Below are 56,140 nucleotides of genomic sequence, written 5' to 3' on the forward strand. Positions count from 1 at the left end.
TCGCCACGGTCAAGCTGTTCTCCCACTCCAACCGGGAAGAAGCCTATGCCCATGAGGCAATGGACGGTTTCATGCAAACCGTGCACAGCCAGATGCGCCAGGTTTCCGCGCTCAACATCCTGATCTACGGCATGAATTCGACGCTGCTTGCGATGATCGGCGGCCTCGGAATCTATCTGTGGACCCAGGAAGCGATCACTGTCGGTGCGGTCGCCACCGCCATCGCACTGGTCCTGCGCATGTATGGCATGTCGCAATGGATCATGTGGGAGATGTCGGCCCTGTTCGAGAATATCGGCACGGTCGAAGACGGCATCAATTCGATCTCCTTGCCGCGCCTGGTCGCCGACAAGCCCGGTGCCAAGCCGATCGAGAACGTCTCGGGTGCCATCCGTTTTGAGCACGTGACCTTCAAATACGGCCAGGAAAAGGGAGTGATCGAGGATCTCGACCTGTTCATCCCGCCGGGCCAGAAGGTCGGTCTCGTGGGGCGTTCGGGCGCCGGCAAGTCGACGCTGGTCAACATCCTCCTGCGCTTCTACGACGTCGAGAACGGGCGCATTACCATCGACGGCAAGGATATCTCGGAGGTCACCCAGGACAGCCTTCGGGCGAATATCGCCATGGTGACCCAGGACACCTCGCTCCTGCATCGATCGGTCCGCGACAACATCATGTATGGCCGCCCGCATGCGACCGAGGAGATGGTGATCGCCGCTGCCAAACAGGCCGAAGCGCATGACTTCATCCTCGACCTTGAAGACATCAAGGGCCGCCGCGGATACGACGCCCATGTCGGTGAACGCGGGGTGAAGCTGTCCGGCGGTCAGCGTCAGCGCGTCGCCATTTCGCGGGTGATCCTCAAGGATGCTCCGATCCTGGTGATGGATGAGGCGACTTCGGCCCTCGACAGCGAGGTCGAGGCGGCGATCCAGAGCCAGCTCGACCGGCTGATGCAGGGCAAGACAGTGATCGCCATCGCCCACCGCTTGTCGACGATTGCGGCCATGGATCGGCTGATCGTGATGGATCAGGGACGGGTGGTCGAAGATGGCACCCATGAGGAACTGCTGGCGCTTGGCGGGCACTATGCCCGGCTCTGGCACCGTCAATCCGGCGGTTTCATCGACTCCGAACCGGCCGACATCACGGCCTGATTTGGTGGGGGCGGCCCCAGGGCCGCTCCCGCATTCTGCCGCCGGGAGTCAGCGCTACGGCGCGGCCGCACGTCCGGCCTTGTCTCGCGCGCTGGCGGCCCCCTTGATTCCCAGATGCGTCACATCCGGCGTGTCGGGATACCTCAACCCATATCCGACCAGCCGGTCGAGCCCGATATGGGCCGCCCAGATCAGTGCAAACGACAGGACCGGCGCCCAGCCCGCGAAGAAGGCGAGGGTACCGAGCACCAGCGGCCCGGTATAGGTGTGAACCGCATCATAGGCGAGCACACCCGCCCGCTTGTTCACCGCATAGACGATGAAGCTGAGATCGGGCCACAGGAACAAGACCAGATAGACCCACCAGACGCCCCCGGTCTGCCAGAAGGCAATGGTGGCAACGGCAAAGACCGCCAGCCCTTCAAAGCGGAGCGCGTTGCGCACGGCCCCAGTTGTGTATCCGCTCATGCCTAGAACAGCCCCCAGCGTCGAACCTTTGTCAGATAGGCGGTATAGACCCCGCCGAACTTGCGAGTCAGGTAATCCTCTTCACGCACCACCACCAGGAAATGCAGGGCGATCCAGAGAACCGGCGCCAGGATCAACGCCCATTCGAGTGCAGCGGCGAATCCAAGCCCGATCAGCACAAGCACAAAACCCACATACATCGGGTTCCGCACAAAGGCGAACGGGCCCGTTTCAACGATTCGGCTGGTGGGCTTCCACGGCCTGACATCGGTATTGTGTCGCTTGAAGGTGTTCTCTCCCCACCAGGCCAGGGCCAATGCCAGCGCGATGAGCACCACACCGGAGCTGAGTGATGCGACGTGCCAGAGCGGCACGAACCGGACAGGAATGAGAAAATCGAGCGCAATCGCACCCACAAGGGCGATGGCAAGAAACAAGGGCGGCGGCATGATCAGCCCCGCATTGTCAGGGGTGTGCGCGGCCGGTTGGTCGGTCATACCCTTTCTCCCGCTTTGATCTGTCAAATCGACTTAAATTCAAATGGCTTTTGAGATGCGCGGCCCTCTCGACTACAGTGCGCCCCGCTGCGTGGCATATGGGGGCGGACCCGAATGGATTCCAGCATGAATGTCGATCTGAAGGGAATTTGGCGGCTGACGGGCCGCCGGCCGGAGGATGCTGTCGACATCGCCATCCCCGGGGATGTCCATTCTGCGCTGATCGCGGCCGACCGCCTTGCCGATCCCTATCCCGGTGACCGGGAGAAGCAAATGCAGTGGGTCGCCGCCACGCCGTGGGTCATCGAGCGCGGTTTCGAACTCGCGACCGATCCCGCAGAGGGCCACTGGACCCTCGCCATCGATCGGCTTGATGGCGTTGCGTCAATCATTCTCAACGGTTCGCATGTGGCGGACACCGACAACAGTTTCATTCGCCACGATCTTCCGGTGACCGGCCTGCTGCGCCAGGGCGAAAACACCATCCGTATCGAGTTTTCTCCGGCGGCAACCGAAGCCGCGATCCGGGCGAAAAAGCACCCCTTCGTGGTGCCGTCGACTTTCAACTCACCGGACTACCCGCATCTCAACTTTCTGCGCAAACCCGCCTGCCATGGCGGTTGGGATTGGGCTTTGGCAACGATGCCGCTCGGTATCTACGGTGATGTCCGGCTCGAAAGGGCCCCGCTTGCCCGGCTCGATGCGGTCCAGGTCCGCCAGCACCACGCGCCCGACAGATGCGAGCTCGAGATCATTGCCCATATTCACGCCTTCGCTGACGGCGAGATTGAACTCAACCACAGGATCGGTGAACAGACGGCAGGCAATGAGACCCGCTTGCGCAGGGGACACAACCGGCGCGTGCACCGGATCACGATCGAAAACCCCGAGCTCTGGTGGCCGGCCGGGCAGGGCGGGCAACACCTCTATGAACTGGTGACCCAACTCGGAGACACCCAACAGCGCCGCCGCCTCGGCCTGCGCAATTTGCGGGTGATCGAAGAGCCTGACGTCGAGGGCAATGGCGCGGGCTTCGCGGTGCGGGTCAATGGCCGCGATGTCTTCATGAAAGGCGCGAACTGGATTCCCGCCGACGCCTTGCCGGGCCGCATAACGCATGATGTCGTTCGCGATCTGCTGGTTTCGGCCCGTGATGCCAATATGAACATGATCCGCGTCTGGGGCGGCGGGCAGTACGAGCCGGACTGGTTCTATGAGCTGTGCGACGAACTCGGCCTGCTTGTCTGGCAGGATTTCATGTTCGCCTGCATGCCCTATCCGTCGGACGAGCCGTTCCTTGAAACCGTCCGCCAAGAAGTCGTCCAGCAGGTGAGACGCCTGTCGCATCACGCCTCGATTGCCCTGTGGTGCGGTGACAATGAAGGGATCAATGCCCTCGACTGGTACGAGGAAACCCGCGGCGACCGTGAGCGATACGTCGCGAACTATGCACGGCTGAATGCGGTGCTGGAAAAGGTCTGCAATCATGAGGACCCGGGCCGGCTTTACTGGCCATCTTCGCCTTGTCGGGGGCCGTTCGACTACTCGGGTGGCATCGGAGCCTCGAATCGGGGCGACAGCCATTTCTGGGAGGTCTGGCACGGGGCCAAACCGTTGACCGCCTATCGCGAAGCGAAACCCCGCTTCGTGTCGGAATTCGGATTTCAGTCCTTTCCCTCCATGCCTATCATCAAGACCTTCACCGAAAAGGCTGACCGCAACCCGTCCTCGCCGGTCATGGAAGCGCATCAGCGCGATCCCGGCGGCAATGCGCGCATTATCGAAAGCCTGACCCGGCAATTCCGGTTTCCACGCAATTTCAAGCAGATGGTTTATCTGAGCCAGGTCCAGCAAGCCTTGGCCATCACAACAGCGGTCGACTACTGGCGCAGCCTCAAGCCCTGGTGCATGGGGGCTCTTTATTGGCAACTCAATGATTGTTGGCCGGGCGCCTCATGGTCGAGCCTTGACTATGGCGGGGGCTGGAAGCTGCTCCATCATGCGGCGAAACGCTTTTTCGCGCCGGTCCGTGTGGCCGCCATTCCCGAAGTCGCAACCGGCGATATCCGCCTGGTCGGGCTCAACGATCTGCCCGATCCGATTACCCTCGATCTCACCGCATACACTGTCGATATGGCCGGCAGAACGCGGCTCGTGGCGCAAACCCGCGGTGCCGTCCCCTATGATCGGGCGGCACGGCTGGCGCAGATACCCGCCAACGCTTTGCGGCCGGGCGAAATGCTCCTTTATCGCTGGTCAGAACCCGAAACCGGGGCGTCGGGCGAGGAGGTTTTTGCCCCCCATCCATTCAAGGCCTACGACCTTGATGAACCCGGCCTTTCGATCGAGTGGGAGACGGTTGACGGTCGAGCAGAGGCGGTGGTCTCGAGCAAATGCCTGGCCCTGTTCGTCGCCCTTGAAACGGCGATCCCGGGCCGATTCTCGGACAATGGCTTCGTGGTCTTGCCCGACGCACCCCGCCGGGTCATCTTCGAGCGCAGTAGTGAAACGGACATCGATCCAGACGCGGTGAAGATCCGCCATTTGCGTGCAAGTTATTGAGAGTGAAAGGAAATGCCATGCGCCGTTCTGAAATCAACGCGGTCCTGCGGGACGGTGATGCCTTCATCAAGGCGCATGGTTTTGCATTGCCGCCTTTTGCACGGTTGAGCCCGCATGACATGCAGGTGCGCAAGGACGAACTGCGTGGTGTCACGGGCGCGCGGCTGGGTTGGGACGTCACCGATTACGGGCTTGGCGATTTCCACGAAACAGGGCTTTTCCTGTTCACCCTGCGAAACGGACGGGCTGAAGATCTCTCCAGGGGCAGCGGCATGCTTTATGCCGAGAAGCTGCTGATTTCCAAGGAAAACCAGCTTTCCCCCATGCACAAGCATCTGGTCAAGGCCGAGGATATCATCAATCGCGGCGGCGCGCGGCTTGTGGTTGAGCTCTTTGCCTCCGATCCAGAGGGCAATATCGACGAGAACGCTGACGTCACCGTGCCCTGCGATGGCGTCGAGACGACGGTTAAGGCCGGTGGCAAGGTCGTGCTGCTGCCCGGCGAGAGCATAACCCTGATGCCGGGCGTCTGGCATGCCTTTTGGGCCGAAGGCGGCAACACGCTGATCGGCGAGGTTTCAACGGTCAATGATGACGAGACCGACAATTATTTCCGCGATCCTGTCGCCCGCTTTTCCGACATCGAGGAAGACGAGGAGCCCGTGCATCTCCTGGTCTCGGACTACGACACCTGGCTTTCCTGACCAGCCTCGCGTTCTGCGGCGATCTCGGCCCGCGCCAGGTCCCGCAATGAGCTGATGATCACATCGGCCGCCGCGTTCGGCACGCCTGTGATGCGGGTTGTGAGCCCCACCGGGCCGAAGGTCACGCCTGTGTCGATCGGCAGTTCGATGAGCCCGCCGGCACGCAATTCCGCGTTCACGACCGAACGCGAGATGATCCACACCGCATCGGTCTGCTTGATATAGGCGATAGAGAAGACCGGTGAGACGGTCTCGATGATGTCGTTGAAATCCCCGATCCCGTTTGCCACCAGCAGCCGGTCGACCTCGGGCCGGATAATCGATTCCGCTGGCGGCAGCACCACCGTGAACGCGTTGATCTGGCTCATCGGCAGGCCCTTTCGGGCGGTCAGCGGGTGTCCGTCGCGCACAACGAAGACGATCCGCTCGGTGTAGAGCCGCTCGAAACTGAGATCGGCCATCGCTTCCTGCCCGGCCATGCGCCCGACAACGATGTCGATCCGCCCCGCCTTGAGTTCCCCGAGCAAATAGTGATTAGGGCCTGTGATCACCCGGATGGGGGCTTCGAGCCCCTGCTGCTTGGCCGCCAGCACCGCTTTGGGCACCAATTCGCCTGCCACCGAGGGCAGAGCACCGATGGTGACCGCGCTCATCTGCTGGCGCTGGATGGCATCGACGCTGGCGACACCCTGCTGCAGGGCGGCGATGGCGGCGCCGGCATGACGGCGAAAGGCCTGGCCATGCGCTGTCAGCCGCACCCCGGCGCGGCTGCGCGTGAACAGTGTTACGCCAAGTGCGTGTTCGAGTTCGCCGATGGCCTTGGAAACCGCTGGCTGGGTCAATCCGAGTGCATCTGCCGCGCCGACAAAGCTTTTTCGGCCTGCAACCTCCAGAAAACACGATAAGTGCCTGAATTTGATGCGATGCGGGGACAGGGCGGACATGAAATTTCCATATCGATTCGGTTATGTATCAATGTCATAATTTTATTTTCAATTCAATTTTGGAATGAATAGGATGGTGTGGAATGAGGATGCCGGCCGTATGCGCGGCCCGGCTTGAGATGTCTTTTCGGTGCTCCGGGGGCTGGATATGCAATTCGCCAGAATTGGTGACATCGCCATGTGTTTCGCCACCCGCCAGCAGGCGGGGGAGGGCGCGCCCTGGATCGTGTTTGCCAATTCTTTGGGCACCGATCACCGCATCTGGGACGCTGTCGCCGACCGTCTCGAAGACCGCTTCAATATCCTCGTCTACGACAAGCGCGGCCACGGGTTGAGCGACGCCACCCCGGCGCCTTACACCATGGACGACCACATCGGCGATCTCGCCGGCTTGGTCGACCACCTCGAAATCGATCGTTTCGCAATCTGCGGCGTCTCTGTCGGCGGCATGATCGCCCAGGGCATCGCCGACCGTCTGGCAGATCGTGTCACCGCAGCCATTTTCTGCGACACCGCGCACAAGATCGGTGACGACGCCTTCTGGCAGGAACGCATCGGCAAGATCGAGGCCGGGGGCGTTGAGGCCATCGCCGACGGAATCCTTGAGCGCTGGTTTACACCCGCATTCTGTGACCCCGATCGCGCCGATTACCGCGGCTATCGCAACATGCTGACCAGGACCTCTCTTAATGGCTATGTCGGCACCTGCGGCGCCCTCGCCACCACCGATTTTACCGATCTTGCCGCCGGGCTTTCCTTGCCGGTGCTGTGCATTGCCGGCGCTGAGGACCGCTCGACACCGCCCGACCTGGTGCGCTCGCTTGCCGGCCTCGTTCCCGGTGCCCGTTTCGAGATGATCGAAGGTGCAGGCCACATCCCCTCTATCGAGCAGCCCGAGGCGCTGGCCGGCCTGATCGCCGATTTCATCAAGGACAGATCCCGATGAACGACGACCGCTATAATGAAGGCATGAAGACGCGGCGCTCGGTTCTCGGCGACGCCCATGTCGACCGCGCCAGCCAGTCGATCACCGAATTCGACGCCGATTTCCAGCGTTTCATTACCGAAGGGGCCTGGGGTTCGGTCTGGTCGCGCCCCGGCCTGTCCAAACGCGAACGCTCCATCATCACAATCGCGCTCCTCGCCTCGCTCGGCCACTATGAGGAAGTCGCCATGCATATCCGGGCAACCCGCAACACTGGCGCCACTCCCGAGGACATCTCGGAAGCCATGCTCCATGTCGCGGTCTATGCCGGTGTCCCCGCCGCCAACGCAGCCATCAAGGTCATCAAGCAAACCTACGCCGAACTGGAGGCGGACAACCCCAATGAGTGATTTCGAAAACAAACCTGGCGTGCCGGAGAACGGGGCCTTCTTCCCCCGCGATCTCGAGATGCATCCCCCGGCCTTCTATCCTGACTACAAGACCTCGGTCCTGCGCTCGCCCAAGCATGCGCGGCTGTCGCTCAACAACACCATCTCGGAGATGACCGGCCCGGTCTTCGGGCACAATATGCTCGGCGAGCTCGACAATGATCTCATTCACAATTTCGCTGAGGCCGGTCAGTCGGCGATCGGCGAACGGATCATCGTCTATGGCAAGGTCCTCGACGAGCGCGGCGTCGGTGTTCCCGGCGCACTGCTTGAGGTCTGGCAAGCCAATGCAGGCGGGCGCTATCGCCACAAGAAGGAAGGCTATATCGCACCGCTTGACCCCAATTTCGGCGGCTGCGGGCGCGTCATCACGGACGAACAGGGCAACTACCGTTTCCGCACGGTCAAGCCGGGTCCTTACCCCTGGCCGAACCGGGTCAATGACTGGCGGCCTTCCCACATCCACTTCTCGATCTTCGGCCACGCCTTTGCGCAGCGCCTGATTACCCAGATGTATTTTGAAGGCGATCCGCTGATCTGGACGTGCCCGATCGTGGCCACCATTCCCGACAAACGCGATATCGAGCGTCTCGTCGCACCGCTCGATATGGCCAACACGATCCCCATGGACGCCCGTGCCTATAAGTTCGACATCGTGTTGCGCGGTCGCCGTTCGACCTATTTTGAGAACCGCCGGGAGGGCAACTGATGGTCCAGCCGCTCAATCTTTTGAAAGAAACCCCGTCCCAGACCGCCGGCCCCTATGTCCATATCGGGCTGACTGCGAACTATGCTGAGATCAAGGGCATCTATCCCGAGGACATTGGCGCGGTGATGCTCACCGACAAGACCAAGGGCGAGCGCATCAAGATCACCGGGCGCGTGATCGATGGGGCTGGCACGCCACTGCGAGATCCCGTGATCGAGATTTGGCAAGCCGACGCCAACGGGCTCTACAACAGCCCGGAGGAGAAGCGCGGCAAGGCCGATGAGAACTTTCTTGGCTTCGGGCGTTGCGCCTGTGATCTCGAAACCGGCGTCTACAGCTTCGAGACCATCAAGCCCGGCGCGGTGCCCTTCATCGACGGGCGCATGATGGCGCCGCATATCACCTTCTGGGTGGTGGCCCGCGGCATCAATCTGGGCCTGCATACGCGCATGTATTTCGGCGATGAAGAAGAGGCCAACGCCAGCGATCCGATGCTTTCCCGCATCGAGCAGCAGGTGCGCATGCCGACCCTGATCGCCGAGCGCAAGGGCGATACCTACCATTTCGACATTCATCTGCAGGGCGACAAAGAGACCATCTTTTTCGACATCTGAGGATGCGCATCGGCGGAACCCCATCGTCCGCCGGTGCTTTGACAAGGCAAAGACAACGGTCCGTGACCGCCGGTTTGCGGCCACGGGCGCCAACGGGAACCAAGAGCGTAATGGTCAAATTCGTTTCGCTGGCCGAGGCGATCGCTGACAATCTCCATGACGGGGACAGCGTCGCCTTTGAAGGCTTCACACATCTCATTCCCCATGCCGCCGCGCATGAGGCGATCCGGCAGGGGATCAAGGATCTCACCCTGATCCGCATGACCCCCGACATCATCTATGACCAGATGATCGGCATGGGATTGGCGAAAAAGGTCGTCTTCTCCTATGCCGGCAATCCCGGTGTGGGACTGTTGCGCCGCCTGCGCGACGCCGTGGAGAACCAGCATCCGCGCGCCATCGAGATTGAGGAGCACAGCCACGCCGCCATGGCCAATGCTTATGAGGCTGGCGCCTCGGGGCTGCCCTGCGCGATCTTCCGCGGCTACAAGGGCGCCGAACTGGCCAAGGTCAATCCGAACATCAAATCGGTGACTTGTCCCTTCACCGGCGAGGAACTGGCGGCGGTGCCCGCCATTCGGCCCGATGTCTCGATCATCCATGCGCAGAAAGCCGACCGGCGGGGCAATGTGCTGGTCGAAGGCATTGTCGGGGTCCAAAAGGAGGCGGTGCTGGCCGCCAAACGCGCTGTCGTAACGGTCGAAGAAATCGTCGAAGATGTCACCAAAGTGCATCCCAATGCATGCGTCCTGCCGCATTGGACCATCACCGCAATCGCCGAGGTGAAGGGCGGGGCGCACCCCTCCTATGCCCATGGCTATTATGATCGCGATAATGCCGCCTATCTCGAATGGGACAAGATCTCGGCGGAGCGCGATCTGTTCGAAAGTTGGATGAAGGCCAATGTCATCGATGCGCTGCCCGGCGATTTCGCCGCCCGTGTCGCCGATCTGGAGGTGAACAAATGAGCGGGAATGACTTCACGGCCGACGAGATGATGACCATCGCCGCGGCTCGCGCGCTCTCGAATGACGATGTGGTCTTTGTCGGCATCGGTGCGCCGTCCGCCGCCTGCAATGTTGCGCGGCTGACCCATGCCCCGGATATCACGCTGATTTACGAGAGTGGCACCATCGGCACCAAACCCGACGTGCTGCCGCTTTCCATCGGCGATGGCGAACTGTGCGAGACGGCGGTCACAACCGTCGCGGTCCCCGAAATGTTCCGCTACTGGCTGCAGGGCGGGCGCATCACGCTCGGCTTCCTCGGCGCCGCCCAGCTCGACCGTTTCGGTAATATCAACACTACCGTCATCGGCTCCTATGACGATCCCAAGGTCCGCCTGCCGGGCGGCGGCGGGGCGCCGGAGATTGCCTCGTCCTGCGGCAAGATCTTCATCACCATGAAGCAATCGCTGCGCGGCATGGTCGAAAAGATCGATTTCTTCACCTCCTTCGGTCACGGGGAAGGTGGAGACCATCGCAAGCGCCTCGGCATCACCACCGAGGGCCCGGTGCTGCTGATCACCGATCTGGCGATCTGGGAACCCGATCCCGAAACCAAGGAATTCACTGTCGTGTCCCTGCATCCCGGCGTCACCCGCGATCAGGTACAGGACACCTGCGCCTGGCCGGCGAAGTTCGCTGACAGCGTCAAGGAAACGCCGCTGCCGACCGAGGAAGAAATCAGGACGCTGCGCGACCTCAAGGCCCGCACTGACGCGGCGCATAAGGGAAAGGCGGCCTGACATGGCAGAGGCATTCATTTGCGCCTACATCCGCACCCCCATCGGCCGTTTCGGCGGCTCCCTCTCCAAGGTGCGGGCAGACGATCTCGGCACCGTTCCGCTCACCCATTTGATGGCCGAACACACCGGCGTCGATTGGGAGGCGGTTGACGATGTGATCTATGGCTGCGCCAACCAGGCCGGCGAAGACAACCGCAATGTGGCCCGCATGTCGCTGCTTCTGGCTGGCCTGCCCGTCACGGTGACCGGCACCACCATCAACCGGCTTTGCGGGTCGGGCATGGATGCGGTGATCACCGCCGCCCGCGCCATCAAGGCCGGGGAAGCGGATCTGATGATCGCAGGCGGCGTCGAGAGCATGTCCCGCGCGCCCTTCGTCATGCCCAAGGCGGAAACGGCCTTTTCCCGCAATGCCGAGATCTACGACACCACGATCGGCTGGCGTTTCGTCAATCCGGTGATGAAGAAGCAGTACGGCGTCGATTCCATGCCCGAGACCGGCGAGAACGTCGCCGAGGACTACGGCATCTCGCGCGCAGACCAGGACGCTTTTGCCGTCAGCTCGCAACAACGCGCCGCCGCCGCCCAGGCCAATGGCCGGCTGGCCAGGGAGATCACCCCGGTGACGATTCCCCAGCGCAAGGGCGATCCGGTGATTGTCGACACCGATGAGCATCCGCGCGGCGACACTACGATTGAAAAGCTCGCCAAATTGCCGACTCCTTTCCGTGAAGGTGGCACCGTGACTGCCGGCAATGCTTCCGGTGTCAATGATGGCGCAGCGGCGCTGATCATTGCCTCCGAGGAAGCGGCCAGGAAGCACAGTCTGACCCCCATTGCCCGCATTCTCGGCGGGGCAACGGCGGGCGTGCCGCCGCGCATCATGGGTATGGGCCCGGCACCGGCGACCAAGAAGCTATGCGCGCGCCTGGGGCTCTCGCCTTCGGATTTCGATGTCATCGAACTCAACGAGGCGTTCGCAAGCCAGGGCATCGCGGTCTTGCGTGAGCTGGGCCTTGATCCCGCAGCCGAGCACATCAATCCCAATGGTGGCGCCATCGCCATCGGTCATCCGCTCGGCATGTCCGGTGCCCGCATCACCGGCACGGCGGCGCTTGAACTCAAGGAATGGGGCTCCAGGCGCGCTTTGGCCACCATGTGCATCGGCGTTGGCCAGGGCATCGCCATCGCGTTGGAGGCGGTCTGACATGTCGGCTTCGGTTCTCGAACATGGATGGCTGAGCCATCTGCTTGGTGATCAGGAAGGGCAGGGCGCCTTTACCGATGAAACCGAGCTGCGCACCATGCTCGATTTCGAGCGGGCGCTGGCGGAAACCGAGGCCGAACTTGGTATTATCCCTCAAAAGGCAGCCACCGCGATCGTCTCGGCGATCGAGACCTTCGAGCCCGATTGGGCAGCACTGGGCGAAGGTGCCCGGCAGGATGGTGTGGTCGTTCCGGCGCTGGTCAAGCAGTTGCGCAAGGCCGTCGGCGAAGCCCATGGCCGCCACGTCCACAAGGGCGCGACGTCTCAAGATGTGATCGACACAAGCCTCGCCCTGCGTCTCAAGACGCTGATAAAGCCCTTTGACGTCCGCGTCGGCAGGGTCATCGAGGCGTTGAACAAACTTGAGGCAGAGGCCGGCGGCAAGACCATCTGGGCGCAGACCCGGATGCAGCGGGCGCTCGAGATTTCCGCGGCCGACAAGATTGCGGGCTGGCGTCAGCCGCTCGCCAACCTCGCCGGTGGCCTGCCCGCCATCGGTGAGGCCATTGCGGTCGTGCAGCTTGGCGGTCCGGTCGGCAACGGATCGGGGTTTGAAGGGCATGCCCGCGAATTGCGCGCCATGATGGCGGAACGCCTTGGGCTGGGCGATCCGGGCTATTGCTGGCATGCCGACCGGGCGCGGATCACGACTTTCGCCAATTGGCTGTGCCAGCTTTCAGGCGCGCTCGGCAAGATGGGGCAGGACATTGCATTGCTGGCCCAAACCGAAAACGCCACCATCAAACTTGAGGGCGGCGGTGGGTCGTCCGCCATGCCGCACAAGAACAACCCGGTCAGCGCCGAAATTCTGGTGACGCTCGCCCGCTTCAACGCTGCTCAGCTTGGCGGGCTTTCACAGGCGCTCGTGCATGAAAACGAACGTTCCGGCGCCGCCTGGACCCTCGAATGGATGATCCTGCCGCAAATGGTGGTCGCCGCCCTTGCAGGTTTGCGTCATGCCGGGCAAGTTCTCGATCAGAGTAGATTCGTCTGATTGAGAGGCCACGGGACGTGATCACCCACCGCGTCGATGTCGCGATCGTCGGCGCCGGCCCGGCGGGGCTGTTGCTTTCCCAGATGCTCGATATGAGCGGCATTACATCGGTCGTAGTTGAGAAACTTGGCCGATCCGACGTGCTCACCCGCAATCACCCCGCCATGATCGAGGCCGCCTCGGTTCAGGCCCTGCGCGATGCCGGGATCGGTGAACGCCTGTCGCGTGACGGCTACCCGCAGACCGGCTTCGAGTTTGCCTTCTCGGGGCGCCGCCATCGGATCGATCTGCAAAGGCTCGCCGGCAAACGGATGACCCTTTATAGCCAGGCTGATCTCACGCAGGACCTCGTCGATGCCCGACAAAAGCGCGCCGGAACGGTCTTTTGGGAGGCCCGTAATGTGCAGTTCGACGCGCTGGAGACCGAGACACCGGCGGTCGGTTTTGAAATGCGCGACCGCGCCTACCGCATCGATGCGCGCTTCATCGTCGGTTGCGACGGGGCCGACAGCGCCGCCAGGGCCGCGATACCTGATGACAGGCTGACCTTGCACACCCGCGACTATCCCTTTGCCTGGATGAGCGTGCTCGCCGAGGTGCCGCCGGCCTGCGAGGAGTTCGTCTATGCCAGCCATGATGACGGGCTCGCCCTGTGTGCCATGCGTTCGCCGACCCGCGCACGCTACTACATGCAGGTCAACCCGAATGAAAACCTCGATGCCTGGCCAGACCGCCGGGTCTGGGACGAACTGGTGAAGCGGTTCGGCGGGCACGCGGACCGCGATCTGGTGCGCGGCCCCATTACCGACAAGTCGGTGACCGGCTTCCGCTCCATGGTCGCCGAACCCATGCGCTATGGGTCGCTTTTTCTGGCCGGTGATGCCGCCCACACCCTGCCCCATACTGGCGCCAAGGGACTAAACCTCGCCATTTCAGACGTCTGGATCCTGCACCGCGCCCTGGCGGCCTATTTCACGTCAGGCAGCAACGCCCTGATCGATGCCTATTCCGAGACCTGCCTCAGGCGGATCTGGAAGGCAGAACGCTTCTCCTGGTGGATGACCTGGTTCACCCACGCCTATCCGGATTTCTCGAGTTTCGACCGCAACATGCAGCGCGCCGAATTCGAATATGTCATCGGCTCGGAAGCCGCCGCGACGGCCATTGCCGAGAACTATGCCGGCCTGCCCATCCTTTAGCCCGCGACCGCCGCGCGGGCCTTGTCCATCGGCATGAGCGCACCGCGATGCATCACCACTTTGGCAGCCAGCCGGTGCGCCAGCTTTGCAGCCTCGGGTGGTTCGTGCCGGTTGAGCCGGCTTGCGAGATAACCACCATTGAAGCTGTCGCCGGCCCCGGTGGTGTCTACCGGCACTTCGACCGTTGTGTCGGGCGCAACCTCAACCCGGTTTTCGCCGCGTACGACGAGCGCCGGGCCGGGTCCGGATTTGACCACCACTTCATCGGCGCCGTAACCGAGATACCGATCAGCGGTCGCCGATTTGTCGGCATCACCGAACAGGGTCTGTTCGTCGTCGAAGCTGGGCAGCACCACTTCCGATACGGCCCCCGCGCGTTCGAATGCGGCGCGCGCCTCTACAGGGCTCGACCAAAGGACTGGCCGGTAGTTCGGGTCGAACGCCACGCCGCGGCCCGAGGCCCGCACGGATTCGAGCCCTGCCAGCAAGCGTGTCCGTGCTTCAGCGGGCAAAATGGCCAGCGTCACCCCGGAGAAATAGACATGCCCGGCGCGGGCAAGAACCGATGCCAACAGGCCCGGATCCTCGGCCAACTCGCGCGCCGCCGACTGGTCCCGCCAATAGGTGAAGCGGCGGTCATTGTTTTCCTGATGGATCAAATAGAGGCCTGGTCGCTTGCCGGTGAGGCGCGGTATGTCGCCCGCCTGAATGCCGGCTTCCTCGAAGAATGCGATCATCCGGTCCGAATAGATGTCATCGCCAAGCGCGGTCAGAAAGCTGGTCGGCCAGTCGGCGGGGTCGAGAAGCGCCCGCAGATACCAGGTTGTGTTGAGGGTATCCCCCGCAAATCCCAGCCGGTAGTCAGCACCGTCGCTGGCGCTGAGCTCGATCATGCATTCCCCGATACTGAGGAGTTCCGACATATCCCGCTCCCTGTTTTGATCGGTGATAGCGGATTTGCCGAACCGTGCAAGAGGCTCTCCATCCAGAAGTGAGGATCCCTCAACCACCTCATACTTTTTGAGGAGTGTCAGATCGCTTGACTTGCCCCATGATGGCGCCGCCGGGCCAGACTTCGGGAGGATTGTATGTTTCAACTTATTTCGCCGGTCGATGGATCGCTCTATCACGAGCGGCCTGCCGGCACGCTCGACGAGGCGCGCGCCGCGATTGCCAAGGCGCGGAAGGCCCAGGCCGAATGGGTGCGGGTGCCCATCGCCGAACGCGCGGCGATGGTGCGCCGGGCCATCGAGCATCTGCGTACTGTCGACGACGATGTCGTCACCGAACTGGCCTGGATGATGGGACGGCCCGTCCAGTACGGCGGCGAAGTGGGAGATGTCGAGGAGCGCGCCTTCTACATGGCCGATATCGCCGAAGAGGCGCTCAAGCCGATCGAGATCGAGATGTCCAATGCCCGCCACCGCATGATCAAGCGCATGCCGTTTGGTGTCGTGCTGGTCATCGCGCCTTGGAACTATCCCTACCTCACGGCGGTCAACACCATCGTTCCGGCCCTGATTGCGGGCAACGCCGTGTTTCTCAAGCATTCCGAACAGACCATGCTGGCAGGCGACCGGTTCGCCGACGGCATGAAGGCTGCGGGTCTGCCCGAGGGTCTGTTCATCAACATGATGCTTGAACACGACACCATCGGCACGCTGATCCAGGAGCGGGCCTTCGGCTTCGTCAATTTCACCGGCTCTGTTGCCGGTGGGCAGGCGGTCGAGCGCGTCGCGGCCGGCACTTTCACCTCGATTGGTCTCGAACTGGGCGGCAAGGACGCGGCCTATGTCATGGAAGACTTCGACGTCGACGCCAAGGCCGAGGAAATGATCACCGGCGCCATGTTCAACAACGGGCAGTGCTGCTGCTCGATCGAACGGCTTTATATCGCGGCCCCGGTCTATGACCGCGTGCTCGAGAAGATCGTCTCGGTTGTCGAAGGCCTCAAGCTCGGCAATCCGCTCGATCCGGAAACCAGTATCGGCCCCATGGCGCATCGCCGCTTCGCCGACGCGGTGCGCAAACAGGTCGCCGAGGCGATCGAGCAGGGTGCCACCCCGATGATCGACCCGGCCCTGTTCCCCGAGGATGATGGCGGCACCTATCTCGCCCCGCAGATCCTGACCAATGTCACCAACGACATGCCCTTCATGCGTGACGAAAGCTTCGGTCCCGTGGTGGGTGTCATGAAGGTCGAGAGCGATGAAGAGGCCATCGCGCTGATCAACGACAGCGATTATGGCCTCGCCGCCTCGCTGTGGACCAACGACATGACCCGCGCCGAAGGTATCGCCGATCAGCTCGAGGTGGGCACGGTCTGGATGAACAAGGTCGAGTATCTCGATCCGGCCCTGTGCTGGACGGGCTGCAAGAATACCGGCCGGGGCGGTGCGCTCTCGGTGATCGGCTACCAGTCGGTCACCCGGCCCAAATCCTATCATCTGTCGATGGCATGAACGGCAGGTGAGGGCCGGGCGCTTCGGCGTCCGGCCGGTTTCGATCGGTCGACGGCAGATCGGGGCTTCAAATGATCCCGTGTGTCTTGAGCGCCTCCTGTTCGTCGCCGGTGATCCAGCCGAACACCCTCGCATCATTGCCAGGAAGCTGAACCAGATAGTGAACCTCGAAATCGATCCTAGTTTCGGGCAGGTCCGCACGCGCGTACTCGGCTGTCCATGAGACATGTGCCAGGCAGTGAAGGTCATCGATGGGCGTGGTCCGCACTGTCCTGATCCGCATCGCGCGGGTGCCGATCTGTCTGTAATAGGCGTATCCGTCGGTTACCGCCTTGGTGAACTGCTGGTCGTTCTTGCCGGTCATGACACCGGCTGGCCCCGCGCCGATAAACTCCGACGCATAGAGCGACGCGACCTCGCCGGGATCAACGTCGCCGCCGCCAAGCGCCTGATTCATCAGCTTTTCATATCGCTCGAACAGTCGTCTGACCGCAGTGTCAGGCATGAGATCTCCTTTGATCGGACCCGGCCAAGGGCGGCGTGCGGGCGCTAGAAGCTATCATACGGATTTCGGCAGAAGGACAAGAACCGAAGCGGGTTTCTCTCCGTCTGATATGCCCGATTTCCACCCTCGTCCTTCCTGGTTCGCCCTTCGACCAGCTCAGGAAGCTCACCATGAGGGCCCAGGGTGAGGGCTTTGGGTTGCATCCTCCCGGGCCGCCCCGGACGCCTTTTACCTCGCGCCGGTGGGCTGGCCGGGACAGCGCTGTGTGTTTGTATGGCGTTGCTGCACACTCTCCCTCATCCTGAGCTTGTCGAAGGATGGGCCCTTTCGCTTCACGCCCTCGTGGTTCGCCCTTCGACCAGCTCAGGGTGAGGGCTCGGGGGAGCATACTACCGGGCCGTCCCGGCCTCCGAGCCGGGGCCTCGCTGCAATTGGGCATGGAGGTCCCGGCTCTCTCTTTGTCTCACGGCGCGTACCGCTCCGGTCACGACGCTGGTCGCTGTGACCTTCGCTGCGTCTGCGACGGCGCGGCGCAAAAGTGCGCCGGGGTCCTCGGCTCTCGTGAGCCTCGTCCTTCTTTTCCCACGCTGATCTTCCCTTGTTTCCATCAGACACCCCAACAGGCCCGGCAGGCTTTCACCTCCAGGGTTTCAAAGAACAGAGCGGGAGAGAGGCGCAGGGCGTCTCGTCGCAAAACTAAAACAATGAGACGGCCAGCGCCTCTCTCACCCGGGGTTTTGGGCTTGGACTGCGTCAACGGGCTGGGGTCAATCCCCGCCATGTTTCCACGGTGCGCTGCCGCCGTAACGGCAGCCGGCTCCGGCACAGTTTTGGCCTTCCCTGAGGCGACCCTCATGGAACCCGGACCCTTTCCGGCGGAAGGCTCGTATGCATCCTCGCTCCGTGCCGGCAGGTGAGTGGATGATAAGAGAGGTAGTGTGGGTGGGGATTAGTTTGTTGGCACGGCCCAAACCCTCCCCCTTGCGGGGAGGGTGGTGAGCGCAGCGAACCGGGTGGGGGTGCCAATTGGAAGCTGCATTCCACTCGTTGTGCCGCAGCTCAAGCATACCCCCACCCTGTCTCGCGACGGATTTGGCACTCGCCAAATCCTGCTCAACGTCCCTCCCCGCAAGGGGGAGGGAAAGGCACGTCACAGGCGCTTTCACATTCCGCCCACGCCCTTCGTGGTTCGACCAGCTCACCATGAGGGCTCAGGAGGCTCAAGGTGAGGGCGCGAGGAGGATGCTGCACGTCCGGGGCTGCATCTCAGAGTAAATGATTGCGCCCCTCAGACCTTCGACGCTGCTGTCAAACCGGCATCGAGGGCGTTGAGAAGGGTCTCGACGTTCTCCCGGGTGTAGATCAGCGAGGGCGAGAGGATGATATTGTTGCCCGACACGCGGATCATCGCACCAGCGGCATAGGCGCCTTCGAAGATCGCGCCGACCTTCTTCTTGTCGGCGGGGGCCTTGGTCTCGCGGTCGGCCACGAGCTCGATCGCCCACATCAATCCGATGCCGCGGACATTGCCGATCAGCTCGTGCCGCGCATAAAGATTCTGCAAACCGATGGCGAGTTCTTCGCCACGCGCCTTGGAATTCACCGCCACGTCGTTCCTGGCGTATTCCTCGAGCGTGGCAATCACCGCCGCCGACCCTGCCGGATGGCCCGAATAGGTATAGCCGTGGCCAATCGAGCCGCGCGCATCCGCATTGCTCTCAAAGGCTTCTGTTACCTTGCCGTTCATGAGCAGGGCACCGGTCGGGAAATAGCCATTGGTCACCGCCTTGGCGATGCACATCATGTCCGGCTTGACGCCCCAGAGCCGCGAACCGGTCCATGCGCCGGTGCGCCCGAAGGCCGTCACCACTTCGTCGGCGATCATCAGAATGCCGTGCTTGTCGCACAGCGCACGCATCTTCGGCATGTAGCTGGCCGGCGGCACGATCACCCCGCCTGCGCCCTGCACAGGCTCCATTATGAAGGCGGCGATGGTGTCCGCGCCCTGGAAGGCGATCTCTTCGGCCGCGGCGGCCACGCACAGATCCGCAAGTTTCTCCGGATCGGTTTCGTTGAACATGTTCCGGTAGGTGTGCGGTGTCGGCAGGTGGAAGCAGCCCGGCAGCAGCGGCTCGTAATTGCGCCGGAAATTGGCATTGCCATTGACCGAGGCGCCGCCGAAATGCACGCCGTGATAGCCCTTTTTGAGGCTGAGGAACTTGGTGCGCTCGGGTTCACCGTTGATCTTGTGATACTGGCGCGCCAGCCGGAGGGCCGTCTCGACCGCGTCCGAACCGCCGGAGGTGAAGAAGACCCGCTCCATGCCGTCGGCCTCGAACCACTTGGCGAGCTCATAGGAAGCCTCGACCGCCACATCGGTCGTGGTGCCTCGGAAGATCGAATAATAGGGCAGGGCGTCGAGCTGCTCGGAAATGGCGGTCTTGATGCTGTCGACCGAGAAGCCGAGATTGACGTTCCACAGTCCGCCGACGGCATCGAGGGTTTCGGTGCCATCAATGTCGATCAGCTTCACACCCTCACCCTTGACCAGCATCTTGGGCGGATTGGCGCGCATGTCGGCGGGGTGGGCCATGGGGTGCCACATGTGCTGGGCATTGTTCCCCTTGAGGAAATTGCTGTCGTGATGAACCATTGTGGCCTCCTGTTAGGCAGGGATGAGCCCGAGCAGCTCAAGCGCCTGGGCATAACTTTTGCCGGGGGCCATCACGTCGAAATGCACGCATTGCATTCCAACGGCCTCGCCGCCGCGGATGTTCTTGAGTTGGTCGTCGACGAACACGCATTCCCCGGCCGACAACCCCAGCCCGTCGGTGATGAAGGCGAACGCGCGCGGGTCGGGCTTGAGAATCTCGGTGTAGGTCGCATCGACGATCAGGTCGAAATCCTGGAGAAACGGCAGTTTGCTGCGGAAATCAGCGCCATAGAACAGGTCGAGCTCGTTGGACAGGATTGCCAGCTTGCGGCCCGCCTTTCGGGCGGTCTCGATGGCGGCAAGCGCCTCGGGTCGCATGATCGCCATCGGGTCGTCACCGCGCACCCGCTTGAGCATCTGCGCCATCTCGGTCCAGTCCTCGCCCACCAGCGCGCCGAGTTCCCGGGTGCGGGCCAGCCAGTAGTCGCGTTCGGTAATGATTCCGGCCTGCATATCGCACCAGAGCGGATCGGTCGCCTCGTCGAACGGCCCCATCCAGGTCAGGCTGCCCGGGGCGATCCCCAGCGCCTTTTCCGACAGGTCGTGGGTTTCGAACAGGGTCTTTGACACGACCCCGCCAAAGTCCAGAACCAGCGCCTTGGCGTCGCCCGCAGCGGTCATACCGTCTCCATGTCTTTGGTCTCGATCAATCGCTCGAAGGCCGGGGGAACCGCGCCGCCCATGCCCAGGGTCACCTCGCGCGCCGCACTCAGCAGCAGCCTGCGTAGAAGGACTTCATGCTCGTCGGTGTAGCGGGAGGTCGGGGTCGTCACGGCGATCGCACCGATGGCTTCGCCATGGGCATCGAAAAAGGGTGAGGCGGCGCCTGTCACCTCTTCCTCGAAGCCGCCTTCGGAGACGCCCACGCCCAGATGACGCGCCGTGTCGATGCGCTCGCGGAGCCGGGCAGGATCGGTCACGGTCTTGGAGGTGAAGCGGTTGAGCGAACGGGCGAGGATGTCGTCGCGCCGGGCCGCCGGGCAGAAGGCCAGATAGGCAAAGCCCGAGGCGGTCGCATGCAGCGGAAGGCGCTCTGCGTGATCCACATGCACCCGGTTGGCGCGGTTGGTCTCGGATACCCCGCATGTCACCAGCATGTCCCCGGCCATAACCGAGGCGTGGGAAGTCTCGCCGCTCAGTTCCGTGAGCCGGGACAGGATGGGCGCGATCACCGCCTCGATGGGGCGGGTGGCCTCGCGCACACGGGCAAGGTGAAGCACGCCCGGGCCCAGCCGGTAACGGCGGTCAGCGGGGTTCTGCTCAACCAGCCCGTGCTTGATCAGCGACACCAGCAGCCGGCGCACCGCGGCCTTGTCGATGCCGGAAATGCGCGAAAGCTCGCTCAACCCGATCTCGGGTTGGGAGGTTGAGAAAAACCCCAGCAATGTCATGGCTTTATCGACGGTTTGCACGCCATTCCTCCCTCGCCATAGCGCAAAAACCTGCCCGTTTTTCGCTCGGCGCCAATTATGTGTTGACAGAACTCGCCATGGATTACAACATCTATTTGCACTGCTGGTGACAATAATGAACCGATCGGAAATGGTTGTCACCGAGCCCATGGGAGGAAAAACATGCGCAACAGCTTTGTAGCCGCGGCAGCGGCCAGCCTTGCCACATTGGCCGCGTTCGCGGCCCCGGCGATGGCACAATATCCGGACAAGCCCGTCTCTTTCGTCGTCCCGTTTCCGCCGGGCGATCCGGAGGACGTGCTGACCCGCATGATCGCGGAAGATTTTCAGAAGGAATACGGCACTGCAGCTGCTGTGGTGAACAAGCCCGGTGGCGGCGGTGGCCCGTTCCCAGGCGCCGTTGAAGTGGCCAATGCGCCTGCTGACGGCTACACCGTCGGGTCCTTTGTTATCGACGTGCCGGTGGTCGGTCCCTATATCGACATACCGGAACTCAACCCGAACCCGTTCGAGCCGCTCGGCATCTTCCTGACCTATCCGTTCGTGATCGTCGCCTATGGCGATGCGCCCTACGATACGATGGAAGAATTGGCCGAATATGCCCGCAGCAACGACGTGGTGCTCGGCCATTTCGGGAACTTCCTGATCCCGACCCAGGTCACCATGGCGCTGGCCAAGTCCATGGACTTCTCCTATTCGGCCGACGCCGCGTTTGACGCGCTCGACTGCAACACGCTGGCCTCGGGCGATGTCGACGTCATGAATGGCACGCTGCAATCGCTGCTGCCCTGCATCGACGACATCAAGGTGCTGGCCACCGTGACCGATAAGCGCATCCCCCTGGTGCCCGATGCCCCCACCGTGGGCGAGATCGAACCCGATCTCGATGTGGCGCTGTGGAATGGCCTGTTTGTCCACAAGGACGTGCCGCAGGAAGCGCGTGACGCCATTGTCGCCGTGGCCAAGAAGACCATGGAAAGCGGCCGTGCGCAGGGCTTCGCCACAGAAACCGGCACGGGCGTCTACTGGCAGGGTGCCGAAGAGGCGGCAGCCAGGATCGCCAAGGACGAGGAGACGCTGGGCCGTATTGAGGCTATGCTCGCCGAATAGTCCGCAGGATCGGGCCGGGCGGACTGAAACCGCCCGGCCTTTTGTTTGTCGCCGCCGGGTCACCTCGGCCGCAATCGGGTTTTTGACCGCATGTCCGACGAACAATTTGAAGTCCACGACGCCCGTGACATCATCGCAAGGCCGCACCGCCGCGCCGAGATCGTCTACGGCATCGCATCCTTCGCCTTTGCCATTTTCCTGTTGAGCCAGATCGGCAACGAACTGGTCTGGAAAGCGGGCACGCCTTTCACCAAACAACCCGGCTTCTGGCCCGTCATCGCCATATCCGGCATGGTCATTTTCGGTGCCTTCGAGATCGTCTCGACCATCCGGCGCAATCGGCGCCTTGAGGGCGAACCCATTGCCGGTGAGCTGTTGCGATGGCTCAAGGCCGTCGAATACCTGATCTGGTTCATGGCCTATGTGATCGCCGTACCCCAGGCCGGCTATCTGCCCGCGACCATCGTGTTTGCCGCGGCGCTCGCATGGCGTGCCGGCTACCGAAACGCCAAAGGCGTCCTCGCCGCGGTCGGGGTCGGCATCCTCACGGTCGTGATTTTCAAATCGATCCTGCAGGTCAAGATTCCCGGAGGCGCGGTCTACGAACTGCTGCCCCGCGGCATTCGCGGCTTCATGATCCAGTATTTCTAGGTTCCAGATGGACACCCTTCTCGCAAGCCTTGAAATCCTCGCCCGCTGGGACGTGATCCTGGCTTTGCTTTCGGGCGCAGTCGGCGGCGTGATCATCGGCGCCATCCCCGGCGTCGGACCGGCCATCGCCATCGCCATCCTGCTGCCGGCGACCTATGCCATGGAGCCGATCGTGGGGTTGACCCTGCTGCTCGGCATCTATGGGTCGGCCATGTTCGGCGGGGCAATACCCGCCATCCTGATCAACACCCCCGGCACACCGGTCAACGCGCTCACCACCTATGACGGTTACCCGATGACCCGACGGGGTGAGGCGCCGCGCGCCCTTTCGCTGGCTTATGGCGCCAGCTTTGCCGGCGGCATCTTTTCGGTGGTCTGCCTCATTCTGCTGGCACCGGCACTGGCCGCCATCGCACCCAATTTCGGGTCGCGCGAAATCTTCATGGCCGCGCTGCTGGGCATGGTGCTGGTGGTCATTGCCCACAGGGGCCAGCACATGGCCGCCGGCGCGCTGATGTGTTTCGGGGTCTTTCTGGCAACCGTTGGCTTTCACGCCGGAACGCTCACCAAGCGCTACACTTTCGACACCCAGATGCTGTCTTCCGGCATCGATCTGATCGTCGTCGTGCTGGGCCTTTTCGCCCTGTCCCAGGCCTTCTATCTGCTGTCGGGCAAGGACGAGCGCACCGCCTCGCCCAAGCTCGGCAAGGGGTTGTTCTCAGGCCTGCGCGAGGTGATGAAGTATCCCCGGGTGGTGCTTCCCTCGGCCAGTTTCGGGGTGATCATGGGCATCATCCCCGGCGTCGGCGAATTCCTCGCCCAGTTCTTCTCCTATACGCTGGCGCAGAAGACCTCGAAAAAGCCCGAGCTGTTCGGCAAGGGCTCCCCGGAAGGCCTGATCGCCTCTGAATCCGCCAACAACGCCGTTCCCGCCGCCGCCATGATCCCGCTGCTGGCGCTCGGCATTCCTGGCGAGGCGCTGACGGCAATGATGCTGTCGGTCTTCTATGTCCACAACGTGATCCCCGGTCCGCGCCTGTTCCAGAGCCAGCCCGAATTCGTGCTCGCGCTCTATCTGGCGCTGGGGCTTCTCAACATCATCGCGCTGGCGTTCCTGCTGGGGGCGACCCGTCCGCTCCTCAAGGTCGTCGAAATCCCGAACCGTTTTCTCGGGGTCGGCATCCTGATCCTGAGTTTCGTGGGGGTCTATTCGCTGCGCAACTCGATCACCGACTGCGGGCTCGCCGCCGCCTTCGGCATGCTGGGGCTGATGCTGCGGCGCCTGCATCTGCCCATCGTGCCGGTCATTCTCGGCATGGTGCTGGGCGGCATCATGGAGGACAAGCTGCGCACCTCGCTCATTCGCGTGCAGTCGCCCATCGACTTCATATCCCGTCCGATCGCCGCCACGATCTTCGCGATCATTGTCATCGCGATCGCGGGGCATTTCTTCTCTCTCTATCGCGCCCGCCGGTCCGCCAGAACCGCTGCCGCCTCTTCTTCTTCGACTTCGGAGCAAACGAGTGCTTGATCAAGCCGCCATCGACGCCATTCGCCACGACCCTGTCAGCCCCCGCCAGCTATTGATTGGCGGCAAATCTGTTGCAGCGGTTTCGGGCAAGTCGATTCCCGTTTTTTCGCCCATCGATGGCAAGCAGCTGACCACCATTGCAGAAGGCGGTGCGGAAGATATCGACGCAGCGGTCAAGGCCGCACGCGAAGCGTTCGACGATGGCCGCTGGTCGCGCATGGCCCCGGCGCAGCGCAAGAAGATCATGCATCGCTTCGCCGATCTCATCGAAAAGCATGCGCTTGAACTGGCTGTGCTCGGTGTGCGCGACAATGGCACCGAAATCTCGATGGCCTACAAGGCCGAGCCGCTGAGTGCCGCCAACACCGTGCGGTTTTATGCCGAGGCCATCGACAAGGTTTATGGCGAGGTCGCCCCGACCGCAGACAACGTGCTCGGGCTGGTCCATCGCGAACCCATCGGGGTCGTGGGCGCAATCGTGCCCTGGAACTTTCCGCTGATGATCGGCGCCTGGAAGATCGCCCCGGCGCTCGCTGCCGGCAATTCAGTCGTTCTCAAGCCTGCCGAGATTGCCTCGCTCACCCTGTTGCGCATTGCCGAACTGGCGCTCGAGGCCGGTATGCCGGATGGCGTCTTCAATGTCGTGACCGGGCAGGGGCGCGTGGCCGGCGAAGCGCTTGGCCTGCATATGGATGTGGATGTGCTGGTCTTCACCGGCTCCGGCGGTGTCGGCAGGCGGCTGCTCGAATATTCCGCGCGCTCGAACATCAAGCGCGTCTATCTCGAACTGGGCGGCAAATCCCCCAATATCGTCTTCGCCGACGCCCCGGACCTCGATGTCGCGGCCAAGACCGCGGCCTTCGGCATTTTCCGCAATGCCGGCCAGGTCTGCGTCGCCGGATCCCGGCTTTTGGTCGAAGCCTCGATCCATGACGAGTTCGTCGAGAAGGTGAAGCAGATCGCCGAGAAGATGACGGTCGGTGACCCGCTCGACGTCAATTCCGCAATCGGCGCCGTGTCCTCCGAGGTCCAGCTCGAAAAAGACCTCGAATTCATCACCGAGGCAGAGCGGGAAGGGGCGCGACGCGTCACCGGCGGCGAACGCATCCGTACCGAGACCGGCGGTTACTATCTCGCGCCCACCATCTTTGACGGGCTGAAGCCTGACATGACCCTGGCGCGCGAAGAGGTCTTTGGGCCGGTGCTCGGGGTGCTCAAATTCGAGGGCGAGGAAGAGGCGGCGCGGCTGGCCAACGACACGGTCTATGGCCTTGCCTCGGCGGTCTGGACGCAGAACCTGTCGCGTGCCCACCGCATGATCCGTGCCATCAAGGCCGGGGTCGTGCATGTGAACACCTATGGCGGCGCGGACGGCACGGTGCCGCTTGGCGGTGTCAAGCAGTCCGGGAACGGTCATGACAAGTCGCTTCACGCGCTTGACAAATACGTGGATCTCAAGACCGCTTGGATCCAGCTTTAGGTGCGGCGCAGGGACAGACGAGTGAGTATGTTTCGTCATTCCACCAGCCAGGCCTCATCCTGAGGCGGGAGCGCCTCGGGCGCGACCCTTGAAGGATGTGCAATATGCCCTCGCCCTTCGAGGCTCGGCTGCGCCTCGCACCTCAGGGTGAGGATACTAGAAAGCTCCACGGTGCCATTGGCGTACCGAACGCACAAAAGGACTATCCATGACTGACCGGAACAGGGCTGACGACAAGACCATCCTGGTCATCGGCACATACGACACCAAATCCGAGGAGCTGACCTATCTCGCCTCCCGCATCGAGGCCGAGGGCGGCACGGTGATGGCGATGGATGTGTCGGTGCTCGGCGAACCGGCGAGCCCGGTCGAGATATCCAAGCACGACGTCGCCGAAGCCGGGGGGTCTTCGATCGAGGCGGCGATTGCGACCGGGCTCGAGAACGAGGCCATGCAGATCATGGCCCGCGGGGCGTCGGCCATGGCGGCAAAGCTGCATCGCGAAGGCAGGATCCACGGCATGATCGCCCTTGGCGGCACCATGGGCACCGATCTGGCGCTCGATGTCGCCAACACCCTGCCCATGGGCGTGCCGAAATATGTGGTTTCGACAGTGGCCTTCTCGCCGCTCATTCCGACCGAACGCCTGGCGCCCGATCTGCAGATGATCCTGTGGGCCGGTGGGCTCTATGGCCTTAATTCGGTCTGCAAGTCCTCGCTGAGCCAGGCGGCCGGCGCCGTTCTCGGCGCCGCGCGCGCCGTCGAGCCGCCGCAGCGCGACCGCCCGATCATCGGCATGACCTCGCTGGGCTCATCCTGCCTCAGCTATATGGTCAAGCTGAAACCCGAACTCGAAAAGCGCGGTTTCGAACTCGCGGTCTTCCATGCCACGGGCATGGGCGGACGGGCCTTTGAGGCGCTGGCCGCAGAGGGTGCCTTTGCCTGTGTCATGGATTTCGCCATGTCCGAATTCGGCAATCTCATCCACGGCACGGTGGTCAATTCCGGCGAAAGCCGGCTGACCAATGCGGGCCGTGCCGGTGTGCCGCAGATCGTGGCGCCGGGCTGCGTGGATCTGGCTGACGTTGCCGCGTGGCAGCCGGTGGCCACAAAATGGTCCGATCGCGAAATGTACCCGCATAACCGGCTGCTCGGCTGCATCACCCTGACCGGTGAGGAACGCGGGGAAACCGCCCGCCAAATCGCCGACCGCCTGTCGAAAGCCAAGGGCCCGACCTATTTCATCCTGCCCAACAAGGGCGTGGAAGAATGGGACCGGGAAGGCGGCGAGGCCCACGACCCCGAGGCGCTCGATGCCTTCATGAGCGCCGCCCGCACCAACATCCTGCCCAACGTGCCTTCGGTCGAGATCGATGCCCATATCAACGACCAGGCCTTTGTCGACAAGGTGCTGGAAATCTTCGATGGCTGGATCGCGGATGGCACGGTGAAAACCGGCAGCCGCGCGGGGTAGTTCCAAAAAGAAGGCCCCGGCTCAAGGCCGGGGCAGCATGCTTTGTGTGGGCTTGGCGCCCTGAGCCGTCCCGGACTTGATCCGGGACCGGCCTGAAAGCGGATGACAGCTAACCCAGATCGAAGCTGACGCCCTGGGCGAGGGGCAGTTCGGTGGAATAGTTGATGGTGTTGGTCTGGCGCCGCATATAGCCCTTCCAGGCGTCCGAGCCACTTTCGCGTCCGCCACCGGTCTCTTTTTCGCCGCCGAAGGCACCACCGATCTCGGCACCCGAGGTGCCGATATTCACGTTGGCGATGCCGCAATCCGAACCGGAATCGGAGGTGAAAAGCTCTGCTTCGCGCATGTTGAGCGTGAAGATCGAGGAGGACAGGCCCGCGCCCACGGCGTTGTGCATGGCCATGGCATCCTCGAAGTCGCGATACTTCACGACGTAAAGGATTGGCGCGAAGGTCTCCTGCAACATCGGCCCGGCCTGCTCGTCGAGTTCCACGATGGCGGGGCGGACATAGTAGCCCTCGCCGCCATTATCGACGTCGACCTGACCGCCGCCGGTGACTTTGGCACCCATTTCGCGGCTGGCCGCGAGTGCCTTTTCCATGTTCTCGAAGGCATCGCGATCGATCAGCGGCCCGACCAGCGCATCCGAGGTGAGGGGGTTTCCGATCGAAACGCTTTCATAGGCAGCGCGCAGCTTCGGCAGCAGCGCATCATAAACGTCCTCGTGGACGATCAGCCGGCGCAGCGAGGTGCAGCGCTGACCGCAGGTGCCCATGGCCCCGAAGGCGACAGCGTTGAGGGTCATGTCGATATCCGCCGAAGGACAGACGATCCCGGCATTGTTGCCGCCCAGTTCGAGGATCGAGCGCGCGAAACGCTGGGCCAGGCGCGGCCCGACTTCTCGGCCCATGCGCGTGGATCCGGTGGCCGAGACCAGCGCCACATCGGGGCTGTCGACCATGATTTCGCCCACCGCCCGGTCGCCGATCACGACGTCGAGCAGACCCTTGGGCACGCCGCCAAAACGCTTGGCCGCCTTCTCGAAAATGGCCTGGCAGGCGAGGGCCGTCAGCGGGGTCTTTTCCGAGGGCTTCCAGACAACGGCATTGCCGCAAACGATGGCCAGCGCCGTGTTCCAAGACCAGACCGCAACCGGGAAGTTGAACGCGGAGATCACGCCGACAACCCCGAGCGGGTGCCAGGTTTCCATCATCCGGTGCCCGGGGCGTTCGGTGGCGATCGTCAGCCCGTAAAGCTGGCGCGAGAGGCCGACGGCGAAGTCGCAGATGTCGATCATTTCCTGCACTTCACCCAGGCCTTCGGACGGCACCTTGCCGACTTCGATCGAGACGAGGCGGCCCAGATCGTCCTTGGCGGCGCGCAGTTCTTCACCGAACAGGCGCACCAGTTCGCCGCGCTGGGGGGCGGGCACGTCGCGCCATTCGAGCGAGGCCTTGCGCGCGGCCGTTATGGCTGCCTTGACTTCGGCTTCGCTGTTGTCGTGTACGCGGGCGATCTCGCTGCCATCGGTCGGGCTGGTGACGGCGCGGTTGCCGCCCTTGATGAGGGCGGCATCGACGCCCAGCCGGCCCAGAAGCTCGGTGGTGTCGGTGGCGAGGGAAAGGGGCTTGTCCATGGGGGTACTCCTGTCGGTCATTCGACCCGAACCAGCGGCATCAGCGCCTCGAGGCACTGGCGGATCGAGTCGGTTTCGATTGCTGCGTAGTGTTCGAATTCATCGGCCACCGGCGCGCCGAGGTCGGCCTCGAACCGGTCACGATTTGGATTGGCGGAAAAGTCCTGCTTTGAATCATCGCCGAGATTGGATTCGAAAATCCCCGCCGCGCTGACGGGCAGGAAGTCTTCGTAGACGATGGGATCGAAAGTCACGAGCCCGGCCTCGATAAGGGTTTTGAGGTCGCCTTCTTCCCCGCCGCGATGGGCGGCCTGCTTGCCGGCCTCGGTGAGCGAATAGGCGAAATAGGCAAGACCCTGCTTGCGCATCTCGGCCCAATCATCGGGAAAGGCCGCAAAGCCCTTGGCGAGGGCATCCATGTATTCGCTGGCATTGGAGCCATCGGCAGCGGGCTTGATCCGGTCCCTCACGCCGTTGAGCAGCGTGTCATAAAGCGCCCGGCCCCGCGGGGTCAGCGCCGCGCCGCGCTGTTCGATCTCCCCGAACCGGGCGGTGTGATGGCCTGCCTCCCAACCGCCTTCGGGGTTCTGGAACGAAACGTCTTCCTCGAGCGCCTTGAACGAGGTCTGTCGCAACAGGATCGGGCACCGGCGCGCCGGCGGTCCCTCGACCACCGCCTTGGGGGCGATGCCGCGCTCGGGCATCATGGCCTGCACCCGGTCGATGTCGAGCGTGCGGGGGGTGAGGTGGTTGATATGCGGCCCGCGGAACGAAACCACGTCGGCGATCAGCCGGTGGGTGTCGTGCAGCGCCCGGTACATCTCCGCATCCACCAGCGCCTTGTCGTGCCAGCGGAAGGTTTCGAGCACTTCGGCCACGAAGGCGTCGGCATCGGCCTTGTTCAGACCACCATCGGCCTCGGCCCTGTCGAGGAGCGCGCGGGCGCCCGGGGTGACGATATCGCGGCTGGACAGCGTCCGGGCGGCCTCGTCGCGCAGCGTCTCGTCTTCGATCAGGTCGAGCCGCAGCAAGGAGGTGAAGACCCGGAAGGGGTTGATCTTGAGGGACTTGTCATCGAGCGGGCGGAAGGCCGTCGAATGGACCGGAATGCCGGCAACGGACAAATCGTAATAGGAGACCGGAAACATGCCCATGACCGCGAAGATGCGCCGCATCAGGCGCAGTTCCTCGGGCGTGCCGACGCGAATGGCGCCATGCCGCTCGTCCGAAATCCTGTCGAGCGAATCCGTCTCGGAAAGCCGCGCCTTCAGATGCGGGTCCCTGGCGAGGGTTTCGTCATTCACCTCGGCGACGATATCGATCAGCGTGCCGTAGGCCGGCACCTCGTCGCGGTACATCGCCGACATCGCCGCAGAGAAGGCGGCGCGGATGGTGTTGGGGGAAACAAAGCCGGATTCGCTCATAATGGGGCCTGCAATGATCGGATTGCGCGGATCATAAACCCGCCTCTGATGCGATTCTAACCACGAATTGAGGTGAACTCATGAGGATTGGGAATGAATGAAGCAAGGCGGATGGACGCTTGATCGCGCCGCCATGCCCGGTCAACATGGGGCAGGGACCCGTGAATGTTGAGTTGTCCGCATCGATATGGTTGCGTTTCACTACGAGGAATTCGAGCCGCCCGCCCCGCTGCGGCCCTTCTTGCGGGCGACGTTCTTTGCCGAAGGGCAAATCCACTATCCCACCGACCGCATCCTGCCCAACGGGCTGGCGGTCGCGATCTTCAATCTCAGCGCACCGCATCTGGTCGGCAAACGGCCTGACCGCTCTGATTGGGAGAGTTTCGAGCGCGATTGGGTACACGGGGTGCAGACCACCCCGATGTTCAACACCCCGACCGGGCGCACGCGGGTCGTGGGAATGCTCTTCGATCCCGTCGGCCTCCATGCGCTGACCGGCAAAGACATCACCCACTGGACCGATCTTACAGTTGCGGCGGCTGATATCCTGCCCCCGGGCTTCATTGAAGGGATGAAGTCCTTGCTGGATTCGCCCGGAGAAACCGCAACCCACCAGGCGCTCCACGATCTGTTTGCGGCCCATGCCCGGCTTGACCAACCGGGCTGGGTGCTGGATCTCGCCGGCGACTTGCGCGCGAAGAACGGCATGGTTTCGCTCGATGCGGCCTATAAGGGCATCGGGCACAGCGCCCGGCATCTCAACGCAGTGTTCAAACGCATGAACGGGGTCAGTCCCAAAACCCTGTCCTGCATCTATCGCCTCAACGCGCTTCTCGGCGAAATCGGCGCAACCGGTGCGGTCAACTGGGCCAAACTGGCGCATGACTATGGCTTTTACGATCAGTCTCACTTCAACCGCGAGTTTCGCCGTTTTGCGGGCATGACCCCGCGCGCCTATCTCGAAGGGCGGCGGACGGCCTACCCCGAAGCGGGGCCCGGCGAAGGCGTCAGTTTTGCGCCCGAGGGCGAAGTGAGCTGACCGCGTTAAGCTCCTGGCGGCAACTCCGGGGTAAGAAGGAGCGACAGTCAGCCAGCGGACCCGCCATGAGCCACATCTTCACCGTGACACAACCGATCAACGCAGATCCTGCGACCGTATGGCCCTGGCTGTGCGAGCCGGAACGGCTGGCACGCTGGATGCCTGGACTGAGGAACCTGCATTCGCGGTCTGGTGGCCCCCTGGATGAAAACGGAGAGCTGGTTTACTCAACCCGGCGAGGCGAACATTCTGCCCGGGTCGTGGCTTTCGATCCGGGCCGCTCGATCACCCTGCAATCGCACACTGGCAGCTTCTTCGCCGACTATCGCTATTCCGTTTCAGCCACCGCCGCGGGCAGCGAAGTCACCTTGGAAGCCAGCGGCAGGGCGACCGGGCTTTCCGCGTTGCTGGCACCCTTGCTGAAAGCCCGGATCCGGCAGTCGGACAGCGGTCAGCTGGCCGCTTTGGCGGCGGCGGTCGACGCCGCCGGCTAGACGAACGCATGTAAGCCGGGAAATACGCGCATTCCCCTTTCGTCAGACCCCTTGGGGACTTATGTTGGGTTTGACCCGGCATGGGGTCGGCACAAGGGGGAATCATGGCGATCTTGATTATCGGAGTTGTCCTGTTTTTTGGCGCGCATTCGGTGCGCATGGTGGCGCCCGGTTTTCGCGACGCCCAGATATCGGGCCGGGGTGAAGCAACCTGGAAAGGGCTTTACGCGCTCGTTTCGCTCATCGGCATCGTGCTGATCGGCTGGGGCTGGGCCATGTGGCGTCCCGATGCGGCTTTTCTCTACGAACCGCCCGGTTTCATGCGCCACATCACCTCGCTTCTGGTGACCCTGGGCTTCATCGGTATCTTCGCCGCCTATCTGCCGATGAGCCACATCAAGGCGCGGCTCAAGCACCCCTTCATCATCGGTATCGCCTTGTGGGCGCTCGGCCACGCGCTCGCCAATGGCGACCTCGCATCGCTCGTCCTGTTCGGGGTCTTCCTGGTCTATTCGGTGATCTACTGGTTCGCCGCGAACGCGCGCCCGGTGACCGAAGAGCCCGAAGCACCTCAAGGCCGCAATGATCTGGGGGCGATCTTTGCCGGCGTGATTTCCTCGATCATCTTCGTGGTGATGGTGCATGGCCCGCTGATCGGGGTGGCACCCTTCGGCTGATTGCTAGCTGGCGCAGCGGATACAGAACCGCACCGACGGATCGACATCGAGGCGCTTGAGGGCGATTTCTTCGCCGCAATCCTCGCAAAAGCCGAAATCACCCTCCGCGATGCGCGAAAGCGCCTGCTCGATCCGCATCAGCTCGGCGCGCCGCTGGCGCTCCTGGGCCTGTGCCATCTGTTGGCCCTGCATGGCGTCCATCCGCGACAGCCGGCCCACCGATTGCTGATCGAGCGCCACGGCGGCCCGTGAATCGCTTGAGATTTCGCTGAGCGCCATCAACTCGTCGCGGCGCTTCTCGAGCTGTGCCTTATAGCGGGCGACATCCTCGTCCTGCATAAGATCTCCGACCGTTAAGCGCCTTGTCACAGGCGCAAAATGCGAAATTGCAAATGGGTCGGCACACCACTATGGTGCACCGCCAATTCAACGCATAATCGACCATGCCCGCTCGCGGGCGGCAAAAACAAGAGCCCGGTCGTAAGACAGAGCCCGAGAGCACGCACTATGTCCGAAACCAATATCTTCCGTGAAGTCGACGAGGAACTGCGCAGCGAGCGCATGCAGAACCTTTGGCGCCAATACGGAATCTACGTCATCGGCGCCGCTGTGCTGATTGTGCTGCTTGTCGCGGGCAACGAGGCCTGGCGCTGGTGGCAGCAGAACGAAGCCCAGCGCTCGTCCGCACTGTTCGAGACGGCGCTCGAACGCATCGAGGATGGTGAGGTCGCCGCCGCTCAGGATGCACTCAACGCCACCGAGGCAGAAGCCGGTGGCCGGTATCCGGACCTGGCCCGCTTCCGTGAAGCGGCACTGCTGGCCGAACAGGGCAATACCGAGGAAGCCATCGCCGCCTATGATGCGCTGGCCAACACCCTCGACGATGTGCGTCTGCGCGAACTGGCATCTGTCTACGCCGCCTATCTGCTTGCAGACACCGGCGATGCCGGCGCCGTGCAGCAGCGTGTCTCCGGCCTGCTGGCCAACGGGCATTCGCTGAACAGCGTCGCGCACGAAACAATCGGGCTTGCGCACTATCAGGCCGGCGATGCCAAAGCCGCCCAGACCGAGTTTCAGGCCATCATCGACGATCCGCAGGCCTCGACATCGATTACCTCAAGGGCCCAGATCTTCCTCGATCAGCTGATCGCCGAAGGCGTCAACGATCCCGAACGCCCGGTGATCGAGGAACCCGCGGAAGAAGAGGCTTCGGTCACCGAGGGTGCTGCCACTGAAGAAGCGCCCGCCGCACAAGAGCCTGCCACAGAGGACGCCGCCGCGGTCGAGGAACCGGCAGCCGACGCTGCGCCTGCCGAAGACGCTGCGCCTGCTGAAGAAGCTGCACCTGCCGAGGAAGCTGCACCGGTTGAAGAAGCTGCACCTGCCGAGGAAGCTGCACCGGTTGAAGAACCTGTGGCAGCCGACGAGGCGGCGACGACCGGCGAAGATCCTGCGCCTGCCGAAGGCACCGCCACCACCACTGAAGAGCCGGCGGCCCAATAGGCTGCCAGGCGGAGAAAGGCCCGTCCGGCCATGAGCGTAACTGTAGCCATTGTCGGGCGCCCCAATGTGGGCAAGTCGACGCTGTTCAACCGTCTGGTTGGCCGCAAGCTGGCGCTTGTCGATGACACCCCTGGGGTGACCCGCGACCGCCGCGAAGGCACTGGGCGGATCGGCGAACTCACCTTTACCCTCGTCGATACCGCCGGATTCGAGGATGCGCATGACGGCAGCCTTGAAGCCCGCATGCGCGAACAGACCGAAGAAGCGATCCGGATCGCCGACGTGATCCTGTTCATGATCGACGCGCGGGCCGGGGTCACCCCGCTTGATTCGCATTTCGCCCAGTTGCTGCGCAAATCCGGGAAAAACGTCCATCTGATTGCCAACAAGGCCGAGGGCCGCGCCGCCGATCCGGGACTGATGGAGGCCTACTCGCTGGGCTTCGGGGAGCCGGTGCCCGTTTCTGCCGAACACGGGGTTGGACTGGCCGATCTGCACAATATCGTTTCGGACGCGATTGAGGCCATTGAGGCCGAACACCGCGACGCCGAGGAGTCGATCGCCAACCAGCCGCTCGACGAACGCTTCGTGCCGGAAACCGATGTTGACCTGCTTGAAGGTGAAGACCTTGGCTGGGATCCGACGCGGCCGCTCAATGTTGCGATCATCGGTCGCCCGAATGCCGGTAAATCGACCCTGGTCAACCGCTTCGCGGGTGAAGAGCGCGTGCTGACCGGCCCCGAGGCCGGCATCACTCGCGATTCCATCATGGTGCCCGTCAAATGGGGTGACAGGCAGGTCAATCTTGTCGACACCGCTGGCATCCGCCGCAAGGCGAGGGTCCAGGAAAAGCTCGAAAAGCTCTCTGTGTCCGACGCGCTACGCGCCATTCAATATGCCGAAGTGGTCGTCCTGATGCTCGACGCCACCCAGCCCTTCGAGCGGCAGGACCTGCAGTTGGCCGATCTCGTCGAGCGCGAGGGCCGGGCCCTGATCATCGCGGTCAACAAATGGGACCTGGTCAAGGACAAGAACGCGGCGCTCGCCGCGCTGCGCGAGATGGCCGAACGGCTGCTCCCGCAACTGCGCGGTATGCCGCTGGTGACTATTTCAGGCCTCAAGGGCAAGAATATCGACCGGCTTCGTGAAGCTGTGTTCAAGATCGAAAAGACCTGGAACGTGCGCACTTCGACGGCACGGCTCAACCGTTGGCTCGAGGGCATGACCCAGTCCCATCCGCCCCCGGCGGTTTCGGGGCGCCGCATCAAGCTGCGCTACATGACCCAGGCCAAGACGCGGCCCCCCAGCTTCATCGCCTTCTGTTCGCGCCCGGACGCACTTCCGGCGGCCTACAAGCGCTATCTGGTCAACGGTCTGCGCGAGACCTTCAACCTGCAAGGCGTGCCGATCCGGCTCTGGATCCGCGGGGGTGAGAACCCCTACGTCAAGAAGAAGCAGCGCCGCTAGCTGTTGGCAGCGACCAGCGTTCGGGCCCAGGCCTGGGCGCGGGCGATCTCGCCGTCTGCGAGCGGCCCTTCCATGTCTGTGACGACAAAGCCTGCGGGTTGCCCCAGGGGCTTGCCGCCGAGCCGAGCCAGGCGCCGGGCGATCTTTTCGGCTGCAAAGCCGAACAGATTGGCCATGATCCTGAGGAACCACGGCGCTTTCGAAAGGTCCATGCGCGTGTCAAAGGCCGCGATATTGATCCCGGCGAGGATATTGGGCGGCAGGCCGCGCAAATAGCCGTTCATCGCCGCCGAGGCGCGAAAGGCATTGGTGGGTGCCCCGCACACCAGCAGTCTCACATCTGACGGTATTTGCGGTCGCTGACCGCCGTGAAGGCCTTCTACCCGGGCATCGTGACCGGCCTCACTCAGTGCGGTTGCGATCGCCTCTGCGATCCGTTCGGTGTTGCCGTAGTTTGAATCGTAAACGACGAGTGCGGACATCGACTTCCCCCGCTTTTTTTGCGCGCGCTCACAATAGGGAGGCGGGGAAGGGTCGCCATGACTTGAATCAAGTCATCAGATAGGTCGGCGCGCCGGGCACCAGCGATAAATGTGTTGTGTGTGAAAGCTGCCCTGTTTGATCAGGCTCAATTTCCGAAAACCGCTTTGCCGCTAGGAAGGACCTGCTGACAAGTAACGCGGCCCGCTGCGCGGGCCGGGGAGGGTGCACCAATGCTTGCCTATTTTGCGGCCATACAGGTCGGTCTTCCGCTCTTGTTGATTGTTGCCCACGCGCTGATCCCGGCGGGCAGCTGGGTTGGGTTCATCGCCCGCGTCGCTGCGCTCGCGATTGTCATCGCGGCGGTGGCGATGACGGGCCTTTGGCTGTTTCCGCCCTGGTGGACACCCTATGCCCTGCTGGTGCTCGTGGCGCTGGCGAGTTGGCCGGCAGCACGCCGTTTGCGCAGTGCCCGTCAGAGAGGCCGGATCTGGCAGGGTGCCGAAATCCTGGTCGCCCTGGTCATCGCAGTCTGGCCCGGACTGCAGGTCGTGAACGCCATGAACGGGCGCGCCGACCAGCCGGGCGCCATCGACCTGGCCCGACCGTTGGGCGATGGGCAATATCTGGTGATGAGCGGCGGGCACGACCTCGCGACAAATGCCCATCTCATGACACTGGCACCCGGCTTCGAGCGCTACAGGGGACAGAGCTACGCCGTTGACCTGATTGCGGTCGATGGGGCGGGATTACGCGCGGACGGGATCAGTCCGCAGGACCCGGCCAAATACGCCATCTATGGGACCGATGTCATTGCGCCGTGCGCGGGTGAGGTGATCTCGGCGGAGAACCAGGTCGCCGACATGCCCGCGGGAACGCGCGACCGCGAACACATGCTGGGCAATCATGTCCTGCTGGCTTGCGACAAGGCACAGGTCCTGATGGGGCACCTGGCTCCCGGCACGGTTGCAGTCGAGGTGGGAGACATGGTCACCACCGGGCAGGTGCTCGGCAAGGTCGGGAACACGGGCAACACCGATGAACCGCATCTGCACATTCATGCGCAGACCGCGGGCACCGGGGACGAACCGGTAAATGCCCAGCCCCTGCCCATCACGATCGAGGGGCAGACGCTTTGGCGAAACATGATCCTTGATTGGCGGCGCTAGGGGTCCGGACCCTAGCTGGCCTGATCGGAACTGGCGGTTTGCCCGCTAAGGAGTGTGTTGGCCCAGTCTCCGGCCCGGGCCAATTCACCTTCGATGAAGCTTGAGCCGTCGGGTGCACACACGAAGCTCTGCGGGGGCGCAATCGCTTCTCCGCCGAGATTGCGCAGGGCCAGGGCGACAGCACCGGCAGCACTTTCCTTGCGGCGGAACGTCGACAGGATCGAGCGGCGGCCCGTCTCGAGATCGGGCCGGGTTTCGAAGGTGGCTGTCCGCACCCCTTCAATGCTGCCGATCGGCATGGCCTTGATGTAGTTCATCAACGGCTCGCTCGGCTTGCCGTCACGCGACGGTGTGCCCACGACCAGCAGATCGAGCGGCCTTGGAAAACGCCGCGGCGTCCCCTGGATGTGCCAGGTTTCAACCGTTGCGTGCGATTCCGTTGCCGCTGCGATGGCCGACGCCACTTCTTCGGTGTGACCGAAAAAGGAGTCATAAAGGATCAGGACCTTCATGATTTCCTCATACCAAAACTGCCCCTTGGCCGGGCCTTGTTCGCCCGGTTGCCCGTTATCATAGTGTCTATAGTGATCCGCGTCGTGAAAGAACAGGAATCATCCACGCGGCAGGCACGCGCCGTGGTTGCGCTGTGATGAAATTGCCACGAGCGGCAATGCAGCGCTTCCCCGCCTCAAAGTGGGGTGAACGACTTGTCCTGGAAGTTGAAGATCTGCCCGGTCTGCTTGAAATCCGGCGTGATCATGTCGACCAAACTCGGTGCGACATCATCGGGATGCGGCAGCGTATCCGGGTCTTCGCCGGGCATCGCCTTGGCGCGCATCGCCGTGCGCACAGCACCCGGATAGTAGACATTGATGCGGATCGGCTGCGCCTCGGTTTCCCCGGCATAGGACTTGATCATCGCGTCGAGCGCCGCCTTGGAGGCGGCATAGCCACCCCAATAGGGCCGGCAGCTCTTGGCCGAGGACGAGGACACGAAAAGCGCCCGCCCGGCATCGGACTGGCGCAGCAACAGATCGAGCGATCGGATCAGCCGGTAATTGGCGGTGACGTTGACCGCCATCAGCTTCTCGAATTCCTTGGGGTCGAGATGGGGCAGGGGTGTGATGACGCCCAGCACCCCGGCCGCGGCGATCAGACCGTCGAGCCGTCCCCAGCGTTCATAGATCGAGGCACCCAGCCGGTCGATGCCGTCATAATCGGTCACATCGAGCGGCACGAGCGTGGTCGACCCGCCGGCGCGGCGGATGTCGTCGTCAAGCTCTTCGAGCCCGCCCACGGTCCGCGCCACGGCGATCACATGGGCGCCGCGCGCGCCCGCATTCTTGGCCGCGGCATAGCCGATGCCGCGCGAGGCCCCGGTGACGAGAACGAGGCGGCCCTCAAGGTCTTTGGTATCGGTCATAAATCTCAGCCGGCTTCCCGGAGCATGGAGAGCTGTTTGGGCGAACGTCCGTTCTCTTCGACAAGGTCGACGAGCGGCGTGGGATAGTCGCCGGTGAAACAATGGTCGGTGAACTGCGGCTCCTGCGCGTTGCGGGGGATGCCGCCCACCGCGTCATAAAGCCCGTCAATCGACAGGAACTGGAGCGAATCCGCGCCGACATATTTGCACATGGACTGAAGGTCGGCGTGCTGGTTGGCCAGCAAGGCCTCCGGGTCGGGCGTGTTGATGCCGTAATAGTCCGAATGCGTGATCATCGGGCTGGCAACCCGCAAATGCACTTCCTTGGCCCCGGCCTCACGGATCATCTGCACGATCTTGAGCGAAGTCGTGCCACGCACGATGGAATCGTCCACCAGCACCACGCGCTTGCCTTCGATCTCGGCCCGGTTGGCCGAATGCTTGAGCTTCACGCCGAAGGCGCGGATCTGTTGGGTCGGCTCGATAAAGGTACGCCCCACATAGTGGTTTCGGATGATCCCGAGTTCGAACGGGATGCCGCTTTCCTGCGCATAGCCGATGGCCGCAGGGGTGCCGCCATCGGGCACCGGCACCACGACATCGGCCTCGACCGCGGCCTCCTTGGCAAGGTTCATGCCCATATGCTTGCGGGTGGTGTAGACCTGCCGGCCGGCGACGATCGAGTCGGGCCGGGCGAAATAGACATATTCGAACAGACACACCCGCTCTGGACGCGGCGGGAAGGGCTTGATCGATTCAATCGTCACCGCACCGTCGGCCTTGCGTTCGCAGATCACGACCTCGCCGTTTTCCACATCGCGAACATGCTTTGCGCCGATGATGTCGAGGGCGCAGCTCTCCGAGGCAAAGATCGGGCTACCATTGAGGTCACCCAGCACCAGCGGGCGAATGCCATTGGGGTCGCGCGCACCGATCAGCTTGGTGCGGGTCAGCGCTACCAACGCATAGCCACCCTGCATCTGCTTGATCGCATCGACAAACCGGTCGGCGGAGCTTTTCTGCGGCGAGCGGGCGACCAGGTGCAACACGACCTCGGTGTCCGAGGTCGACTGGCAGATGGCGCCATTGGCGATCAGCTCGCGCCGCAGCTTGAGCCCGTTGGTGAAATTGCCGTTGTGCGCGATGGCGATGCCGCCCTCGGAGAGTTCGGCGAACAGCGGCTGCACATTGCGCAGCACCGTCTCGCCGGTTGTCGAATAGCGCACATGGCCCATGGCGGCGCTGCCGGGCAGGCGGGCCAGTGTGGCCGCGTCGGTATAGTGATCACCAACCAGGCCCAGATGCCGTTCGGAATGGAACTGGCCTTCGCCATAGGTGACGATGCCGGCGGCTTCCTGACCGCGGTGCTGAAGGGCGTGCAGCCCCAGCGCGGTCAGGGCGGCGGCGTCAGGGTGGTCGAGGATGCCGAAGACGCCGCATTCCTCCCTGAGTGTATCTCCATCGAGGTCGAGATCGATGGAAGGGGCGGAGGCTGCGGAAAGCTCGGACACTCGGGTCACCTCGGCATCGCGATGTTGGGAGCGGTTCGCGCGCTCAATACGCCTGCGCGCCAACCCGAGTCAACACTGGCGCCACTCCGGATCAACGAACCGTGGTGCGGCGCAATCGCACAATCAGGTCGTGGTTTCCTCCGGCGGCAACTCATTCTCGAGCGCGTCGGTCCCCTGATCGATCGGCACGTCGGCGCCTGGCTCGGGAGCCGTGGAGCGCGACAGGAAGTCGTTCACCGCCTTCTCCATATCATCCGGCAAGGCACTGATCAGGTCATCCGCCATGCGTTCAAGCGTCGGAAGAGATCGCGAATCCGCCGCATAGTCGTCGAGCAGAGAGGGAAACAGCCAGTTGACGAACACGATGAACACCAGAACGATCAGCAAGCCGCGCACCGCGCCAAAGACGAATCCAAGCGTCCTGTCGAGGGGACCGATCTTGGAATCGACAACGAAATCAGCGATCCGCATGGTGATGAGATGCAGGATGATCAGCGCGACCAGGAAGCTGACTGCGATGGTGACGATATCCGCCAGCAACTCGTCGGCAACATATTCGCGCGCGATCTCGGGGTAGTTCTGCCAGACCCAGATGGCGAAGATGCCCGCGCCCGCCCAGGACACCAGCGAAAGGATCTCGCGGGTTGCACCCCGGGTCGTCGCCAGAAGCGCCGAGATCAGGATGAGCACGCCGGCTGCAATATCGAAAGCTGTGAGCATGGTCCGCCGTTTTCCGTTCTATCAGTCGGCCCGGCTCTTCAATCGGACCTTCGGGTTCCGTTTACCGGGTAAAACCGTACAAGCCAAGCGCAGCACCGTACAGCCAAAGCGTAGCGGTGAATAACTCAGCCCTCATCGCCACTCTCCCGAGGGCGTCCGCTGGCCGCAATCCGGGCAATCAGGTCGGTGAGAGCGCCATGGCGTTCCACATCGATCCCCTCGATGTTTTCAGCACCGGGTTGCTGCGCGGTGACCGCCTTGCCGAAACCCAGTTTCGCGGCCTCGCGCAGGCGCTGGCCGGAATGCACGACCGGGCGAATGCCACCCGAAAGGCTGACTTCTCCGAAATAGACAGCGTCGGCAGGCAGAGGCGCGTTGGTCAGGGACGAAACGAGTGCCGCCGCGACCGCCAGATCCGCCGCCGGTTCGGCGATCTTCAGCCCGCCAGCGACATTGAGATAGATATCATTGGCGCCGATCCGCACGCCGCAATGGGTCTCGAGCACCGCAAGGACCATGGCCAGCCGGCTCGAATCCCAGCCGACAACGGCGCGCCGCGGCGTGCCGAGCGGAGAGGGCGCCACAAGCGCCTGGATTTCGACGAGCACCGGACGCGTGCCTTCCATGCCGGCAAAAACCGCAGACCCCGAAGCGCCCTTGTCGCGCTGGTCGAGAAACAGCGCCGAAGGGTTGGCGACTTCGCGCAGGCCCCCCGACGCCATTTCGAACACGCCGATTTCGTCGGTCGCGCCATAACGGTTCTTGACCCCGCGCAGGATGCGGAAATTGTGTCCGGCATCGCCTTCGAAATAAAGGACGGCATCGACCATGTGCTCGACGACCCGGGGCCCCGCGATCTGCCCGTCCTTGGTGACATGCCCCACCAGAACGACCGCAGCGCCCGTTTTCTTGGCGAACCGGGTGAGGGCCTGAGCGCTGGTGCGCACCTGGGTCACGGTGCCGGGCGCAGAATCGATTCGGTCGGTCCAAAGCGTCTGGATGGAATCGATGATGACGAGATCCGGCTTGTCGGCGCCCTCAAGGGTCGCCAGGATCGCCTCGACATTGGTCTCGGCGGCGAGCCTGACCGGCGTGTCCGCGACACCGAGCCGCTGTGCGCGCAGCCGCACCTGGGCGATCGCTTCTTCACCCGAGATATAAACAGTGTTCCGCCCAGCCGCACCTAGCGCTGCAACGGCCTGCAACAGCAATGTCGACTTGCCGATCCCCGGATCACCACCGACCAGGACCGCCGAGCCCACAACGAACCCGCCACCTGTGACGCGGTCAAGTTCGGCAATGCCCGTGACAACCCGCTGGGCATCCTCTGTCTCGCCTGAAAGCGGCACGAGTTCCACACCGCGCCCTGAGGATTTGGCAGCCTTCGGGCCGGCCCCGATGCCGGTATCGGCCATCTCCTCGACAATCGAGTTCCATTCGCCGCAGCTCTCGCAGCGGCCGGCCCAGCGCGGGGTGACTGCGCCGCAGTTCTGGCAGACGAATTGAACCTTGGCGCGGGCCATCAGGACCCGTCCGTACCGCTGTCGCGATAGGTGCGCGCGTAGCGCCCCTTGAGGGAGGTCAGGATTTCATAGCCGATCGTGTTGGCGGCATCGGCGTGATCGTCGACGGTCACGTCCTTGCCAATAATCGTGGCCATCTCGCCGGGCACGGGCAGGTTATTCCCCAGATCGGTGATGTCGACCGCCGCCAGGTCCATCGAGATGCGCCCGACAAGCGGCACCTTCTGCCCGCGGATGACGATGCGGCTGCCCGGCTTGTTGGGCTGGTTCGACAGGGCGCGGAACAGACCGTCCGCATAGCCAAGCGAGATGATCGCCAACCGGCTGTCGCGCTGCAGCGAGAAGCTGGCCCCATAGCCCACGGTCTCGGAGACCTTGGCCTCGCGAACCTGCAGGATCTGGGCTTCGAGCTTGACCGCCGGCGCCATCGGATTGGGCCGGCCAGCGATGGCGCGTGCGCCATAAAGTGCGATGCCGGGCCTGACGAGCTGGAAATGATGGCGCTTGGAAATCATCAGTCCGGCCGAGTTGGCCAGGGAGGCCGGAATGTCCGGGAACTGCCCCAGGAGCGACTGGAACAGGGCCAATTGCGTCCGGTTCTTTTCGTGTCCGGGCAGGTCCGCACACGCGAAATGGCTCATCAGCAATTGCGGTTTGTAGCCGGACGCGTTGAGCTGCGCCTTGACGTCGCCCGCTTCGGCGAGCCGGAGCCCGAGCCGGTTCATGCCTGTATCGAACTGCAGGGCCGCCGGATAGGCTTCGCCCTGGGAAATGCAGTAGCGCAGCCATTCCTCGAGCATGGGTAGCGAGGAAATCACCGGCATCAGCCGTGCCTGGGCATAGAGCCGGGACTGTCCGGGCCACAAGCCGTTGAGCACAAAGACATGCGCATCGGGCAGCAGGTCGCGCACGATGATGCCCTCTTCGGGCGTCGCCACGAAGAAGAAGCGCGCACCGACCTCATAGAGCGCCGGCGCCACCTGGCGCGCACCCGTGCCATAGGCGTCGGCCTTGAGGGCCGCGCCGGTCAGGGCGGTCGGGGTGATGCGGTCGAGGGCCTGCCAGTTTCGCTTGATGGCACCCAGATCGACGGTCAGTCGTGCTGGGGCCAGGCTGGCGGCCTGTGCTGGAATCGGCATTTATTCAAATCGCTCTGGCAGTTGGCTGTCCTGTACCAGATTGGAGAAGCGCGTCAATTCGGCCTCGAACGCAAGTTCGACGGTACCGGTGGGACCGTGACGTTGCTTGGCGATAATGACCTCCGCCTTGCCGTGGACTTCCTCGGCTTCCGCAAGCCATTTCAGATGGTCTTCCGTCCCCGGCTTCGGCTGCCGGTTCTGGTGGTAATATTCCTCGCGATACACGAACAGCACCACGTCCGCATCCTGCTCGATCGAACCCGATTCGCGCAGGTCAGCCAATTGCGGGTGTTTGTCCTCGCGCGCTTCCACCTGCCGCGACAATTGCGACAGGGCGATGATGGGCACGTCGAGCTCCTTGGCGAGCGCCTTGAGGCCGGTGGTGATTTCAGTCAGTTCCTGCACGCGGTTGTCCGATGATCTGCGCGACCCGGACAGCAATTGCAGATAGTCGACCACGATCAGGTCGATGCCTTTTTGCCGCTTGAGGCGACGGGCGCGCGCAACGAGTTGCGAGATCGAGATGCCACCAGTGTCGTCGATGTAGAGCGGGGCATCCGCAATAGAGTTCGAGGCGGTGACGAGCTGTCCGAACTGGCTCTCATGGATGTTGCCTCGCCGGATATCGGAAGACGAGATTCCGGCCTGCTCGGCAAGAATACGCGTTGCGAGCTGTTCGGAGGACATTTCGAGCGAGAAGAACGCGACCCGTCCGCCATCGACCGTCTTGATGTGGCCATCGGGTTGGGTTTCGCCCTGCCACGCCTTGGCAATGTTGAACGCGATATTGGTCGCCAGCGAGGTTTTCCCCATCGCCGGTCGACCGGCAAGGATGATCAGGTCCGAGCGCTGCAGCCCGCCCATCTTGCGGTCGAGATCGATGAGGCCGGTGGCGGTACCGGAAAGTGAGCCGTCGCGGCGATAGGCTTCTCCGGCGAGATTGACCGCATCGCGCAGCGCGACATTGAAGGCCTGGAACCCGCCTTCGTACCGGCCGCGCTCGGCCAGCTCGAACAGCGATTTTTCAGCGTCCTCGATCTGGCGGGCAGGGGACTGCTCGACCGGCGAGTCATAGGCATCGGCCACCATCTGCTCGCCGACCGTGATCAGCGAGCGCCGGATGGCAAGGTCATAGATCGCCTGGCCGTAATCGGCAGCGTTGATGACCGTGGTCGCCTCGGCGGCCAGCCGGGCGAGATAGTGCTGCATCGGAATATCGGCGGTCAGTTCGTCCGGCAGATGGGTCTTGGCGGTGATCGGGTCGGCGGTCTTGCCGGCGCGGATGATCTTGGCCAGCACCGCATAGATGTCCTGATGCACAGGCTCGTAGAAATGCTCGGGCTCGAGAAAGTCCGAAACGCGGTCGAAAGCCTCGTTGTTCACCAGAACCGCACCCAGCAGCGCTTGCTCGGCCTCCACATTGTGGGGGGCCTGCCGATAGGTTTCGGGCTGTGCCACGTCGAGCCGTCGCACCGCTTCCATACGATCCTCCAGAGGTGATTGGATACCTTTTGTTTACCATCCGTCGCGCCACCGCAAGGCGGCAGAACCAGAAACAGGTCCCGGCAGGAAGAATCTCGGATTCGGTATCCGGTCACCGTGAATCACGGGGATAACCGTCAAAGATTCTATACCACCGGCGCTGGCAAACAAAAGGCCGGGGCGAACCCCGGCCTGATGCAAACTGATTCGGGTTGAAGAGGCGTTTAGGCCTTGTCTTCTTCCTCGCCCTCGGCGGTGTCGGCATCGCCTTCGGCTTCCGCTTCGCCTTCGCTTTCCTCAGCCGCGGCCTCGAGTTCTTCCGGCGCGCCTTCTTCGAAGATTTCTTCGGTTTCGGGGGCTTCGTCTTCCTCGATCTCGTAGCTGACGACGGTCAGGTCTTCGCCTGCCGCCTGACGATCGGCTTCATCGTCCGAACGGGCCACATTGACCAGGACCCTGGTCTCGACTTCCGCGTGCAGGTTGATGGCAACCTCGTGCACACCGACCGACTTGATCGGGCGGGAAAGGTCGACCTGCGAACGCTGAACGTCCGAACCGGCGGCCTGCAGTGCCTCTGCGATGTCGCGCGAGGTGACCGAGCCATAGAGCTGGCCGGTTTCACCCGCCTGGCGGATGATCACGACCTTCTTGCCGTCGACGCCCTGGGCGATGCCCATGGCCGCGTCGCGGCGCTCGGCATTGCGCTGTTCGATGACGGTGCGCTCGGCTTCGAACTTCTTGCGGTTGGCTGCGGTCGCGCGCAACGCCTTGCCCTGGGGCAGAAGGAAGTTGCGGGCGAAACCGTTCTTCACGGTCACTTCGTCGCCAATGGTGCCGAGCTTGCCGACACGTTCGAGCAGAATGACTTGCATGTTTCTCTCCTATGCTGTCCCGCCTCAAGGGCGGTTAGAGGCCCGAAGGCCCCAGCGCGCTGTGCTCAAAAAGCGCTTATTGAACCACGAAAGGCAGAAGCCCGAGGAAACGGGCGCGCTTGATGGCCTTGGCCAGCTCGCGCTGCTTCTTGCCCGACACGGCCGAAATCCGGCTCGGCACGATCTTGCCGCGCTCGGAGACGAAACGCTGCAGAAGGCGCACGTCCTTGTAATCGATGACCGGCGCGTTGGGGCCGGAGAACGGGCAGGTCTTGCGGCGGCGCTGGAAGGGCCGACGGACCTGGGTGGTGGTGAGATTCTTGATCGCCATGATGAATTCTCCTTGCTGCCCGGCTTAGCGGCGCGGCCCGCGGCGTTCGCGGTCGTCGCGCTTCTGCATCATGGCCGAGGGGCCTTCCTCATGCGCATCGACGCGCACGGTCAGGAAACGCAGAATGTCTTCGTTGATCCGCATCTGACGCTCCATTTCGGTGACGGCGGAAGCCGGCGCCTCGATGTTGAGAAGCGTGAAATGGGCCTTGCGGTTCTTGCGGATCCGGAACTGCAGGGACTTCAGCCCCCAGTATTCGGACTTCTCGATGGAACCGCCATTGGAAGTGATGACATCGCTCAGGGTCTTGGTGAGATCCTCGACCTGCTGGGCGGAAACGTCCTGGCGCGCCAGGAACACATGCTCATAAAGGGGCATGAAAACGCCTTTCGTTGTTACAGTCCTGTCCGCTCGCCGGCGCAAAGCCTCAATGAAGCCATCAAAAGGCGTTCAAAGATTCCTTCCAAAGAGCGGGAACACGGGAGGCCGGCACCGTTCCTGGTGCCTGGCAGGTCATGACGCTTTCGCCAAAGACGAACGAGCCACGACAAGCCCCTCCGTTCAGCTCCCGGCCGAACGAACCGGGCCTAGCTATGCGTTCCCGTGGGAAAACTCAAGCAATTTCTCATGAGGCGGGGCATTGCCTTGACTTCAACAAGCTTGACGCTATTAGCCATGCGCTGCGCTTGCCAATTGCGCCAACTTGCCCAATCTTGGCGAAGCGCCGACCAAGGAGGCCGATAAATCATGGCGGACAGGGCACTTACCTTTCCCGGACAGGGCAGCCAGACCGTTGGCATGGGCAAACCGCTCGCTGACGCCTACCCGGAAGCAAAAGCCGTTTTTGAGGAAGTCGACGATACCCTTGGGGTCTCTCTTTCCTCGATCATGTTCGAAGGACCCGACGACAAGCTGCGGCTGACCGAAAACGCTCAGCCCGCGCTGATGGCCGTTTCGATGGCTGTGATCCGTGTGCTGGAGGCGCGCGGCAAGACGGTGCCGGACATGGCCAAATATGTCGCCGGGCATTCGCTGGGCGAATACTCCGCCCTGTGCGCCGCCGGCTCGCTGACCATCGCCGATGCCGCCCGGCTGCTGCAGATCCGCGGCCGCGCCATGCAGCAGGCCGTGCCGGTGGGCGAGGGCGCGATGGCCGCGATCCTCGGCCTCGATCTCGACGCAGTCACCGAAATCGCCGCCAATGCCGCCCAGGGCGACGTCTGCGAATTGGCCAATGACAATGCGCCTGGCCAGGTCGTGATCTCCGGTTCCGCCGCCGCCGTCGAGCGCGCCGCCGAGCTCGCCAAGGCCCGTGGCGCCAAGCGCGCGCTGATGCTGCCGGTGTCTGCACCCTTCCATTGTTCTTTGATGGAACCTGCTGCCGAAGCCATGCAGGCCGCGCTTGCCTCGGCCAGCGTCAAGGAGCCTTCGGTTCCGCTGGTGGCCAATGTGCTGGCGGCTCCGATTTCCGATCCCGCCGAAATCAAGCGCCGGCTTGTCGACCAGGTGACCGGCCGCGTCCGCTGGCGCGAATCCGTTGAATGGCTTGCAGGCGAAGGCGGGGTGACCCAACTCATAGAAATCGGCGCCGGCAAGGTCCTCACCGGACTGGCCCGCCGAATTGCAAGCGACGCCGATGCCACAGCGGTCGGCACACCCGAAGACATTGACGGCTTCATTGCCACTCTCGCCTGATCTGGGGGACCTCACTTTATGTTCGATCTGACTGGAAAAAGAGCGCTGGTTACCGGTGCGAGTGGTGGTATTGGCCGCTCGATAGCCCTGGCGCTCGCCGAACAGGGGGCGACTGTCGCTCTGTCGGGAACCAATCAGGAGCGGCTGGCCCAGACCGCCGAAGCCATCAAGGGCGAAAGCCACACCCTGACCTGCAATCTCGCCGACCGCGACGCTGTCGAGGCTTTGGTGCCCGCCGCCATGGAGGCCATGGGCGGCATCGATATCCTGGTCAACAATGCCGGCCTGACCCGCGACAACATCTTCATTCGCCTCAAGGACGAAGACTGGGACACGGTCATCGAGGTCAACCTGACCGCTGCCTTCAAGCTCAGCCGGGCGGCCACCAAGGCCATGCTGCGCCAGCGCTGGGGCCGCATCATCCAGATCACTTCGGTGGTTGCCGTCGACGGCAATGGCGGGCAGGGGAACTATGCCGCCTCCAAGGCCGGGCTGATCGGCATGTCGAAGTCGCTCGCCAAGGAAGTGGCGACCCGCGGCATCACCGTCAATTCGATTGCCCCGGGCTTCATCACCTCGGCCATGACCGACATGCTCAACGACAAGCAGCGCCAGGTCATCCTCGACGATATCCCGATGGCTCGTCTCGGAACGCCGGAAGAAATCGCTGCCGCCGCCGTGTATCTATCCAGCCAGGAAGCGGCCTATGTGACAGGCCAGACACTGCACGTAAACGGAGGCGCAGTGCTCGTTTAAACGGGCGGATTTGCTGGTTTTGCCAATATGGTCAAAGCCAAAAAAGTGTGATAATGCCCGCGCACTAAATGGGCCGACATGCAGAGATCTGACGCAGCTTGCCCGGCGCGGGGCCCCGGAAACCGGGATGTTTGACATCACACCGCGATAGAACGACAACAGTTAATTGGAATAGAGGAATACCGACCATGAGCGATATCGCCGATCGCGTGCGCAAGATCGTTGTCGAGCATCTCAATGTTGAGGCCGACAAGGTGACCGAAAAGGCCAGCTTCATCGATGACCTTGGCGCCGACTCCCTGGACCAGGTTGAACTGGTCATGGCGTTTGAAGAGGAATTCAACGTCGAGATCCCCGATGACGCCGCCGAGTCGATCCAGACCTTTGGCGATGCCGTTTCTTTCCTTGAGAAGGCCGTCAACTAACCAGCGGCCGATGGGGCCACATCGGTCCCGGGCCTTGGCCGGAGAAATGCGATGACGACGTTGCGGCGTGTCGTGGTCACCGGACTCGGTATCGTTTCCCCCATGGGGGCCGATGTCGAAATCGCGTGGCGCAACATTCTTGACGGGAAAAGCGGGGCCAAGCGCGTCGATGAATTCGACGTGGATGACCTCGCTTGCCAGATCGCCTGCCGGATTCCGGTAGGCGACGGGTCGAACGGCACCTTCAATGCCGACGACTGGATGGAACCCAAGGAACAGCGCAAGGTCGACCCGTTCATCGTCTACTCGATGGCCGCGGCCACCCAGGCAATCCAGTCGAGCGGCGTGCCGCTCGACACCGACGCCCAGAAGGAACGCTCCGGCGTTCTCATCGGCTCGGGCATTGGCGGTATCGGCGGTATCTATGACGCCTCGGTCACCCTTCATGAGAAGGGCCCGCGCCGCATCTCTCCTTTCTTCATTCCCGGCCGGCTGATCAATCTCGCCGGCGGGCATGTCTCGATCCGTTTCGGGCTCAAGGGGCCGAACCACGCTGTCGTCACCGCCTGTTCCACCGGCGCCCACGCCATCGGCGATGCGGCACGGCTGATCGCGCTCGACGATGCCGATGTGATGGTGGCTGGCGGCACGGAATCCCCGGTTAACCGCCTGTCCCTGGCTGGCTTTGCCGCCTGCCGGGCACTTTCGACCGGCTTCAATGACCGCCCGACAGAGGCCTCGCGCCCCTATGACAAGGGCCGCGACGGGTTCGTCATGGGCGAGGGGGCAGGCGTTGTCGTGCTCGAAGAGTATGAACACGCCAAGGCTCGCGGTGCGACCATCTATGGCGAAGTGATCGGCTATGGCCTGTCTGGCGATGCCCACCACATCACCGCACCTGCCGAAGACGGCAATGGTGGCTATCGCTGCATGCAGGCTGCGCTCAAGCGCGCTGGCGTTTCGATGGCCGATGTCGATTATATCAACGCCCACGGCACATCGACCCCGCTCGGCGATGAAATCGAGCTGGGTGCCGTCGAGCGCCTGCTTGGCGATGCTGCGGCGAATGCCACCATGTCCTCGACCAAATCGGCCACGGGACACCTGCTCGGTGCTGCCGGCGCAATCGAGGCGATTTTCTCGCTTCTGGCGATGCGCGACAACATCGCGCCGCCGACGCTCAATCTGGTCGATCCCTCGATCGAAACGCCGATCGATCTCGTGCCGCTCAAGGCGCGCGAGAAAGAGATCAACATCGCCTTGTCGAATTCATTCGGCTTTGGCGGCACAAACGCGTCGCTGGTTTTCCGCTCGGTCGACTAGACTTCGCTACAGCATTTGCCGGCCCCGTCACATGCGGGGCCGGAAATCTGCCTTCAACGGTTCTCCACACACAATTTTCGCCACGATCCGGTGCTTGCAATCGGGGCCGCGCCACGCCAATAAGAGCGCGGTCCAAGAAGATTCCGCAGGGACGGTATGAGCGACAAGAAAAAGAAAGCCCGCCGCAAAGGGCGGCGCAAGCCCAACCCGATTCTTCAATTGCTCAACGCCATACTCCTGCTGATCGTCATCGGCATTATCGGCGTGTTCGCAGCGCTTTATTTCGGGGCCAAGCAGTTTCACGCCACCGGTCCCGCGACCGAGGAAGCGGTGTTCCTTGTGCCCAGCGGCGCATCGCTCGCAAGCGTTGCTGCCGGCCTTGAGGAGCAGGGGCTGATCGACAACGAGTTCGTGTTCCGCTTCGCCACGCTGATGCAGAAAAAATCGACCGACATCAAGGCCGGCGAGTTCCGCATTCCGGCAGGCGCATCCATGGCCTCGATCCTGCATGAGATCACCGAAGGCACACCCATCGTCTACCAGGTCACGATCCCCGAAGGCTTCACCTCCTGGCAGGTTGTCGAGCGGTTGAAGGCCGCCGAGCATCTTGTCGGCGACATCGAGGCCCTGCCGCCCGAGGGCTCGCTATTGCCCAATACCTATGCCTATGAGCGCGGCGATACCCGCCAGAGCGTTCTCGAGGCAATGGCCGGCGAGCACGAAACCGAACTCGCCCGGATCTGGGAAGGCCGCGCCGAGGATCTGCCCATCGAAACCCCGCAGGAACTCACTGTGCTGGCCTCGATCATCGAGAAAGAGACAGCGGTGGCCGAGGAACGACCACGCGTCGCTGCGGTCTTCGTCAACCGGCTCAAAGCCGGCATGCGCCTGCAGTCGGACCCCACCATCATCTATGGCATCACCCAGGGTCAGGGGCCGCTCGGCCGGGGGCTGCGGAAGTCCGAAATCGAGGCGGAAACGCCCTACAACACCTACGTGATCAAGGGTCTGCCGCCCGGACCAATCGCCAATCCCGGCGTTGAATCCCTGCGCGCTGCGGCCAATCCGGCCCAGACCAAGGACCTCTATTTCGTCGCCGATGGCACCGGTGGACACGCGTTCGCCGAGAGTTATGAGGAGCATCAGCGCAATGTGGCCGAGTGGCGCCGCATTGAGGCGGAGCGCGAACGCATCGCCCGCGAGAAAGAAGCCCAGGAGGCTGCAGACGCGGCCGACGAGGCCGCGAATGCGGAAGTCGTGGAAGACGTAGCCGAGGGCGAAGAAACCGCCGATAGTGCAGGTTCCGACTCGCCAGTGGCTGCGGAAACGGCACAATAGAGGCTTCGCCGAGGTCCAACCCGAGGAAGATGCGATGACAGCAGCCATTCAGTCCATGACCGGCTTTGCCCGGCAAAACGGATCGGCGGCCGGTTGCAGCTTCACCTGTGAAATCCGTTCGGTGAATGCCCGCGGGCTCGACCTTCGCATGCGCCTGTCCCCGGGACTCGAACCGCTGGAAGCGGAGATCCGGAAGCTTGTGGGGCGATACCTCACCCGCGGCGCCATCAACATGACGATCACGACCCAGCGCGACACCGCCGGCACCGAGGTGATCGTCAACCACGACGCGCTGGAGGCGGTGCTGGGAGCGCTCGATACGCTTGCCGAACGGGCCCGAAAGGCCGACATCAAGGTCCGCAAGCCCGCACTCGACGGCATTCTCGGCCTCAAGGGGGTTCTCGATATTCGTGAGGAGGCACTGGCCGAGGACGAACAGGCGGCACTCAATCGTGCCGTGCTCGAAGGCGTTGAACGCGCCTGCGCGGACCTCGCTGCAGTGCGTCAGGCTGAGGGCCAGCGGCTTGCCAATATCGTTGCCATGCGCATCGATGAGATCGAGACCCTCGTTGCTGATGCCGAAGGCAATCCGGCGCGTTCGCGTGAAGCCATCACCGAACGGCTGCGCAAGCAGCTCGCCGAACTCTCCGAGGCCGGTGCGGACCTTTCCGAGGACCGTCTGCACGCAGAAGCGCTCGTTCTGGCGACCAAGGCCGATATCCGCGAGGAACTCGACCGCCTGACCGCCCATATCGGCGCCGCACGTCAGCTTCTCGAACGTGGCGGTGCGCTGGGCCGCAAGCTCGACTTCCTTGCCCAGGAATTCAATCGCGAAACCAACACCCTGTGCTCGAAATCGAACGATGTGAGCCTCACGGCTACCGGCCTTGACCTCAAGGCCGCGATCGATCAGCTAAGGGAACAGGTTCAAAACATCGAATAGGCAGTACCCTATGGCCGACCGGCGCGGCGTCATGCTGATCCTGTCCTCGCCCTCCGGTGCGGGCAAATCCTCGATCTCGCGGGCGATCCTGCGGCAGAATCCGGACGTGCATCTGTCGGTTTCCGTGACCACCCGGCCGCGCCGGGGCGACGAAATCGATGGTCAGCACTACCATTTCCGCACGGTCGAGCAATTCGAGGAAATGCGCCGGCGGGACGAGCTTCTCGAATGGGCCAGGGTGCATGATAATTTCTACGCGACCCCCAAGGCGGAGGTCGACCAGTTCCTCGCTGACGGCAAGGACGTTCTTTTCGACATCGACTATCAGGGCGCGCTGCAGCTCTACAAGAAACGCCGCGCGGACGTCGTTGGCGTTTTCATCCTGCCGCCGTCCATTCCCGAACTGAAAGCCCGGCTCGAGCGCCGCGCCGAAGACAGCCAGGAGACCATCCTCAAGCGGTTGCGCAATGCCGCCGAGGAAATAGCGCACTGGAATGAATACGACTACGTCGTCATCAATCGCGATCTCGAAAAGAGCGTCGATGAGGTGCAGCAAATCCTTGAAACGGCACGCCTGTCGCGCCCGCGCCGGACGGATTTGGAAAGCTTCGTCAATGAATTGCAGGCACAGATCGAATCTGTGCTGTAGCCGCTTGAATCATCGCTTCAGGCTCTTGAAGTGATTTGTTAACCATAAATTTGCCGCTTCTGGGCACCCTCGTCCTTCGACGGGCTCAGGATGAGGGCGGGGCGGTTGCATCCTCCCGGGCTGCCCCGGACCTAATCCGGGGCCTGTTTCCGTTAGGCATAGAGGTCCCGGCTCAAGGCCGGGACAGCGAGGCTTGTGGGCAGTGGGCCGGCCAAACAATAACTGTCATTCCGACGTAAGTCGGAATCCACTCGCATCGGCTCGTGAGAACATCGTCAGCGCTTCTGGCCAACCGCGTGAGCAAGTGGATCCCGGATCAAGTCCGGGATGACGGGGGAGTTTTTGGCAAATGCCAAATCCAACCACTGACCTCATCCTGAGGCGGGAGCGCCGCAGGCGCGACCCTCGAAGGACGGAATGGAGCGGCCACCCTCGTCCTTCGACGGACTCAGGATGGGGGCGGGGCGGTTGCCTGCACTCCCCTCGTCACCCTCGGGCGGCCCGCCGGTGCGAGGCGGGCCAGACCCGAGGGTCCATGAGGCGCTGCGACCTGTCCGACGGTCGTGGATAATCATGACCGGTTCCCAAGGATCAACTCATCATGGATTCCCGATCAAGTCGGGAATGACGGGGGAGCGTGTTGTCGCTCCTGTGACTAGTCTCTGCCCTCACACTGAGCTTGTCGAAGGGCCAAGCATGGGCAAACCAAAAGTCTGACTTGTACTCGAAGCCGGCTAGAGACACCGCGCCAGGGTGAGGAAGGTCGCAACATCGAGTTCCTCGGCCCGCTCGGTGCCCTTGAGCCCCGCAGCCTCGAACAGCGTGTCGAGGGGGACGCCAAGCGATTTGAGGCTCTGTCTGATCATCTTGCGGCGTTGGCCGAAGGCGGCCCGGGTCACGGCTTCCAGCGCCGCAAGGGATGGCGTTTCCGCGATCGGTTGCGGGGTGAGATGCACGATGGCAGAGGTCACCTTCGGCGGCGGCACAAAGGCGCTGGGCGGCACCGTGAAGGCGATATGCGCGCGGGCCCGCCACCCGGTCAGCACCGCCAGCCGGCCATAGGCCTTATCCCCCGGCGCGGCACAGATGCGCTCGGCGACTTCCTTCTGGAACATCAGCGTCAGGCTGTCCCAGGCCGGGGGCCAGGGGGCTGTCGACAGCCAGCCGGTCAGGAGCGGTGTGGCGATATTGTAGGGCAGGTTGGCGATGATCCGTGTCGGACCGTCGGCAAGCGCGCCATAATCGATCTGCATCGCATCGCCTTCGATGATGTCGAGCCGACCGGGATAGTGTGCCGCGATCTCCTCAAGCGCTGGCAGGGCTCGGCTGTCGCGCTCGATGGCGATTACCTTCTTGGCGCCCGCCGCCAACAGGGCACGCGTCAGCCCGCCTGGGCCGGGGCCGACTTCGATCACCGTGTGATTTTCGAGCGATCCCGCTGTCCGGGCAATCCGCAGGGTCAGATTCAGATCGAGCAGGAAGTTCTGTCCCAGCTCCTTCTTCGCCCTGAGGCCGTGCGTGTTGATGACCTCGCGAAGCGGGGGGAGGGTGTCGATCTGCGCCATCAGGTGGGCTTAGCCGTCGCTTAGCGTGTCGGCAAGCCTGATCGCAGCGATGAAGCTGTCGTCCCGAGCTTTGCCGGAACCGGCGAGATCGATCGCCGTGCCATGATCGGGCGAGGTTCGGATGATCGGCAGGCCGAGAGTGACGTTGACCGCCTCGTCGAACGCAACCGCCTTGATCGGAGCCAGTGCCTGATCGTGATACATGGCGATGATGGCATCGAAATTGGCGCGGATCGCCGGCGCGTAGGCCGTGTCCGCCGGCATCGGTCCCGTCACATCGATCTCCTCGTCGCGCAATTGCTCGATCGCGGGTCGGACAATGTCATCATCCTGCGCGCCGAGCGCGCCGCCTTCTCCCGCATGCGGGTTGAGGCCGGTGATTGCGAGCCGTGGATTTTCAATGCCGAAACGAGATCTGAGATCTTGCGCCACAATGCGGCCGGTCGAGGCGATCAGCGCTGTCGTCAGCCGCCACGGCACTTCCATCAGGGGGATATGGATCGTGACCGGCACGGAACGGAAATCCCCCGCCGCAATCATCATGACCGGCATCAGCCGCTCGCCATCGTCACCCTGGCAGCGTGCCGCGATGTATTCGGTATGGCCCGGATGCTTGAAGCCCGCCTCATAGAGCGCCGATTTCTGGATCGGGGCGGTCACCAAAGCGCGGGCGGCGCCGGACTGGCAGTCGGCAACGGCCCTGTCGATCGCTTCAATCACCGCAGGCGCATTGGCGGCATTGGGGCGGCCCGGTTCGTCCGCCGCGCCATTCTCGAGCTCGATCAGGGGCAGGGCGGTCTCGAACACGCTCGCCGCCTTTTTGAGGGTTGTCGGTTCGACCTTGATGTCGAGGCCGAGACGGATGATGCGCTGTTCGAAGAAACTGCGAGGGCCATAGACCGCAAAAGGGGGAAGCGACAGCGCTTCCCGCTTCTGGAATGCGGACAGGATGATATCCGGCCCGATCCCTGCCGGTTCGCCG

55 protein-coding genes (2 of these 55 running past the window's edge) are annotated in these 56,140 nt (G+C 63.0%); 31 read left to right on the forward strand and 24 right to left on the reverse strand.

All coding sequences use genetic code 11. The features are described 5' to 3' along the window. Positions 1-1,157, forward strand: the 3' portion of a protein-coding gene (locus G489_RS0118090) for an ABC transporter ATP-binding protein (RefSeq protein ID WP_035873425.1). It extends 700 nt beyond the left edge of the window; only the last 1,157 of its 1,857 coding nucleotides appear in the window; its start codon lies off the left edge, out of view; it ends in the stop codon at positions 1,155-1,157. 54 nt (positions 1,158-1,211) lie between these two features. Here the strand turns inward: G489_RS0118090 and G489_RS21430 are convergent, their stop codons facing one another. Both G489_RS21430 and G489_RS0118100 read right to left on the reverse strand, forming a co-directional pair. Continuing rightward, positions 1,212-1,625 carry a DUF4260 domain-containing protein gene (locus G489_RS21430; RefSeq protein ID WP_051332818.1) on the reverse strand — a complete coding sequence of 138 codons (414 nt, stop codon included), beginning with the start codon at positions 1,623-1,625 and terminating at the stop codon, positions 1,212-1,214. Positions 1,626-1,627: 2 nt separating this feature from the next. Beyond that, a complete protein-coding gene (locus G489_RS0118100; RefSeq protein ID WP_029042698.1) occupies positions 1,628-2,122 on the reverse strand; it encodes a methyltransferase family protein in 495 nt (164 codons plus the stop codon). A 126-nt stretch (positions 2,123-2,248) separates the two neighbouring features. On the opposite strand from G489_RS0118100, the gene G489_RS21435 reads away from it, so the two are divergent. After that, complete coding sequence (locus G489_RS21435; RefSeq protein WP_162142453.1) at positions 2,249-4,684, forward strand: beta-mannosidase; 2,436 nt, start codon at positions 2,249-2,251, stop codon at positions 4,682-4,684. Between the two features lie 17 nt (positions 4,685-4,701). Further along, positions 4,702-5,388, forward strand: coding sequence for a D-lyxose/D-mannose family sugar isomerase (locus G489_RS0118110; protein ID WP_029042699.1), 687 nt, complete (start codon positions 4,702-4,704; stop codon positions 5,386-5,388). Here G489_RS0118110 and pcaQ read toward each other — a convergent pair. After that, a complete protein-coding gene (gene pcaQ, locus G489_RS0118115) occupies positions 5,367-6,332 on the reverse strand; it encodes a pca operon transcription factor PcaQ (protein WP_029042700.1) in 966 nt (321 codons plus the stop codon). The two genes, G489_RS0118110 and pcaQ, sit on opposite strands and share 22 nt — an antisense overlap. A 148-nt stretch (positions 6,333-6,480) precedes the next feature. Between pcaQ and pcaD the strand changes: the two genes are divergently transcribed. From pcaD to G489_RS0118160, 9 genes are all read left to right on the forward strand, one after another. Next, entirely contained in the window at positions 6,481-7,278 is a 798-nt protein-coding gene (pcaD, locus tag G489_RS0118120; protein WP_029042701.1) for a 3-oxoadipate enol-lactonase, read from the forward strand. Further along, positions 7,275-7,667, forward strand: a complete 393-nt coding sequence (gene pcaC, locus G489_RS0118125) for a 4-carboxymuconolactone decarboxylase (protein ID WP_029042702.1) — start codon at positions 7,275-7,277, stop codon at positions 7,665-7,667. Before pcaD ends, pcaC begins: the two co-directional genes overlap by 4 nt. Then, complete coding sequence (pcaH, locus tag G489_RS0118130) at positions 7,660-8,415, forward strand: protocatechuate 3,4-dioxygenase subunit beta (RefSeq protein WP_029042703.1); 756 nt, start codon at positions 7,660-7,662, stop codon at positions 8,413-8,415. Before pcaC ends, pcaH begins: the two co-directional genes overlap by 8 nt. After that, entirely contained in the window at positions 8,415-9,029 is a 615-nt protein-coding gene (pcaG, locus tag G489_RS0118135) for a protocatechuate 3,4-dioxygenase subunit alpha (protein WP_029042704.1), read from the forward strand. The genes pcaH and pcaG overlap by 1 nt, the downstream gene beginning before the upstream one ends. A 110-nt stretch (positions 9,030-9,139) precedes the next feature. Beyond that, complete coding sequence (locus G489_RS0118140) at positions 9,140-9,997, forward strand: CoA transferase subunit A (protein WP_029042705.1); 858 nt, start codon at positions 9,140-9,142, stop codon at positions 9,995-9,997. Beyond that, positions 9,994-10,776 (forward strand): CoA-transferase subunit beta, encoded by a 783-nt coding sequence (locus tag G489_RS0118145; RefSeq protein WP_029042706.1) that lies wholly within the window; start codon positions 9,994-9,996, stop codon positions 10,774-10,776. Before G489_RS0118140 ends, G489_RS0118145 begins: the two co-directional genes overlap by 4 nt. A 1-nt stretch (position 10,777) precedes the next feature. Further along, a complete protein-coding gene (gene pcaF / locus G489_RS0118150; protein WP_029042707.1) occupies positions 10,778-11,983 on the forward strand; it encodes a 3-oxoadipyl-CoA thiolase in 1,206 nt (401 codons plus the stop codon). A 1-nt stretch (position 11,984) separates the two neighbouring features. After that, positions 11,985-13,037 carry a 3-carboxy-cis,cis-muconate cycloisomerase gene (locus tag G489_RS0118155; RefSeq protein WP_029042708.1) on the forward strand — a complete coding sequence of 351 codons (1,053 nt, stop codon included), beginning with the start codon at positions 11,985-11,987 and terminating at the stop codon, positions 13,035-13,037. A 17-nt stretch (positions 13,038-13,054) separates the two neighbouring features. Beyond that, positions 13,055-14,236, forward strand: coding sequence for a 4-hydroxybenzoate 3-monooxygenase (locus G489_RS0118160; protein ID WP_029042709.1), 1,182 nt, complete (start codon positions 13,055-13,057; stop codon positions 14,234-14,236). Here G489_RS0118160 and G489_RS0118165 read toward each other — a convergent pair. Then, a complete protein-coding gene (locus G489_RS0118165) occupies positions 14,233-15,159 on the reverse strand; it encodes a sugar kinase (RefSeq protein ID WP_029042710.1) in 927 nt (308 codons plus the stop codon). The two genes, G489_RS0118160 and G489_RS0118165, sit on opposite strands and share 4 nt — an antisense overlap. Before the next feature lie 165 nt (positions 15,160-15,324). Here G489_RS0118165 and G489_RS0118170 point away from each other — a divergent pair, with 165 nt between their 5' ends. After that, positions 15,325-16,698 (forward strand): aldehyde dehydrogenase family protein, encoded by a 1,374-nt coding sequence (locus G489_RS0118170; protein ID WP_029042711.1) that lies wholly within the window; start codon positions 15,325-15,327, stop codon positions 16,696-16,698. Between the two features lie 67 nt (positions 16,699-16,765). Here G489_RS0118170 and G489_RS0118175 read toward each other — a convergent pair whose 3' ends face one another. The 4 genes from G489_RS0118175 to G489_RS0118200 form a co-directional block, all read right to left on the reverse strand. After that, complete coding sequence (locus G489_RS0118175) at positions 16,766-17,203, reverse strand: hypothetical protein (protein ID WP_029042712.1); 438 nt, start codon at positions 17,201-17,203, stop codon at positions 16,766-16,768. Positions 17,204-18,491: 1,288 nt separating this feature from the next. Next, the gene (locus tag G489_RS0118190; RefSeq protein WP_029042715.1) at positions 18,492-19,856 is read right to left on the reverse strand and encodes an aminotransferase class III-fold pyridoxal phosphate-dependent enzyme; all 1,365 of its coding nucleotides are present in this window, start codon (positions 19,854-19,856) and stop codon (positions 18,492-18,494) included. 12 nt (positions 19,857-19,868) lie between these two features. After that, positions 19,869-20,537, reverse strand: a complete 669-nt coding sequence (locus tag G489_RS0118195) for an HAD-IA family hydrolase (protein WP_029042716.1) — start codon at positions 20,535-20,537, stop codon at positions 19,869-19,871. After that, positions 20,534-21,328, reverse strand: a complete 795-nt coding sequence (locus tag G489_RS0118200) for an IclR family transcriptional regulator (RefSeq protein WP_029042717.1) — start codon at positions 21,326-21,328, stop codon at positions 20,534-20,536. The genes G489_RS0118195 and G489_RS0118200 overlap by 4 nt, the downstream gene beginning before the upstream one ends. A 162-nt stretch (positions 21,329-21,490) precedes the next feature. Here G489_RS0118200 and G489_RS0118205 point away from each other — a divergent pair, with 162 nt between their 5' ends. The 5 genes from G489_RS0118205 to G489_RS0118225 all read left to right on the forward strand — a co-directional run bounded on the left by G489_RS0118205 (position 21,491) and on the right by G489_RS0118225 (position 27,574). Beyond that, on the forward strand, positions 21,491-22,438 hold the full coding sequence (locus G489_RS0118205; protein WP_029042718.1) for a tripartite tricarboxylate transporter substrate binding protein: 948 nt from the start codon (positions 21,491-21,493) through the stop codon (positions 22,436-22,438). Between the two features lie 90 nt (positions 22,439-22,528). Beyond that, positions 22,529-23,089, forward strand: a complete 561-nt coding sequence (locus G489_RS0118210) for a tripartite tricarboxylate transporter TctB family protein (RefSeq protein ID WP_155889443.1) — start codon at positions 22,529-22,531, stop codon at positions 23,087-23,089. Between the two features lie 7 nt (positions 23,090-23,096). Then, on the forward strand, positions 23,097-24,620 hold the full coding sequence (locus G489_RS21440) for a tripartite tricarboxylate transporter permease (RefSeq protein ID WP_051332821.1): 1,524 nt from the start codon (positions 23,097-23,099) through the stop codon (positions 24,618-24,620). Next, complete coding sequence (locus G489_RS0118220; protein ID WP_035873428.1) at positions 24,613-26,100, forward strand: aldehyde dehydrogenase; 1,488 nt, start codon at positions 24,613-24,615, stop codon at positions 26,098-26,100. Before G489_RS21440 ends, G489_RS0118220 begins: the two co-directional genes overlap by 8 nt. 208 nt (positions 26,101-26,308) lie before the next feature. Further along, positions 26,309-27,574 (forward strand): Tm-1-like ATP-binding domain-containing protein, encoded by a 1,266-nt coding sequence (locus tag G489_RS0118225; RefSeq protein ID WP_029042721.1) that lies wholly within the window; start codon positions 26,309-26,311, stop codon positions 27,572-27,574. Positions 27,575-27,683: 109 nt separating this feature from the next. Here G489_RS0118225 and amaB read toward each other — a convergent pair whose 3' ends face one another. Continuing rightward, on the reverse strand, positions 27,684-29,210 hold the full coding sequence (gene amaB / locus G489_RS0118230) for an L-piperidine-6-carboxylate dehydrogenase (RefSeq protein ID WP_155889444.1): 1,527 nt from the start codon (positions 29,208-29,210) through the stop codon (positions 27,684-27,686). 17 nt (positions 29,211-29,227) lie between these two features. Further along, positions 29,228-30,634 carry a 2-oxoadipate dioxygenase/decarboxylase HglS gene (gene hglS / locus G489_RS0118235; RefSeq protein WP_029042723.1) on the reverse strand — a complete coding sequence of 469 codons (1,407 nt, stop codon included), beginning with the start codon at positions 30,632-30,634 and terminating at the stop codon, positions 29,228-29,230. A 187-nt stretch (positions 30,635-30,821) separates the two neighbouring features. Here hglS and G489_RS22120 point away from each other — a divergent pair, with 187 nt between their 5' ends. The 3 genes from G489_RS22120 (at position 30,822) to G489_RS0118250 (ending at position 32,844) form a co-directional block, all read left to right on the forward strand. Then, on the forward strand, positions 30,822-31,673 hold the full coding sequence (locus G489_RS22120; protein WP_029042724.1) for a helix-turn-helix domain-containing protein: 852 nt from the start codon (positions 30,822-30,824) through the stop codon (positions 31,671-31,673). A 65-nt stretch (positions 31,674-31,738) separates the two neighbouring features. After that, positions 31,739-32,167: an SRPBCC family protein gene (locus G489_RS0118245; RefSeq protein WP_029042725.1), complete on the forward strand. Its 429-nt coding sequence runs from the start codon at positions 31,739-31,741 to the stop codon at positions 32,165-32,167. Between the two features lie 104 nt (positions 32,168-32,271). Continuing rightward, entirely contained in the window at positions 32,272-32,844 is a 573-nt protein-coding gene (locus G489_RS0118250; RefSeq protein ID WP_029042726.1) for an NnrU family protein, read from the forward strand. 3 nt (positions 32,845-32,847) lie between these two features. On the opposite strand, the gene G489_RS0118255 is transcribed toward G489_RS0118250, so the two are convergent. Next, positions 32,848-33,183, reverse strand: coding sequence for a TraR/DksA family transcriptional regulator (locus G489_RS0118255; protein WP_029042727.1), 336 nt, complete (start codon positions 33,181-33,183; stop codon positions 32,848-32,850). Positions 33,184-33,351: 168 nt separating this feature from the next. Here G489_RS0118255 and G489_RS22125 point away from each other — a divergent pair, with 168 nt between their 5' ends. After that, on the forward strand, positions 33,352-34,347 hold the full coding sequence (locus tag G489_RS22125) for a tetratricopeptide repeat protein (RefSeq protein ID WP_051332822.1): 996 nt from the start codon (positions 33,352-33,354) through the stop codon (positions 34,345-34,347). A gap of 30 nt (positions 34,348-34,377) precedes the next feature. After that, a complete protein-coding gene (der, locus tag G489_RS0118270) occupies positions 34,378-35,814 on the forward strand; it encodes a ribosome biogenesis GTPase Der (RefSeq protein ID WP_029042728.1) in 1,437 nt (478 codons plus the stop codon). Here der and G489_RS0118275 read toward each other — a convergent pair. Further along, positions 35,811-36,296, reverse strand: a complete 486-nt coding sequence (locus G489_RS0118275; RefSeq protein WP_029042729.1) for a flavodoxin family protein — start codon at positions 36,294-36,296, stop codon at positions 35,811-35,813. The two genes, der and G489_RS0118275, sit on opposite strands and share 4 nt — an antisense overlap. A gap of 231 nt (positions 36,297-36,527) precedes the next feature. Here G489_RS0118275 and G489_RS0118280 point away from each other — a divergent pair, with 231 nt between their 5' ends. Continuing rightward, on the forward strand, positions 36,528-37,463 hold the full coding sequence (locus G489_RS0118280) for a M23 family metallopeptidase (RefSeq protein WP_051332823.1): 936 nt from the start codon (positions 36,528-36,530) through the stop codon (positions 37,461-37,463). Positions 37,464-37,474: 11 nt separating this feature from the next. Here G489_RS0118280 and G489_RS0118285 read toward each other — a convergent pair whose 3' ends face one another. The 10 genes from G489_RS0118285 to rpsF form a co-directional block, all read right to left on the reverse strand. Further along, the gene (locus G489_RS0118285) at positions 37,475-37,975 is read right to left on the reverse strand and encodes a flavodoxin family protein (RefSeq protein ID WP_029042731.1); all 501 of its coding nucleotides are present in this window, start codon (positions 37,973-37,975) and stop codon (positions 37,475-37,477) included. A 176-nt stretch (positions 37,976-38,151) separates the two neighbouring features. Next, on the reverse strand, positions 38,152-38,886 hold the full coding sequence (locus G489_RS0118290; RefSeq protein WP_029042732.1) for an SDR family NAD(P)-dependent oxidoreductase: 735 nt from the start codon (positions 38,884-38,886) through the stop codon (positions 38,152-38,154). A 5-nt stretch (positions 38,887-38,891) separates the two neighbouring features. Then, a complete protein-coding gene (purF, locus tag G489_RS0118295) occupies positions 38,892-40,364 on the reverse strand; it encodes an amidophosphoribosyltransferase (protein WP_029042733.1) in 1,473 nt (490 codons plus the stop codon). Between the two features lie 156 nt (positions 40,365-40,520). Continuing rightward, positions 40,521-41,117 (reverse strand): CvpA family protein, encoded by a 597-nt coding sequence (locus tag G489_RS0118300; protein WP_035873429.1) that lies wholly within the window; start codon positions 41,115-41,117, stop codon positions 40,521-40,523. A gap of 125 nt (positions 41,118-41,242) precedes the next feature. After that, on the reverse strand, positions 41,243-42,640 hold the full coding sequence (radA, locus tag G489_RS0118305) for a DNA repair protein RadA (protein ID WP_029042735.1): 1,398 nt from the start codon (positions 42,638-42,640) through the stop codon (positions 41,243-41,245). Continuing rightward, a complete protein-coding gene (gene alr, locus G489_RS0118310) occupies positions 42,640-43,779 on the reverse strand; it encodes an alanine racemase (RefSeq protein ID WP_035873430.1) in 1,140 nt (379 codons plus the stop codon). The genes radA and alr overlap by 1 nt, the downstream gene beginning before the upstream one ends. After that, positions 43,780-45,261, reverse strand: coding sequence for a replicative DNA helicase (locus G489_RS0118315; protein WP_035873431.1), 1,482 nt, complete (start codon positions 45,259-45,261; stop codon positions 43,780-43,782). It lies immediately after the preceding gene. A gap of 224 nt (positions 45,262-45,485) precedes the next feature. Then, on the reverse strand, positions 45,486-46,133 hold the full coding sequence (gene rplI, locus G489_RS0118320) for a 50S ribosomal protein L9 (protein WP_029042738.1): 648 nt from the start codon (positions 46,131-46,133) through the stop codon (positions 45,486-45,488). A gap of 76 nt (positions 46,134-46,209) precedes the next feature. Continuing rightward, positions 46,210-46,464, reverse strand: a complete 255-nt coding sequence (gene rpsR / locus G489_RS0118325) for a 30S ribosomal protein S18 (protein ID WP_035873434.1) — start codon at positions 46,462-46,464, stop codon at positions 46,210-46,212. Positions 46,465-46,488: 24 nt separating this feature from the next. Beyond that, positions 46,489-46,842 (reverse strand): 30S ribosomal protein S6, encoded by a 354-nt coding sequence (gene rpsF, locus G489_RS21460; RefSeq protein WP_035873435.1) that lies wholly within the window; start codon positions 46,840-46,842, stop codon positions 46,489-46,491. Between the two features lie 369 nt (positions 46,843-47,211). Here rpsF and fabD point away from each other — a divergent pair, with 369 nt between their 5' ends. The 7 genes from fabD (at position 47,212) to gmk (ending at position 53,593) form a co-directional block, all read left to right on the forward strand. Further along, a complete protein-coding gene (gene fabD / locus G489_RS0118335) occupies positions 47,212-48,159 on the forward strand; it encodes an ACP S-malonyltransferase (RefSeq protein WP_029042740.1) in 948 nt (315 codons plus the stop codon). A gap of 18 nt (positions 48,160-48,177) precedes the next feature. Then, positions 48,178-48,915, forward strand: a complete 738-nt coding sequence (gene fabG / locus G489_RS0118340) for a 3-oxoacyl-[acyl-carrier-protein] reductase (RefSeq protein ID WP_029042741.1) — start codon at positions 48,178-48,180, stop codon at positions 48,913-48,915. Between the two features lie 188 nt (positions 48,916-49,103). After that, entirely contained in the window at positions 49,104-49,340 is a 237-nt protein-coding gene (locus G489_RS0118345; RefSeq protein ID WP_029042742.1) for an acyl carrier protein, read from the forward strand. Positions 49,341-49,400: 60 nt separating this feature from the next. Beyond that, the gene (gene fabF / locus G489_RS0118350; protein WP_029042743.1) at positions 49,401-50,663 is read left to right on the forward strand and encodes a beta-ketoacyl-ACP synthase II; all 1,263 of its coding nucleotides are present in this window, start codon (positions 49,401-49,403) and stop codon (positions 50,661-50,663) included. A 156-nt stretch (positions 50,664-50,819) separates the two neighbouring features. Next, on the forward strand, positions 50,820-52,001 hold the full coding sequence (gene mltG / locus G489_RS21465; protein ID WP_081691675.1) for an endolytic transglycosylase MltG: 1,182 nt from the start codon (positions 50,820-50,822) through the stop codon (positions 51,999-52,001). 34 nt (positions 52,002-52,035) lie between these two features. Beyond that, positions 52,036-52,944 carry a YicC/YloC family endoribonuclease gene (locus G489_RS0118360; protein WP_029042744.1) on the forward strand — a complete coding sequence of 303 codons (909 nt, stop codon included), beginning with the start codon at positions 52,036-52,038 and terminating at the stop codon, positions 52,942-52,944. 10 nt (positions 52,945-52,954) lie between these two features. Then, complete coding sequence (gmk, locus tag G489_RS0118365) at positions 52,955-53,593, forward strand: guanylate kinase (RefSeq protein ID WP_029042745.1); 639 nt, start codon at positions 52,955-52,957, stop codon at positions 53,591-53,593. Between the two features lie 734 nt (positions 53,594-54,327). On the opposite strand, the gene rsmA is transcribed toward gmk, so the two are convergent. Next, positions 54,328-55,158 carry a 16S rRNA (adenine(1518)-N(6)/adenine(1519)-N(6))-dimethyltransferase RsmA gene (rsmA, locus tag G489_RS0118370; protein WP_029042746.1) on the reverse strand — a complete coding sequence of 277 codons (831 nt, stop codon included), beginning with the start codon at positions 55,156-55,158 and terminating at the stop codon, positions 54,328-54,330. Between the two features lie 9 nt (positions 55,159-55,167). Further along, positions 55,168-56,140, reverse strand: partial view of a 4-hydroxythreonine-4-phosphate dehydrogenase PdxA gene (pdxA, locus tag G489_RS0118375; RefSeq protein WP_029042747.1) — the 3' portion only. The gene runs 32 nt beyond the window's last position; 973 of the gene's 1,005 nt are visible here — the last part of the coding sequence; its start codon lies off the right edge, out of view; its stop codon occupies positions 55,168-55,170.

Origin of the sequence: Cucumibacter marinus DSM 18995, assembly GCF_000429865.1 — a bacterium.
GTDB lineage: Bacteria > Pseudomonadota > Alphaproteobacteria > Rhizobiales > Devosiaceae > Cucumibacter > Cucumibacter marinus.

What these genes read in the sequence shown, in the direction of transcription:
- G489_RS22120 (WP_029042724.1), top strand. Translation starts at nt 30,822, where the DNA reads ATGGTTGCGTTTCACTACGAGGAATTCGAGCCGCCCGCCCCGCTGCGG.
- G489_RS0118245 (WP_029042725.1), top strand. Translation starts at nt 31,739, where the DNA reads ATGAGCCACATCTTCACCGTGACACAACCGATCAACGCAGATCCTGCG.
- rpsF (WP_035873435.1), bottom strand. Translation starts at nt 46,842, where the DNA reads ATGCCCCTTTATGAGCATGTGTTCCTGGCGCGCCAGGACGTTTCCGCC.
- fabD (WP_029042740.1), top strand. Translation starts at nt 47,212, where the DNA reads ATGGCGGACAGGGCACTTACCTTTCCCGGACAGGGCAGCCAGACCGTT.
- G489_RS22125 (WP_051332822.1), top strand. Translation starts at nt 33,352, where the DNA reads ATGTCCGAAACCAATATCTTCCGTGAAGTCGACGAGGAACTGCGCAGC.
- gmk (WP_029042745.1), top strand. Translation starts at nt 52,955, where the DNA reads ATGGCCGACCGGCGCGGCGTCATGCTGATCCTGTCCTCGCCCTCCGGT.
- G489_RS0118285 (WP_029042731.1), bottom strand. Translation starts at nt 37,975, where the DNA reads ATGAAGGTCCTGATCCTTTATGACTCCTTTTTCGGTCACACCGAAGAA.
- pcaQ (WP_029042700.1), bottom strand. Translation starts at nt 6,332, where the DNA reads ATGTCCGCCCTGTCCCCGCATCGCATCAAATTCAGGCACTTATCGTGT.
- G489_RS0118190 (WP_029042715.1), bottom strand. Translation starts at nt 19,856, where the DNA reads ATGGTTCATCACGACAGCAATTTCCTCAAGGGGAACAATGCCCAGCAC.
- pcaF (WP_029042707.1), top strand. Translation starts at nt 10,778, where the DNA reads ATGGCAGAGGCATTCATTTGCGCCTACATCCGCACCCCCATCGGCCGT.
- amaB (WP_155889444.1), bottom strand. Translation starts at nt 29,210, where the DNA reads ATGGACAAGCCCCTTTCCCTCGCCACCGACACCACCGAGCTTCTGGGC.
- mltG (WP_081691675.1), top strand. Translation starts at nt 50,820, where the DNA reads ATGAGCGACAAGAAAAAGAAAGCCCGCCGCAAAGGGCGGCGCAAGCCC.
- pcaG (WP_029042704.1), top strand. Translation starts at nt 8,415, where the DNA reads ATGGTCCAGCCGCTCAATCTTTTGAAAGAAACCCCGTCCCAGACCGCC.
- G489_RS0118290 (WP_029042732.1), bottom strand. Translation starts at nt 38,886, where the DNA reads ATGACCGATACCAAAGACCTTGAGGGCCGCCTCGTTCTCGTCACCGGG.
- G489_RS0118195 (WP_029042716.1), bottom strand. Translation starts at nt 20,537, where the DNA reads ATGACCGCTGCGGGCGACGCCAAGGCGCTGGTTCTGGACTTTGGCGGG.
- G489_RS21440 (WP_051332821.1), top strand. Translation starts at nt 23,097, where the DNA reads ATGGACACCCTTCTCGCAAGCCTTGAAATCCTCGCCCGCTGGGACGTG.
- rsmA (WP_029042746.1), bottom strand. Translation starts at nt 55,158, where the DNA reads ATGGCGCAGATCGACACCCTCCCCCCGCTTCGCGAGGTCATCAACACG.
- G489_RS0118210 (WP_155889443.1), top strand. Translation starts at nt 22,529, where the DNA reads ATGTCCGACGAACAATTTGAAGTCCACGACGCCCGTGACATCATCGCA.
- G489_RS0118100 (WP_029042698.1), bottom strand. Translation starts at nt 2,122, where the DNA reads ATGACCGACCAACCGGCCGCGCACACCCCTGACAATGCGGGGCTGATC.
- der (WP_029042728.1), top strand. Translation starts at nt 34,378, where the DNA reads ATGAGCGTAACTGTAGCCATTGTCGGGCGCCCCAATGTGGGCAAGTCG.
- G489_RS0118315 (WP_035873431.1), bottom strand. Translation starts at nt 45,261, where the DNA reads ATGGAAGCGGTGCGACGGCTCGACGTGGCACAGCCCGAAACCTATCGG.
- G489_RS21435 (WP_162142453.1), top strand. Translation starts at nt 2,249, where the DNA reads ATGAATGTCGATCTGAAGGGAATTTGGCGGCTGACGGGCCGCCGGCCG.
- G489_RS0118155 (WP_029042708.1), top strand. Translation starts at nt 11,985, where the DNA reads ATGTCGGCTTCGGTTCTCGAACATGGATGGCTGAGCCATCTGCTTGGT.
- fabG (WP_029042741.1), top strand. Translation starts at nt 48,178, where the DNA reads ATGTTCGATCTGACTGGAAAAAGAGCGCTGGTTACCGGTGCGAGTGGT.
- pcaD (WP_029042701.1), top strand. Translation starts at nt 6,481, where the DNA reads ATGCAATTCGCCAGAATTGGTGACATCGCCATGTGTTTCGCCACCCGC.
- G489_RS0118360 (WP_029042744.1), top strand. Translation starts at nt 52,036, where the DNA reads ATGACAGCAGCCATTCAGTCCATGACCGGCTTTGCCCGGCAAAACGGA.
- G489_RS0118255 (WP_029042727.1), bottom strand. Translation starts at nt 33,183, where the DNA reads ATGCAGGACGAGGATGTCGCCCGCTATAAGGCACAGCTCGAGAAGCGC.
- radA (WP_029042735.1), bottom strand. Translation starts at nt 42,640, where the DNA reads ATGGCCCGCGCCAAGGTTCAATTCGTCTGCCAGAACTGCGGCGCAGTC.
- G489_RS0118140 (WP_029042705.1), top strand. Translation starts at nt 9,140, where the DNA reads ATGGTCAAATTCGTTTCGCTGGCCGAGGCGATCGCTGACAATCTCCAT.
- G489_RS0118345 (WP_029042742.1), top strand. Translation starts at nt 49,104, where the DNA reads ATGAGCGATATCGCCGATCGCGTGCGCAAGATCGTTGTCGAGCATCTC.
- G489_RS0118205 (WP_029042718.1), top strand. Translation starts at nt 21,491, where the DNA reads ATGCGCAACAGCTTTGTAGCCGCGGCAGCGGCCAGCCTTGCCACATTG.
- G489_RS0118225 (WP_029042721.1), top strand. Translation starts at nt 26,309, where the DNA reads ATGACTGACCGGAACAGGGCTGACGACAAGACCATCCTGGTCATCGGC.
- G489_RS0118280 (WP_051332823.1), top strand. Translation starts at nt 36,528, where the DNA reads ATGCTTGCCTATTTTGCGGCCATACAGGTCGGTCTTCCGCTCTTGTTG.
- G489_RS0118165 (WP_029042710.1), bottom strand. Translation starts at nt 15,159, where the DNA reads ATGTCGGAACTCCTCAGTATCGGGGAATGCATGATCGAGCTCAGCGCC.
- G489_RS0118170 (WP_029042711.1), top strand. Translation starts at nt 15,325, where the DNA reads ATGTTTCAACTTATTTCGCCGGTCGATGGATCGCTCTATCACGAGCGG.
- G489_RS0118300 (WP_035873429.1), bottom strand. Translation starts at nt 41,117, where the DNA reads ATGCTCACAGCTTTCGATATTGCAGCCGGCGTGCTCATCCTGATCTCG.
- rpsR (WP_035873434.1), bottom strand. Translation starts at nt 46,464, where the DNA reads ATGGCGATCAAGAATCTCACCACCACCCAGGTCCGTCGGCCCTTCCAG.
- G489_RS0118275 (WP_029042729.1), bottom strand. Translation starts at nt 36,296, where the DNA reads ATGTCCGCACTCGTCGTTTACGATTCAAACTACGGCAACACCGAACGG.
- rplI (WP_029042738.1), bottom strand. Translation starts at nt 46,133, where the DNA reads ATGCAAGTCATTCTGCTCGAACGTGTCGGCAAGCTCGGCACCATTGGC.
- hglS (WP_029042723.1), bottom strand. Translation starts at nt 30,634, where the DNA reads ATGAGCGAATCCGGCTTTGTTTCCCCCAACACCATCCGCGCCGCCTTC.
- G489_RS0118175 (WP_029042712.1), bottom strand. Translation starts at nt 17,203, where the DNA reads ATGCCTGACACTGCGGTCAGACGACTGTTCGAGCGATATGAAAAGCTG.
- G489_RS0118250 (WP_029042726.1), top strand. Translation starts at nt 32,272, where the DNA reads ATGGCGATCTTGATTATCGGAGTTGTCCTGTTTTTTGGCGCGCATTCG.
- G489_RS0118145 (WP_029042706.1), top strand. Translation starts at nt 9,994, where the DNA reads ATGAGCGGGAATGACTTCACGGCCGACGAGATGATGACCATCGCCGCG.
- pcaC (WP_029042702.1), top strand. Translation starts at nt 7,275, where the DNA reads ATGAACGACGACCGCTATAATGAAGGCATGAAGACGCGGCGCTCGGTT.
- pcaH (WP_029042703.1), top strand. Translation starts at nt 7,660, where the DNA reads ATGAGTGATTTCGAAAACAAACCTGGCGTGCCGGAGAACGGGGCCTTC.
- G489_RS0118110 (WP_029042699.1), top strand. Translation starts at nt 4,702, where the DNA reads ATGCGCCGTTCTGAAATCAACGCGGTCCTGCGGGACGGTGATGCCTTC.
- G489_RS21430 (WP_051332818.1), bottom strand. Translation starts at nt 1,625, where the DNA reads ATGAGCGGATACACAACTGGGGCCGTGCGCAACGCGCTCCGCTTTGAA.
- alr (WP_035873430.1), bottom strand. Translation starts at nt 43,779, where the DNA reads ATGCCGATTCCAGCACAGGCCGCCAGCCTGGCCCCAGCACGACTGACC.